The organism is Cobetia sp. MMG027 (genome assembly GCF_027947415.1).
GTDB classification, from domain to species: domain Bacteria; phylum Pseudomonadota; class Gammaproteobacteria; order Pseudomonadales; family Halomonadaceae; genus Cobetia; species Cobetia marina.
This window is the reverse complement of sequence record NZ_JAQJIO010000001.1, coordinates 115,344-173,014: the sequence shown is the minus strand read 5'-3', so window position 1 is coordinate 173,014 and position 57,671 is coordinate 115,344. Positions and strand designations below refer to the sequence as shown.

Here is a 57,671-nt window from a genome sequence, read left to right as displayed (position 1 = left end):
CATGCCTGCCCCTGCTGACCAGCCATGCGCCGAGGCGTCCCGGCGGGCGCAACGGCCGCTGCCACTCGGATTGAGTGTGCCCTCTCAAGAGCACGCCACCGGGTAGCGGCTAACGATGACAGCCTGAGGTCATCAGGATGACAGTTATTCACGTCTTCCGTGGACGATACTGTGGATAACCTTGTGCTTCCTCGCTGCAAGCCGCGCCAGACCTGGGCAGGAGAAAATTGATCAAATTTTCATCAGCGAGTCACCAGGACGTCTCCCAAAGGCCCCATAGCCGGCAATCTTTCTGCAATCAAGGTGTTGCGACAATGCGCGATAGCCTTCGCGGGTGGCATGCCAAGAGGCGAATCGCTAAAGTCTCAGCCATTCTTGGCGTATCCTTGCCGATATCACGCCCAATCTCAGGTCGTCCCGGACGCGTACTGCGTCCGGGGAGCCCAACCGCAGCGGTGAGCCTCATGACTCCACTCTCCTCCCTGAGCAACTTCTTCCAGCGCACCGGTGCTGACGTGCACCTCTATCACCTGGGGCGCATCCTGTCCCCCTTGAGCCTTGAAGAGCTGGAAGCCTTCGAGACCCAGCAACAGCCGTGGTCGCAACCTTTCAAGGGACAGGCCCGGCTGGCGTGCGTCTTCCGACCCGCCGGCATCGACGATCCACTGGTGTGGTTTCTGGCCCTGCCGCTGGATGAAGAAGGCCGGCTTTCTCCGCCGCAACGAGATGCATTCCTCGAACGCCTGCTGACCACACTCGGCCAGACGGCACTGAGCGTCGGTCGTTCTGACCTGTTGCAGGCCGAGGCAGGCAAGATCGACAACCTGATGCAGGACAATCCCCTGGCCTTCACTCCAGATGACAGCCTGCGCGCCATGCTGCATGCCCGCGCCAGCATCGACTGTGATCGCCCTGCCAGTCAGTACTACGAACAGGCGGAACGCTATCTCGCCGCGCAACTGCCCCTTGATGACTGGCCCAGCGTTGGCCTGCAGGGCATCGCCGATGGACTGACGCGTCGCGGTGAGTTCACCAATGAACTTGCCGAGGCGATGATCGAACGGATCGGCTATCTTCCCGACACGCCGCTGCGCGCGCTCGCCCTGTGCCTGGAGCAGGCTCCCCCGGCCCATCCGCAGCTGGCCAGTCCGCTGACGGACAGTCTGGAGGCGGAGCTGCTCGACAGTCTGATTCGCCGCGGTCGGACGGCACGGGAGCTGGGAGACCTGGAAACCCTGTGCGCCTGCCTGCGTGCAGCGGCTGCCAGCCCCCTGCCAGCGGCCGCCGAATGGCTGGATACGCTATTGGCGGACGAGAGCGCCGCCAGCGTGGATGTGCTGGTCGCGATCGCCGCACGCGGTTATGCCCATCTGGAAGATGCCGAGCGCCTGCCGACCTTCCTCGTGCGACTGGCCAACTGCCCGCAGGCCAGCTTCCAGGCTCTCGCCCGTGATCTGGCGCTGATTCCGCGTCTGCGTCTGCCGGTACTGATGACGCTGCGCAACGCCGAACCCGACAGCGCCCTGGGGCTCGCCCTGGCGTCGCTCACCGGCCGGACGGTGGCGCCGACGCAACGCCACTGAGCCTCTGAATTACTGAGCCTCAGAGCCTCTGAATTACTGAGCCACTGAGCCAGCCCTGCCATCAGGACCCGCCGCCCTCGCCGGTCCTGATGGCCAATCCCCTGCCGGCCCGTCCTGGCCAATCTCTCCTCTCGGCTCGTGCCCGGCACTGCGCCACGTACCTCGTTCGGCCCCAGGCCCAGCCCTATGCCTAGCTCTAGGCCCAGCACCTTGCCCGGTGGACGCCAGCGCAAGCGACAGGTGAGCATCACAGTCCTTGAGATCATGCGCATAACCCACGACACTTGGGAGAGGCCTGATCATCGTGCGCGAGAACTGCCCGGTGAAAGCGCTCTGCAAGGCGCCAGGCACGGGAGCGGCGCTGCTCGCAGCCAAAGATATGCCAACAAGGATTGCTGCTGATACGGTAAGTGACTATGCTGCGCGCCCGTCTGGTCGCAATCCCGCTGTCTGCCACGCGCCATTGCGATCACCACGGTGCCTTTCATGCCGTGACCCGACCTCCAGGCCAGGTCATGCCCTCTGATTCAGGATGAAACATGCCGCATTCCAAGACCCCTGCTCGTCATCACGCTCACAAGGCACCGCCTCTGGATCTCAGATTCCTGAACCACGATCTGCTCGGCTTTCGGCCGCGAGCCGTCGTCGGGCGGCGTGAACTGATCGAGCTGCCGGAGCTGCATCTGCACCTCAACGCCAAGATCGACACTGGCGCGCACTCGAGCGCACTGCACGCAGAGAACATCGAGGTCTTCGAGAAGGATGAAGACCTGTGGGTACGCTTCATCACGCGCAGTGGCGGCAGTGATTCTCCGCCCCATGATGTCGAGACACGGGTCCACGACCGGCGTCGGGTCAGGTCTTCCAACGGTCAGGCACAGTGGCGCTACGTGATTCGCTCCCGCATGCAGCTCGCCGGGCTCGACTACGACATCGACATGACACTGGTCGATCGCTCCCAGATGCGCCACCCCATCCTGCTGGGGCGCCGTGCACTGCGTCGCCTGCTGGTGGCACCGGGTGCCGCCTATCTGCATGGCGAGCCCTGACGACCTTCACATTGCGCAAGACTCGCCCCCGGCATGACTCGAACGGGCACGCCGCCTTCGCGGCGCTCGCGCAAGACGCCTCCTGACGCACCTCTTTCATCCTTTCGCCACCTTCTCATTCCTGACGGCCCTTTCGGCTCTGGAGGATTTCATGCATATCGGTATCCTGTCGCGCAATTCCCGCCTCTACTCCACTCGCCGCCTGATCGAGGCAGCCGAAGCCCGCGGGCATACCGCACGCGTCGTGGACACGCTGCGCTGCTACATGAACATCGCCTCGCACCGCCCCTCCATCCATTACAAGGGTGCCGAGATCGAGCATTTCGACGCCGTGGTGCCGCGCATCGGCGCCTCCGTCACCTTCTATGGCTGTGCGGTACTGCGCCAGTTCGAGATGATGGGTACCTACGTGGTCAACGACTCCGTGGCCATCGCGCGCTCGCGTGACAAGCTGCGCTCGCTGCAGCTGCTGTCGCGCAAGGGACTGGGCCTGCCGGTCACCGGCTTCGCTCACTCCCCCGATGACATCCCCGACCTGATCACCATGGTCAAGGGCGCGCCGCTGGTCATCAAGCTGCTGGAAGGCACTCAGGGCATCGGCGTGGTGCTCGCCGAAACCAACCAGGCCGCCGAGAGCGTGATCCAGGCCTTCATGGGCATGAAAGCCAACATCATGGTGCAGGAATACATCAAGGAGGCGCGCGGCGCCGACATCCGCTGCCTGGTGGTAGGTGACAAGGTGGTCGCCTCCATGAAGCGCCAGGCCGCCGATGGCGAGTTTCGCTCCAACCTGCACCGTGGCGGCACGGCCAGCGAGATTCGCATCACGCCGGAAGAGCGCTCCACCGCCATCCGCGCCGCCAAGGCCATGGGCCTGGCCGTCGCCGGTGTCGACCTGCTGCGCGCCAACCATGGCCCGGTGATCATGGAAGTGAACTCCTCACCGGGTCTGCAGGGCATTGAAACGGCAACCGGCAAGGACATCGCAGGGATGATCATCGACCACATCGCCAAGTCCGCCGCACCCGCCAAGAAGATCCCGCCCAAGCCCAAGGGGTGAGATGCCGCCGGCTTGCCAGAGCATTCTGGGAGACATGACGCTGATCACGGACAGCCGTGACACTGTCGGACGTCACGATAACGTCATCGAACTGTCGTAAAATGAGTGGATTGACGCTACGGGAAGAAATATCAGGACTTTCTGCACATCAGGGGTAGAAAAACACTGTTTTCACCCGCACAATCTCTCCTGACGGAGGAGGTGACCGCCCATGTTTCTCGACAATCGCCAGGTGGCGATGGATAGCGTCCAGGAAGCCCTGGCAGACAGTCTTGATTATTTCGAGGACAACGCCGAACGGCTGCGTCCCGGGCTGCTGAAGGCCTTTGAACCCTTCTATGCTCGGCGCGTGGAGCTCAAGCAGGCGCTGGAAGTCGAGACGCGCAAGCATCTGAGCCTGATGCCGCGAGACGCTGATGTCGAGCGTGATGACTACATGTGGCTGTGGAGTCGCCTGAAGAGCATCGTCAGCAACGACAATCAGGTTCTGATCAACGAACTGCTCGAACAGGAGCGCGTGCTGATGCAGGCCTGCTCGACGGCCTTCACGCATCCTCTCCCGGACAGCATGGAGAAGGTGCTGGAAGCGTGCTTCCACAACTGCCGCCAATTGATTCGCGAGCTCTATCGTCACCAGACCGGCATCGCGGCACGCCGCCGCGCCGGCTGACCTCGGGCCCGCTCAGCGGAAAAAGCCTCGAGCAGACACGAAAAGCCCCCGCTTCCTATCGGAAGACGGGGGCTTTTCGTGTTGGCCGGCCGGTACGCTGAGCCGCTGTCGTCAACTGCCTGACACGGCCGGTACGGCTGGCAATACCGGTGTCGGCAGTCGCTCCGCCGGCCCCAGGAAACGCGGCTTGCGGCCCCACAGGTAAAGATCCCCCACCGTGGCGGCACGCGCCAGCCATTCGCGCAGCATCAGCCGCAGCCCCGCGGGCCGACGCTCGGAAACCGCCGGACAGCCGACGGCATCCACCCCCAGCACGTCAGCGATGAACAGTGCCCGTGGCAGATGCCAGGGCTGCGTGACCAGCACCGCCTGATCGACACCGAAGACCTTGTGCGCACGCACCAGCGTATCGAAGGTCGAGAATCCGGCGTAATCCAGCGTCATGAACTGCTGTGGCACATTGCGATCACGCAGGTCACGCCACATGGTCATCGGCTCATTGTAATAACGCGTACGATTGTCCCCTGACAGCAGCAGGTTGCTCACTCGATGCAGCCGGTAGAGCTGGGCTGCGGTGTCGAGACGAGCCTGATAGTGCGGGTTGCGTCCTCCGCCTACCAGGCCATGGGAGGTCCCGAAGACGATCCCCACTTCACGGCTTTCGCAGGTCAACGGGGAAGACGCGATGCGATCACGGGTCGACATCACGACCCACAGATTGAGCCCGACCACTATCATCAGGCTCACGACCAACAGGCCAATCATGGCCATCACGGCCCGCTTGATCACTCGTCGCATCTGCTCCCCGCACCCATCCTTGCCTGTCACTACCGAATATCGCCATTCACTGCATCATGCAAGCATGAGCGCCCAGCCTACCCAAGCCATGCACGCAGCACCAGCGAGATGACGCCTGCAGGCTCGAAGCCACGGGGTCAGGGCAGACGCCTGTCGGCTCACTCTTCCTGCGTCATGATCGCCTTGACGCTGACCGGCACCTGGGTCGCGATGTTGCCCAGTCCCGCCAGGTCACGCAGGGTACGGATGCCATCCACCAGCGAGAACTGGCTGGCATCGACCATCACCGGCGCGTCCGTCTGCACCAGCCAGCGCTCCCCCTGCAGACGTGTCACCTGCAGGCTCACCGGCAGGGTCTGGGTGCTGTCATGCAGCGTCAGCTGCCCTTCCAGGCTGACATGCTGGGTATCGCCCGGCTCCATGACCTTGAGCGTCGGCATGTCCAGTGACGCGGTCAGCACGGCCAGGGGATAGTCACCGGCCTCGAAGAGTTTCTCGCTGACACGCTGATCACGGATCTCGATACCGGTATCGGCGGAGTCCAGGTCGATCTCGACCGACAACTGGCCCGCATCATTGACGCGAGCACGCCAGGAATCGAAGGCGTGCTGCTCGACGGTGCTGGCACCGTCCTTGCTCATCTTGGTGGACTGGAAATTCAGTTGCGAGGCATCGCTGTCCAGTGTCCATGACGCCTGTGCACTGACGGCAGTACTCATGATCAGGCTGGCGGTCAGGACACGTAAGGCTGTCGGGTAGCGCATTGGGATATTCCTTGCTGGCAGAGAATCACGATCTTCGACGCCACATGACGCAACGACGGCGCCATGGTGCAGTCCTTGGCACGGCTTGGAAAGCGATTGGTGCGAGAGGTTCCGTCAAGACGGCCGTGCCGCCCGTTGCGCGATTGCGCCCGAGCGACACGCAGCGTCAGAACATGCCAAGTTCAAGGCGCGCCTCTTCACTCATCATCTCCCGCGACCAGGGGGGCGAGAACACGATCTCGACGTGAACCTTGGAGACATCCTCCGCGCCCAGGATCTTGCGCTTGGCATCCTCGGCGATCACGTTGCCCATGCCGCAGCCCGGTGCCGTCAACGTCATCTTCAGATTGACCATCTTCTCGCCGCTGATCAGGGTGTCGATACGACAGCCATAGACCAGCCCGAGCTCGACGATGTCCACCGGGATCTCGGGGTCGAAACAGGTGCGCAGCTGCGCCCAGACGAAGGCCTCTATCTCGGCGTCGCTCTGCCCGGCCGGCAGATGCGGGCGCGGCACGGCGTCCAGTCCCAGTGCATCGAGGCTGAAGCTCTCGATCAGGTACATGCGGCCTTCGTACGCCACGCTGACGGTGCCGCCCTTGGCCTGCATGACTTCGACCACCGAGTCCTCATGCAGGGTCACCGACTTGCCGAAGGGTACCGAGATACCTTCCACGTCACGCTGCAACGGCATCTTCTGGCCCTTGCCGAGGCTGGCCAGCTGGTCTTCAGTGTGGCTCATGCCCTCTCCTTGCCGAACCGCATGACAGCCATGCGGATCAAGAATACTGTGGGTTCACTCAGGATGTGCGGGTCACAACATCCCCTGGCAAGCGCCGATAGCAATGAGGCCCGCCATGCGCGAGCCTCATTGATCAGCGCCCGTCAGGGCCACCGCAGGGGATGCTCAGCGCACCATGGTCAGCACGCGCTGCAGAGCCTCGACGAACAGGTCGATCTCCTCCGGCGTGTTGTAGGCCGCGAAGGAGGCGCGACAGGTGGCATCGACACCGAAACGTCGCAGCACCGGCTGAGCGCAGTGATGACCGGTCCGGATGGCCACCCCCAGCTGATCGATCAGCAGACCGATGTCCTGGGCGTGGGCACCGTCGACCACGAAGGAGATCGCGCCGGCCTTGTCGGGCGAGTTGCCGATGATGCGCAGCCCGTCCACTTCGCGCATGCGCTCGGTGGCATGGCGCATCAGCTGCTGCTCCCAGCGCGTGATCAGCGCCATGTGGGTGCAGTCCAGCCAGTCGATGGCCTTGCCCAGCCCGATGACCTCGGCGATGGGCGGCGTGCCAGCCTCGAACTTGTGCGGCAGATCCGCGAACAGGGTGCCGTTCTCGAACGAGACCGTGCGGATCATCTCGCCGCCGCCCTGCCACGGTGGCATGGCATCGAGCAGCGCTTCCTTGCCGTAGAGCACGCCGATGCCGGTCGGGCCATACATCTTGTGGCCCGAGAAGACATAGAAGTCGGCGTCGATCTCGCGAACATCGACCTGCTGATGCGGCACCGCCTGGGCGCCATCGACCAGAATCAGCGCGTCGTGAGCATGCGCCAGCCTGGCCATCTCGGCCACCGGGTTGATGCTGCCCAGGGCGTTGGAGACCTGATTGACGCAGACCAGGCGCGTCTTCTCGCCCAGCAGGTCACGGTAGGCCGCCATGTCGAGCACGCCATCGTCGTCACACGGAATCACCTTGATGACGATATCCAGGCGTTCCGCCAGCATCTGCCAGGGCACGATGTTGGCGTGATGCTCCATCACCGAGATCAGCACTTCATCACCGGCATTCAGCCAGTTGGCACCCCAGCTGTTGGCGACCAGGTTGATCGCCTCGGTGGTGCCGCGCGTGAAGATGACTTCACGCGTCAGGCGCGCATTGATGAAGGCACGTACCTTCTCGCGCGTCCCTTCGTAAGCGGCCGTCGCCTCGTCCGCCAGGCTGTGCAGGCCACGGTGGATATTGGCATTGGTGTTGCGGTAATAATCGCTCATCGCGTCGATGACGGCAGTCGGCGTCTGGCTGGTGGCGGCGCTGTCAAGATAGATCAGCGGCACGTCACCATGCACGCGACGCTCGAGGATCGGGAAATCCTCGCGGACCCGCACGACATCGAGCATCAGATTGTCGAGTGCGCTCATGCGAAGTCCTCATCACGCGCCACTGCCACGGCCCCGCCGCCCAGCTCGACACTCAGATCCACCAGCTCATCGAGGTGGAAGCGTGACGGCAGGCGACCCGCGACGCTGCGCTCGATACGCTCGGCGATGGCGTCGATGCCCAGACCGGACATGACCTCATTGGCGAAGGCCAGGGTCAGCAGGCCGCGTGCCGTCTGCTCATCGATGCCACGCGCGCGCAGTGCGAAGACAGCCGTCTCGTCGAGCTGGCCGGTCGTGGTGCCGTGGGAGCACTTGACGTCGTCGGCGTAGATCTCGAGTTCCGGCTTGGTATTGATCTCGGCGCGGTCCGACAGCAGCAGGTTGGCGTTGTTCTGATGCGCCTCGATCTTCTGACTGTCACGCTTGACCAGCACGCGGCCATTGAAGACGCCACGTGCGCGGTCGGCCAGGATGCCCTTGTAGTTCTCATCCGAGAAGGTCAGAGCCTCGTTGTGATTGACCAGCGAGTGGGTATCCACGTGCTGGCGATCACGACCGAAGAACAGGCCATCGAGGCGCGCATGGGCATTGCTGCCGTTGAGATCGCAGACGATGTCGTTGCGTACCAGACCACCACCGGTATTCAGGTTGATGGAGCGGTACTGGCTGTCACGCGGCTGCTCGACCTGCAGTGAGGCGATATGCGTCTCGCCGGTGGCGGCCTCACCCAGCTTGTAGTGATTGAGCACGGCGCCGCGCTCCAGCATCACTTCGCTGACCATGTTGGTGAAGTTGGTCGCGCCGGTCTCGCCGATGTGATGCTCGATCACGCTGGCTTCGGCACGGCTGCCCAACTGCACCAGCAGGCGCGGATGGCTCATGGTCACGGGCTCGCCTTCGACGGCGGCGCGCGACAGGAACAGCGCATAGACCGGCTTGTCGAGCACCGTCCGCGGGCCGACCTGAATCACCGCACCCTCTTCGGTGAAGGCAGAGTTCAGCGCCACGAAGGGCGTGAAGTCGATACCGGTCAGGCGATTCAGCGAGCCGCCGATCACTTCCGGCTGATCGATGATGGCCTGGGACAGCGGCACGACACGCACGGTGTCGGGCAGACCTGCCACATCGGAAAGCTCGGCGTTGTAGAGACCATCGACGAACACCAGGCGGTAAGCATCGACGGCGAGCGCCAGCTCGTCCTTCACCGCCGCCGAGAGATGGGCATCGTCGGCGAGACGGTATTGCTGGCGACCCAGCGCCTGGGTGTCGGTGTACTTCCAGGCCTCGACCTTGCGAGTCGGCAGACCCAGCGCTTCAAAGCGGGCGATGCCGGCCTGACGGCGCGCCGCCATCCAGCTCGGGTCAGCCGCGAAGCGAGCCTTGCGCGCGGCGAATTCGCTGGCGAAGGCTTCGCTGCCGGGGACGGACGCGGTAGCAAGTGCTGTCATTACGCGGTTTCCTCCTGCAGCCAGTCATAGCCCTGGGCTTCGAGTTCGAGGGCCAGCGACTTGTCGCCGGACTTGACGATGCGGCCATCCATCAGCACGTGGATGTGGTCCGGCACGATGTGCTCGAGCAGACGCTGGTAGTGCGTGACCATTAGTACGGCGCGGTTCTCGTTGCGCAGGGAATTGACGCCCTTGGCGACGATCTTCAACGCATCGATGTCGAGACCGGAGTCGATCTCGTCGAGCATGGCGAGCTTCGGTTCCAGCACCAGCATCTGCAGGATCTCGTTGCGCTTCTTCTCGCCACCGGAGAAGCCCTCGTTCACCGCACGCTGCAGGAAGCTGGCATCCATCTGCATGAAGGCAAGCTTCTCGCGGATCAGCTTCATGAATTCCGGGGCCGGAATCTCGCCCAGGCCTTCGGCTTCACGCTTGGCGTTCAGCGCCGCCTTGAGCAGGTAGACATTCTTGACCCCCGGGATCTCCACCGGGTACTGGAAGCCCAGCAGCAGGCCGGCACGCGCGCGCTCCTCGACTTCCATCTCCAGCACGTCCTCGCCTTCATAGGTGATGGTGCCCGAGGTCACTTCATAACCGTCCTTGCCGGCGATCACGGAAGACAGCGTGGACTTGCCCGCACCGTTCGGCCCCATGATGGCGTGGACTTCACCCTTGTTGATGGTCAGGTCGAGCCCCTTGAGGATTTCCTTGCCTTCCACCGAGACGTGCAGATCTTTGACTACGAGCATGATGATACCTTTGGCTGACAGGCCGCCCGCAAGCGGCCCTCAAGAATGGGGATGAATGCGAAACAGGCTGTGGCGTTAGCCGACGGCGCCTTCGAGGGTGACGTTGAGCAGCGCCTCGGCCTCGACGGCGAACTCCATCGGCAGCTCCTGGAAGACGTCCTTGCAGAAACCGTTGACGATCATGTTGACCGCATCTTCCTCGCTGATGCCGCGCTGACGGCAGTAGAACAGCTGATCCTCGCCGATCTTGGACGTCGTCGCCTCGTGCTCGACGGTAGCGGTGGCGTTGCCGATCTCCTGATACGGGAAGGTGTGCGCACCACAGCGATCGCCGATCAACAGCGAGTCACACTGGGTGAAATTGCGCGCGCCCTTGGCCCGTGGACCGATCTTGACCAGGCCACGATAGGACTGCTCGGAGTTGCCGGCCGAGATGCCCTTGGAGACGATGGTGGACTTGGTGCCCTCACCGATGTGGATCATCTTGGTACCGGTGTCCGCCTGCTGGCGACCATTGGTGACGGCGACGGAGTAGAACTCCCCGACACTGTCCTTGCCACGCAGGATGCATGACGGGTACTTCCAGGTGATCGCGGAGCCGGTCTCGACCTGGGTCCAGGACACCTTGGAACGATCACCGCGGCAATCGGCGCGCTTGGTGACGAAGTTGTAGATGCCACCCTTGCCGTCTTCATCACCCGGATACCAGTTCTGGACGGTGGAGTACTTGATGTAGGCATCTTCCAGCGCGACCAGCTCGACCACGGCGGCGTGCAGCTGGTTCTCATCACGCTGCGGTGCGGTGCAGCCTTCCAGATACGAGACCTGAGCCTGCTTCTCGCAGATGATCAGGGTGCGCTCGAACTGGCCGGTGTTGGCGGCGTTGATGCGGAAGTAGGTGGAAAGCTCCATCGGGCAGGTCACGCCTTCCGGCACGAACACGAAGGAGCCATCGGTGAAGACGGCCGCGTTCAGCGCGGTGAAGTAGTTGTCTGCCTTGGGCACGACGGTCCCCAGATACTGCTTGATCAGCTCCGGGTAGTCCTGGATGGCTTCCGAGATGGAGCAGAAGATCACGCCCGCCTCGGACAGTTCCTTCTTGAAGGTGGTGGTCACCGATACGGAGTCGAATACCGCATCCACCGCCACGCCAGCCAGCGCGGCACGCTCGTGCAGCGGGATACCCAGCTTCTCGTAGGTCTCCAGCAGCTTGGGGTCCACCTCATCCAGACTCTGCGGACGATCTTCCGGCTTCTTCGGGGCGCTGAAATAGGAAATCGCCTGGTAGTCGATCTCGGGGTAATCCAGGTGTGCCCAGGACGGCGCCTTCATCTTCAGCCACTGATGATAGGCATCCAGACGCCACTCCAGCATCCACTCCGGCTCACCCTTCTTGGCCGAGATGAAGCGAATCACGCTCTCATCCAGTCCCGGCGGAATGGTGTCGCTCTCGATGTCGGTCACGAAGCCCTGCTTGTACTCTCGCTGTACAAGCTGCTCCATCTCCTGGCTCGCCATGCTGGTCTCCTCTCCCGGAGAAGCTCCGGGTCTGTTCAGATTCCTGATCACCCCGCCTCAACTGCGGCGAAGCTCGAATATTCGAATATTTCTGAAGCCTGGCCCGCAACCGTGGGGCTGAGCATTCAGCGCCCGGACATGCCGTTGACGGCGCTTCCTGCACTGCTGTCCTTGTCGGGGGCTCCCCCGGCAGCCTCTTCATCGCTGTAGAGACTGACGGCCTGAATGGGCAACTGGATCGGCATCCGCAGCGGTGTGGTGGATGCCAGATGTGCCAGCGTCACGCTGCCCAGCAGTTCACCGATGGCGCGCGAGACTCTCTGCCAGTTGTCGGCCACGCCACAGGTGTTGACCAGCTCGCAATCGCCATCGGCGTGGCTGCATTCCGTGACGGCCACCGGACCTTCGATGGCGCTGATGATGTCACTGGCCGTGATGTCACTGGCGGGTCGCGCCAGACGGTAGCCCCCCTGCGCCCCACGACGTGACTCCAGCAATCCGGCGCGTACCAGCGCCTTCAAGGTCTTGCTGACGGTGGGATGCGGCAACTGAACGCTTTCCGCGAGATCGATCGCTGCATGGGCCGACTCCGGCTCGCGAGCGATGCGCGCCATCACCACGGCGGCATAATCGGTCATTCTGGAAAGCTTCAGCATCTTGCCTCCACTGCGGGGTTATCAATTGGGGACCATTTTAGTCCTGTATCAGAACGATGTGAAGCCAAGCACTCAGCGAAAACGCCAAATTGCGGCCTGGGCAACCAGTTTGCCGACAAGATAGCCGCCGATCACAACAAAAATAACAATCATTCCCATTTAAAATTCCTACTGACCACCCCACCCTGCCACTCTCAAGACTGTACAAGCCCTTCTGCTGCCAGCCTTGGAACGCAAGACACCCCGCCGGGAAATCCCGACGGGGTGTCTTGGTCTTGAATCATCTCGACATCACGCGCCGCTCAGGAGAGCGACGTGGTCATGATCAGTCGTGGAACGGATTGCGCAGCACGATGGTCTCGTTGCGATCCGGGCCGGTGGAGATGATGTCGATCGGCACGCCGACCTGCTCTTCCAGGAAGCTGATGTAGGCACGGGCATTGGCCGGCAGCTTCTCGACTTCACGCACGCCGATGGTGGAGTCGCTCCAGCCCGGCAGGTCCTGGTAGAGCGGCTCGATGGCTTCATAGCCTTCGGAATCCACCGGGTTGTCCAGCACGTCGCCATCCTTGCTGCGATAGCCGATGCAGACCCGGATGTTCTCGAGACCATCCAGCACGTCCAGCTTGGTCAGGCAGATGCCGCTGACCGAGTTGATCTGCACGGCGTGACGCAGGGCGACGGCATCGAACCAGCCACAACGACGCGCACGACCGGTGGTAGCACCGAATTCGTGGCCACGCTCGGCCAGGTGACGGCCGAACTCATCGAACAGCTCGGTCGGGAACGGGCCGGAACCGACACGGGTGGTGTAGGCCTTGGTGATGCCCAGCACGTAGTCGAGATACAGCGGGCCGACACCGGAACCGGTGGCGGTGCCGCCGGCAGTGGTGTTGGAGCTGGTGACGTACGGGTAGGTACCGTGGTCGATGTCGAGCAGTGAGCCCTGAGCACCCTCGAAGAGGATGTTCTCGTTGGCCTTGCGCACGGAGTGGACCAGGTCCACGGTGTCGCAGACCATCGGACGCAGCTCTTCGGCCATTTCCATGGCTTCGTCCAGCACCTGCTGGAAGTCGACCGGCGCTTCACCGTGATAGTGCTGCAGCACGAAGTTGTGGTAGTCCAGCACTTCGCCCAGCTTGGAGGCGAAACGCTCACGGTGGAGCATGTCACCCAGACGCAGACCACGACGCGCGACCTTGTCTTCGTAGGCCGGCCCGATGCCACGACCCGTGGTGCCGATCTTGGCGACACCACGCGCCTTCTCGCGCGCCTGATCCAGGCGCACGTGATAGGACAGGATCAGCGGGCAAGCCGGCGACAGACGCAGACGGTCACGTACCGGCACGTCATTGGCTTCCAGCTCACGGATCTCCTTGATCAGCGCTTCCGGAGACAGCACGACGCCATTGCCGATGACGCAGGTCTTGCCCGGGTGCAGGATACCGGACGGGATCAGGTGAAGAACGGTCTTCTTGCCATCCAGCACCAGTGTATGGCCGGCGTTGTGGCCACCCTGGAAGCGCACGACGGCGCTGGCGGATTCGGTCAGCAGGTCAACGACCTTGCCCTTGCCTTCATCACCCCATTGGGTGCCGAGCACGACTACATTCTTGCCCATGATTCCTAGTCTCTTTCGGTGAATAACCGTCGGTGAAAACCCACTCACAAGTGCAGCCACCTCAAGGGCAGCTGCACCTCGGGACCTGTTGGCCCCTGCTGTTCTGCTGGCTGGCACGCATGGCCGTCAGCGGATCACGACTGCAGCGTCACGACCTGCCAGGCGCCATCGACCTGGACAAGCTCGCGGTTGCAACGGTGCGCATCGGCACCGGTGGTCTGGCCCGGCAGCGCGGCGATGACACGCTCGCCGTCGGCGCGCAGCTGATCGACACACTCTCGCAGCGCGCTGTCATTGAGCGCCGGTGCCCAGATGCCATCGCAGGCCGGAGGCTGCACGGCGAGCGACGCCAGCTGCTTCAGGTCCATCGAGAAGCCGGTGGCCGGACGCGCACGTCCGAAGGCACGCCCAGTATCGTCGTAGCGCCCGCCCTTGGCCAGCGCCTGACCGTAGCCCGGCACATAGGCCGCGAACACCATGCCGGTGTGATATTCATAACCGCGCAGTTCGGCGAGATCGAAGTACAACGTGACCTGCGGGTGACGCTCACGCACGACCTGACTGAGGGCGGCAAGCTGATCCAGTGCGCCGGCGACGGCAGCGGGCGCGCCGGCAAAGGCGGTCCGGGCCTGGGCAAGAATCTCTTCATCCCCGTGCAGGTGCGGCAGGGTCTTGAGCATGCCCGCCACCACCTTGTCACCCACCACGCGATCGATCAATGCATCGAGAGCGGAATACTGCTTGCGTTCGATGGCGGCGAACAGCTCGCGCTCGTGCTCGTCGCTCATGCCGGCTTCGGCGATCAAGGCACGATAGATGCCGATGTGCCCCAGCGCCAGGTGCAGCTCGCCAGCACCGGCCTGCTCGAGGCTGGTCAGTGCCAGGTGCAGGATCTCGTGGTCGGCCTCAAGGCCAGCATGACCGAACAGCTCGGCACCGACCTGCACCGGGCTGCGTCCGCCCTGATGCTTGTCCGCCTTGGTACGCAGCACGTTGGCGCAGTAGCACAGACGCACCGGCCCTTCACGATGCAGGGAGTGGGCATCCATGCGTGCCACCTGCGGGGTGACATCGGCACTGGCTCCCATCATGCGCCCGGTCATCTGATCTGTCAGCTTGAAGGTCTGAAGGTCAAGCTCGGTACCGGTACCGGTCAGCAGGGAATCAAGAAATTCGACGGGAGGCGGCAGCACCAGGTCATAGCCGAAGCGATGATAGAGGTCGAGCAGCGCGCGGCGCAGCGCCTCCATACGGGTTGCCTGAGGCGGCAGTACCTCATCCATGCCATCCGGGAGGAGCCAGCGATCTGCGATGGTCATTGCGCTATCCTGCGAGAAATTTTTGACAAGGAGTGGCGCGTATCGCGCGTGCCGTCAGTGCAGGGACATGCCGCTGCAACTCAGTGACGAAACACCCGCGCAACACGCTGGACACTCGACGGCAACGCCCTTGAAACACGGCGTGAGACAGGCTCGAACCGCGCCTTGAGGCGGCTTCGCGAGCAAGGACTGCCACGCTGACAGCGCCTGTCCGGGGCCCATCGGGACTTCGTGGGAACGTCGTCGATAGAGGAAAAACGGCCACAAAAAAACCGGGCGGTGCCCGGTTGCAGGAGTCTAGCATGAATCCTTTCGGGATGAACCCCACACGAGACTTCGTGCGGGGTTCATCCGCGGCATCGTCATCTATTCGCCTGATGACGATGCGGACGGTCAGCCGTTACTGAGAGCCGCCCTGCGAATCCTTGAAGAAGCGGAAGAATTCGCTATCCGGCTGGATGACCATCATGTTGCCATCACCCTTGAAGCTGTCGCGATAGGCCTGCAGCGAGCGATAGAAGCGGAAGAACTCCAGATCCGCCCCGTAGGCCGCAGCGTAGATGGCGGCCGCTGATGCGTCCCCCTCACCACGCAGGGTCTGCGCCTGCTCTTCAGCCTGTGCAAGCAGTACCGAACGACGGCGGTCCGCATTGGCCTGGATCTTCTCGGCCTGCTCCTGACCCTGGGCACGATATTCACGTGCCTCACGCTGACGCTCGGTCTTCATGCGCTCATAGACCGCCTGAGAGACTTCGTCCGGCAGGTCGATGCGCTTGACGCGGATATCGAGAATCGACACCCCCAGCTCCTTGCGCATCACCGCGTCGAGCTCTTCGGTGGGCTTCTTCATCAGCGCATCACGCTGTTCGGAGATGATCTGCACCAGCTCGAGCTTGCCGAACTCGTTACGCAGACTCTCGTCGACACGCGGCGCGATCAGACGCTCTGCCATCTGCTCATCACCGGACGTCGCCTCGTAGTAGCGCTTGGGGTCGATGATCTTCCACTTGACGAAGGAGTCGACGATGACCGCCTTCTTCTCGCGGGTCAGATAACGGCTCGCCTGGGCATCCAGTGTCAACACGCGCGTATCGAAGGTACGAATCGTGTTGTAGACCGGCAACTTGAAATGCAGGCCCGGCTGGATGTTGTCTTCCACCACCTCACCAAACTTGAGCTTGATGGCGCGCTGGGTCTCATCGATCGTGTAGAGGCTGTTGCTGGCGAACCAGGCAACGACGGCCAGACCCGCCACGGCCATCAGTGAGCGATTGTTGATCATTGACGACCCTCCCGACGAATGCTGTTGCTGCTGTCATTGCTGCTCTGGCTGCTGCGGCCGAGAGCGTCGCTCGCCTGTCGGGACACGCGATCCAACTCACTGCGACTCATGCCACTGGCATCCTCGGACGTGGCATTGGACTTGCCAGCCAGCTTGTCCAACGGCAGGTACATGAGGGAGTTGCCGTTCTCGACATCCACCAGCACCTTGTTGGTCTTGCCGAGCACTTCCCCCATGGTCTCTAGGTACATGCGCTCGCGGATGATCTCCGGTGCCTTCTGGTACTCGGTCAGCAGGGAAGTGAAGCGATTGGCCTCACCCTGGGACTTGGCCACCACCGACTCCTTGTACCCTTCGGCTTCCTCGATGATGCGCTGCGCCTGACCTTGAGCCGCCGGGAGAATCGAGTTCTCGTAGGCCAATGCCTGGTTGATCGTGCGCTGACGATCCTCACGAGCCTTGATGACGTCATCGAAGGAATCCTGGACCGCTGCCGGCGCCGACGTGGACTCGACGTTGATGGTCTGCAATGTCAGACCCACGCCATAGTTGTCCAGGTAGGACTGCAGACGCGACTTGACGTTGCTGGCCAGCAGCTCACGCCCGGAGGTCAGGATGTCGTTCATGTCGGCGCTGCCGACTTCATGACGCAATGCAGAGTCCATGGCGTTCTCGAGGCTGACCTCGGGAGCACGCACGTTGAGCAGGAAGTCACGCGGGTTGGATACCTGATACTGGACGGACATCTGCACTTCGACGATGTTCTCGTCCTGCGTCAGCATCGACTTGGTCTGGGAGAGCGAGCGCACCTTGGTGACGTTGATCTCGCGCACGTCATCGATGATCGGCGGATTCCAGTGCAGACCCGGGCCGACGATGTCGTTGTACTTGCCGAAGCGAAGCACCACGCCACGTTCGGACTGATCGACCAGATAGAAACCGGAAGCCGCCCAGATGGCGACCAGCACCACCCCGATGATGCCCGGCAGGGCAAAGGCATTGGTGCTGCCACCACTGCCGCCGTTGCCGCCCCCGCTGCCGCCACGACGCTTGCGGCCGTTGCCCAGCATGCCGTTGAGCTTGTCCTGGAACTTCTTCAGCGCTTCGTCGAGGTCGGGCGGTCCACCGTTGCCACCGCCGTTGCCTCCACCCCCTTTCTTGTCCCCGTTGCGGCCACCGCCACTCCAGGGGTCATGCTGGTTGCCGCCACCCGGCTCATTCCAAGCCATACGTCGTCTCCACTCAGTCGATGTTCCGCTCGTCATTATGATGACGCCGCCCATGCCGGCTTTCGTTGCCGGGAATCGTCCCCGGCAATTGATGACCGGTTCTTTGCTATGACACGGCGGCGCGCCCCTTGCGGGAGAAGGCCATGGCCCTGCCTGACAACCATCCTCTGCCAGGCGGCATCCGACAATCCCTTCACGTCGAATGCCTGTTGCTCGCTGCACGTCACTATCCGTGCAAGGGCATCTGCATCAGGTACCTGCAGATGCCAGATGACGCAATCACTGCGTCAGGACTTGTGCGTCACCGAGAGGCGATGCTTCTCGGCGCGCTCGGCAGACAGCTCACGCTGCCAGGCCTCACGATCGTCATGCTCGCCCCCGAGGTAGGCCTCGGGAGATTCCCCAAGATGCGACAACAGCTGGAGAAAGTCGCGCTTCTCGAGACGAATGTCCATCAACGCATTGCCCTGCTCGTCATACGCTTCACTCTTGACGGCATCCAGCTCATGCAGACCGGCACGCAGGCGTGACTTCTCCGGCCCCAGCGTCAGACGGGTCGAGATGACATTGTCTGACAGCAGCTCGGAGAAGGCCTGCATCAGCAGATCCAGCCCCTTGCCGTCACGCGCCGACAACCATACGACCAGCGGACGCCCGAAGCCGTCGCGCTCTATGCGCGGCGCCATGTCGAGGCGATCGACCTTGTTCATGACCAGCAGGCGTGGCACGTCACCGGCCTCAATCTCGTTGAGCACCTCGTTGACCTGCTCGGTATTGCGATCATTTTCCGGGTCAGCCGCATCGATGACGTGCACCAGCAGGTCCGCCTCGGCGGCTTCCTGCAGGGTGGCCTGGAACGCTTCCACCAGCTTGTGCGGCAGGTGCCGAATGAAGCCGACGGTATCCGCAAGCACCGCAGGGCCCACGTCTTCCAGCTCCAGACGGCGCAGCGTCGGGTCGAGCGTGGCGAACAGCTGATCCGCCGCATAGACCTCAGAGGTGGTCAGCGCATTGAACAGCGTCGACTTGCCGGCGTTGGTATAGCCGACCAGTGACAGGCTGGGGATCTCGGCACGTGCCCGAGCACGGCGGTTCTGATCGCGCTGCTTGTGCACCTTCTCGAGCCGCTTGTGGATCGACTTGATCCGGGCACGCAGCAGACGACGGTCAGTCTCGAGCTGGGTTTCCCCCGGGCCACGCAGACCGATACCGCCCTTCTGACGCTCAAGGTGGGTCCAGCCACGCACCAGGCGGGTGGACATGTACTCGAGCTGAGCGAGCTCCACCTGCAGCTTGCCCTCGTGGGTACGCGCGCGCTGGGCAAAGATGTCGAGGATCAGACCGGTGCGGTCGATCACGCGACACTGGAGCGAACCTTCAAGGTTGCGCTGCTGGGAAGGGCTCAATGAATGGTTGAAGATCACAAGCTCGGCTTGGTGCTCGGCCAGGGCCTCACGCACTTCCTCAAGCTTGCCTTCTCCGATGAACGTACGGGAGTCAGGGCGGGGCCGGCTACCCTCGATGAGGGTGGCCGGCACGGCGCCTGCCGAACGTACGAGTTCGAGGAGCTCACCGGCATCCTCGCGTTCTTTTTCGTCCCGGAAATTGACATGGACCAGGACGGCCGTTTCACCGGCTTCGGGTCGTTCGAAGAACAATCAGCGCCTCGGATTTCAGCTTTCTGTGGAGGGCACGGTCGCATCCTGGGCCGGCAGGCGCACATTGCGCGAGGGCACCACGGTTGAGATAGCGTGCTTGTAAACCATCTGGGAGACGGTATTGCGCAGCAGGATGACGAATTGATCGAAGGATTCGATCTGGCCCTGCAGCTTGATGCCGTTGACCAGGAAGATCGAGACCGGAATACGTTCCTTGCGCAGGATGTTCAGGTACGGGTCCTGGAGTGATTGACCTTTGGACATGTGACTCTCCGTAAAAAATGTCTCGTTCGAGGCAAGTATGGTTATGTTCGCCAGCGCTCCGGGTTGCCCTCTTTGGGGGGCTTCACGGGCGCGGGTCGTGACAGCTCATGTTACGCTAAGTGCTGGTCTGGCGCACGATTTTCAAGGTTTCACTGTAAGGATTTACACCCATGGAATCCACGTGGTGAATCCCCTTCCAGCTACGCAGCCAGGTCAATTGACGCTTGGCGAGCTGGCGGGTGGCAATGATGCCACGCTCACGCATCTCGTCACGCGTCAGATGCCCCTCCAGATAATCCCACACCTGACGATAGCCGACACAGCGTATCGAGGGCAGCCCGGGGTGCAGCTCCGGGCGAGCCTTCAGCGCTTCGACCTCGCCAATCAGGCCCTGTTCCAGCATCTGCTCAAAACGCGTCTTGATACGTTCATGTAACACGGCTCTGTCATGGGGCGCCAGTGCGATCGGGATCGGCCGGAACGGAAGCTCGGCTTCCGGCTGCTCCGCGAGCAGCTCCGTCATCGAGCGCCCGCTCAACAGACAGACTTCCAGCGCACGTGTCAGACGCTGCGGGTCCGAGGGCCGGATCCTCTCGGCGCTCGCCGGATCCAGCCTGGCAAGCTGCGCATGCAGCGCCGGCAGCCCTTCGTCTCGGGCGCGTGCCTCCAGCTGTTCACGCAGCGCGGGATCCGCCGCCGGCAGCTCCGCCACACCTTCCAGCAGCCGCTTGAAGTACATCATGGTGCCACCGACCAGCAGCGGCATCTTGCCGCGGGACTGGATCTCGGCGATATGCGCCAGTGCATCGCGACGAAACTCCGCTGCCGAATAGCTCTCCAGCGGGTCCAGGAAGTCAATCAACCGGTGCGGCGCCCGCGCCAGCTCTTCGGCGCTGGGCTTGGCGGTCCCGATGTCCATGCCACGATAGATCAGCGCGGAATCGACGCTCACCAGCTCCGCCCCCTGCTCCTCGTGCCAGCGGATGGCCAGGTCCGTCTTGCCGGAGGCTGTCGGCCCCATCAACAGCATGACGGGCGGTTTGTCAGCCATCTCATGCGCGGCACGGGGGGAAATGTCGGGGGATTGCGTCTGGGTCATGACCTATTGTCTGGGCTAGGAGGTGAATCAAGGGTGAACCACTGTCGATACCGGGCAGGCTTACTGCCCACGCAGGAACAGCTTGTCGAGTTCATTCATGGAAAGTTCGGTCCAGGTAGGACGGCCATGATTGCACTGACCGGAGCGCTCGGTGCGCTCCATGTCTCGCAGCAGGGCATTCATCTCGGGAACCGTCAGGCGACGATTGGCCCGCACGCTGCCCCGGCAGGCCATGTCCGCGAGCAGCTCATTCATGTGAGCTTCCATGCGATCGCTGCGGCCGTAACGCTCGAGATCCTCCAGCATGCCGCGCACCAGTGGCTCGACATCGGCATTGCCGAGCACCACCGGCACCTGCCGCACCAGCAGGGTTTCCGGTCCGGCGGCGTCCAGCTCGACACCAAGACGCGTGAATGCCTCGGATTCGCGCTCGAAGGTCCCCATCTCGCGCGAACTGACGGCAAGTGACACCGGCACCAGCAACGGCTGGGCCTCCAGATGACCGCCGCCATGCACATGGCGCTTCATGCGCTCGTAGGTTATGCGCTCATGGGCGGCGTGCATGTCGACCATCACCAGTCCACGCGAGGTCTGCGACAGGATGTAGACCCCGTGCAGCTGCGCGATGGCGTAGCCCAGCGGTGGCGTATCATCCTCGGCGCTCTGGGCTGGCAGGCCACGCATCACGATGTCAGAGGCGACAGGCGTGGGTCCGTCAGCGGACACATTCTCTGCCGGGACTCCCGACGATGGCTCCGCTGACGGTGCCGAGACCTGCCAACCGGCGGCAGATTCGCTGATACCGGCCGGCGCACCATCCTCACCATGGCGCATCCCTTCGCCCAGGGTGACACGCGGGGCGCGCCGCGCCTCGCGCTCGGCACTGGCGATGGCGGCAGGGTCGCGAGCAGCGCCATGCTCAGGCGTCGTGCCCGCAGGCCCGCCACCCGGCGTCAGCAGATGGTCTTCGCTGGGATGCAACGCACGATAGCCGGCCATGAACTGACGCACCCGCTCAGCACTCAGGCGCTCGCTGGAGCGGCCATCTCCGGCCGGCGGCAGCTGTGACGATGGCTTCCAGGGCGCGGCAGCGCCTGACGGCTCACCTGCAGCGGCTGACTGATCCTTCCCGGCCGACGCACCACCACCAGGGGATGACTGCGCTGACGCACCATGCTCCTGCGCATCCTGCTCCTGACGCCCGAGACGCATGCCCTGCTGCTGCCAGCCGGGATCCTCCTCTTTCTCCTGGCCCTCGATACCGGTGGGCGCGGCGCTGTTGTCACCGGGGCGCACCTCGGCCAGTGCCTTGTGCAGGCTGGAGAACAGGAAGTCGTGCACCAGGCGTCCGTCGCGGAAGCGCACTTCGTGCTTGGTGGGGTGAACGTTGACATCCACCACCGTGGGGTCCAGCTCCAGATAGAGCACGAACACCGGATGCCGGCCGTGGAACAGCACGTCGCGATAGGCCTGACGCACGGCATGCGCGACCAGACGGTCACGCACCACGCGGCCATTGACGAAGAAATATTGCTGGTCCGCCTGGGCACGCGAATGTGTCGGCAAGCCGACCCAGCCGGAGAGACGCAAGCCGGAGGCCTCGATATCCAGGTGCAGCGCATGCTCGAGGAAGTTGCGGCCCAGCAGTGCGCCGATCCGGCGCTCCACCGTCAGCGTGTCCTCGCCGGCACGCAGCTGATGTACCACCTTCTGGTTGTGGCGCAACGTCCAGCCGATGTCGTGACGCGACAGCGCGAGACGCCGGAAGCTTTCCTCGACATGGCCGAATTCGGTCTTCTCGGTACGCATGAACTTGCGACGCGCCGGCGTATTGAAGAACAGGTCACGCACGGCCACGCTGGTGCCACGCGGATGGGGCGCCGGCGAGACGCGCGGCGACATCTCACGGCCTTCCGCCACCACCCGCCAGCCATTGGCGGGCTCATCCGAGACGTTCGAGAACAGCTCCAGGCGCGAGACCGAGCTGATCGAGGCCAATGCCTCCCCCCGAAAGCCGAGACTCGCCACACCTTCCAGGTCATCAAGGCTCTCGATCTTGCTGGTCGCGTGACGTGACAGGGCCAGCGGCAGATCCTCCTCGGTGATGCCGCAGCCGTTGTCACGCACGCGAATCAGCCGCGCACCGCCGCCTTCCAGTTCCAGCTCGATGCGCGTACTGCCGGCATCGATGGCGTTCTCGACCAGCTCCTTGACCACGGAGGCCGGTCGCTCCACCACCTCGCCCGCCGCGATCTGGTTGGCAAGACGCGGATTGAGGATGCGGATACGCCGCTCACGTGTTTCAGCGACATCCGTATCAGATGGCTCGACGGACATGGAAGAACTCCTGATTATGCATGCGTAGAGGGCGTCTCTCTGAAAACGACACTGCCCGCCGACCCGGCCTCTCCGTGCGGCGAGCACGCAAGAGCCGAGTCAGCGGACAGTCGACGGGCTTCATGCCCGATGGATAGCGTGCTCGGGCTGCCACGCCCGCCTGCCGCCACGTCGAAGGAGCAGGCGGCCTGACACTCAGCCGCGCGGAATCTTGAGCACCTGACCGACGCGGACCGTGTCCCCGCTCATGCCATTGGCCTGCTTCAGCGCGGCCATGCTCACGTTGTGACGCTGTGCGACTTCTGACAGCGTATCGCCACTCTTGACGCGATACTCGCCACCGTTGCCGCCTCGTGCCTGGCTGCGTCGCCATGCCAGCAGACTGGCAGGCGGCGGATTGCGCTCGAAGTGACTCTGGATACCCGAGAAGATCGAGCGCGCCAGCTTTTCCTGATAGGCGCCACTATTGAGGTTGCGCTCTTCCTGGGGATTGGAGATGAAGCCCGTTTCCACCAGCAGAGACGGGATGTCCGGCGACTTGAGCACCACGAACCCGGCCTGCTCCACCTGACGCTTGTGCAGCGAGTTGATGCGGCCCAGATTGGCCAGCACGCCGCTGCCTGCCGCCAATGAATCATTGAGCGTGGCGGTCATGGTCAGATCCAGCAGCACGCCGCGCAGCATCTCATCCTTGTCATTCAGGCTGAGGTTGCCATCCACGCCGCCGATCAGGTCAGCACGGTTCTCGGTGGCCGCCAGCCAGCGGGCGGTCTCTGAGGTGGCGCCACGGCTGGACAGCGCAAAGACCGAGCTGCCATGCGGCCGCGGACTGTTGAAGGCGTCGGCGTGCACCGAGACGAAGAAGTCTGCCTTCTGCTCACGCGCGATCTCGGTACGCTTGCGCAGCGGGATGTAGTAATCGCTGTTGCGGGTCAGGATGGCCTTGAAGCCGGGCTGCTCGTCGAACATGCGCTTGAGGCGCTTGCCGATCTTGAGCACCACATCCTTCTCCTTGGTACCGCTCGGGCCGCTGGCCCCCGGGTCCTCACCGCCATGACCGGGGTCAATGGCGATGATGATATCGCGCTTGGGATGCGTCGCCGCCTTGCTGCTCGGCAGCGGCGCGGCAGGCTCGCCCTTCAGCTTGCGCTTGGCTGCCGCCTGCTCCTGCTCGCGGATACGGGCTTCGATCGGGTCAATGGGATTCTCGACCGCGGACTCGCCCGGGAACTCGAGATCCACCACCAGACGGTTGCCGTACTTGTCGTTCGGCGCCAGCGTGAAGTCCTTGGGATTGACCTGGCGCGTCAGATCCAGCACGACCCGCAGGGCATCGTCCTGTCGTCCGGTACGGATCGCCTTGATGGCACTGCCTTCCAGATCCAGCGCATCGAGCTTGCGCTTCACCGCGTTGCTGGCCACCTCGCTTGCCGCGAGGTCGATCACCAGACGCCGAGGATTGTCGAGGCTGAAGATGTTGGCACTGGCTGCGCTATCGAGATCGAACACCAGCCGCGTGTGGTCCGGCGCGGTCCACAACCGCAGATTCTCGACCTTGGCGGCCAGCGCCTGGGGAGCGAGCGCGAGACTTGCCAGCGAGCACATCACCCCCCCCGCCAGGCAGCGACGTAGACCGCGCATCATGCGCAGGCGAGAGGATTGGGGCGCAGTTTCAGGCATCGGAAAGGGTGACTCGAACAGAAGGAACATGGATGAATATAGCGAAGGATGACCAGACGCAGCCACGAAGATGATACGGCACGTCAGGCGCCATCATGCCTGAGAGGCGCGTCGCTCGGCCAGTGCCTCAAGCCAACCCTCTCCTCGCGGTGTGAGGGCATGCAACTCGGCCTCGCGGCCCTGCTCGGCGACGGACAACGTCACGCGCAGGTCCGGCACCGGCAGGAAGCCCTGACCACAGCTTGGCCACTCGATCAGCGCCAGGCTGTCATCGGCAAGCAGGTCTCGCCCGCCGATGAACTCAAGCTCCTCCGGGTCAGCCAGCCGGTAGAGATCAAAATGATTGATGTGCCATTCGCCGCCCTCGGGACGTGGCAGCACATAGGGCTCCACCAGGGTATAGGTCGGACTCTTCACCGCCCCCTCATGCCCGTAGGCACGCAGCACGCCACGCGTGAGAGTCGTCTTGCCGGCCCCCAGCTCACCTTCCAGGAACACCAGCCCGCGGCCGGCAAGGACGTCGCCCAGCTGGCTGCCAAAGGCAACCTGGGCATTTTCATCAGACAGGAGTATGCGCATTTCGGGCCCGTGGATTGAGCAATAAATGCATATAGGATGCCAGATCACCCGCGAGCAGGCCACGCTCGCCGCGCTCCTGCACCGCACGGTCGGCGGCCAGGGCGTGCACCAGCACGCCGACCCGTGCCGCCTGTGCCATGCAACGCGTGACATGCGCCGCCTGTGCCGTGCCCTGCTCATGGGTGCGTGACTGGCGTGCATCGAAGCCACCATTGAGCGCCTGGGCCGCCAGCCCCGCGATGATGCCGCCCAGCACGTCCCCCATGCCGCCACTGGCCATGCCGGGATTGCCATAGGGACACAGCGCCACGTCTGGCCCTTCCAGTACGCCGGCGGGACAGGCAATCAGACTGCCGGCCCCCTTGAGCACTACACTGCCGCCATATCTTTGCTGCAGGGCGCGCACGGCGCCGGGCCGGTCCTGCTCGACCTGTGCCACCGAGCAGCCCAGCAGGCGCGCCGCCTCTCCAGGATGCGGCGTCAACACCCAATCGTCACGTCGGATCACCTCACCTTCACCGGCTCGCCAGGCCAGCAGGCTCAGGGCGTCGGCATCCACCACCAGCGGCTGGTCGGCCGCGAGCACGCGAGACAGTCCTCCCCAGCCCCACAACAGGCTCTCCAGCGGCTCCGTCCCCATGCCGGGGCCGACCAGTGTCACGCTGGCCTGTGCCATCTGGGCTTCCAGTACGGCAAACCCGTCATGACTGCTGCCCTCCGGCCCGCTCTTGAGACCACGCACCATGACTTCCGGGCAGCGTGTCAGGCTGGCGCTGACATGCGCTGGCGCGGTAAGCAGCGCCACCTTGCCGGCACCGGCACGCGCGGCGGCTTCACTGGCCAGCAGAACGGAGCCGCCAAGCCCCGGCCCGCCGCCAAAGACCAGCACGCTGCCGGCATCCCCCTTGTGCGCCAGCGGAGAGCGCGGCACCAGCTCGGTCTCCAGCCAGCGCGGCGTGAGGCGCTGCACGGACTCGCACGCCAGCAACGCTGCCGTTCGGGTCTGCTTGACCACCTCCGGCAGCACCCGAGCCGCACCAAGCCGCGCCAGACTGACGTGTCCGGCATGCAGCTCGGCGCGCCCGGTGTGCAGACCCGGCTTGTCGACCAGAAATGTCAGCGTGACATCCGCCTCCACGGCGACACCGGCCACCGCCCCCGTGGCGGCATCAAGCCCCGAGGGCACATCCAGCGCCATGACATGCGCGCCCTCCCGGTGACGTTGGTTGATCAGCTCGATGGCGTGGGCGACCGCGCCGCGGGGCGCCTCGCGCAGACCGATACCGGTCAGGGCGTCCAGCAGCAATGGCCAGCCCTTCACCAATGATTCTGCCGTGGCGGTATCTTGTGGCCAGGGGTGACGCTCGACCCCGGCTTCCCGCGCGGCAATCGCGGCCAGCTGGGCATCGCCCGTCAATTGCGCCTCATCCTTCAAAGCGATGATGCGCACCTCGAACCCCGCCAGCTGGGCAAGACGCGCCACCAGATAGCCGTCGCCCGCATTGTTGCCGCCACCACACAGGACACACAATCTGCGCGTCTCGGGCCATCGCTGCCGCAGCAGGTCGAAGGCTGACTGCGCCGCCCGCCCCATCAGACGCTTGTCCACCGACGCTTCAGGCAAGCCGTTGGTCATCGAGACGGTCTCTTCCGCCAGCAGCCAATGCTCGAGGTCACGCAGCGCCGCGATGGGCCACAGGCAATTGACCGAACGCCACAAGGCTTGAGTGGCGGATGAGACCGGCGTCACATCGCAGGGGTTAGAGGAATCGCTCACGGCCATGCCCACACTCCATGTCTGATAAACTGAGTCGTGCCCGCGCCCTGGAAAAGCGGCGCCGCACGCCCTGAAATACTGGGTAGCGCACACCTCACATGCCGCTTGGGCTGATCGGCAAGTTACGCTAAGGTGGCGCCCTTTCGCACGCACCGCCGACTCCTCGCCGTGAGACGCCAGCGTGCACCATGCTCCTGAACATCCTGTCCAGCTGGAATGCCCATGCCTGCTTCATCCGCCACCATGCCCCTGCCCGCCGACGCAGCCGGAAGCTCTCCCGACGAGACATCCGGTGATGACTCGCGCGTCGCCGACCCTCAGGCCATGGCGGAACTGGCAGCCCGCATCAAGATATGGGGGCGCGAACTGGGGTTTCAGCAGGTCGGGATCACCGATGTCGACCTCTCGGAACACGAGGCCTACCTGGAACGTTGGCTGGCCAATGGTCATCACGGCGAGATGAACTTCATGGCCAAGCACGGCACCAGGCGCACGCGCCCGGAGGAGCTGGTGCCCGGCACGCTGCGCGTCATCAGCGTGCGCCTCGACTACCTGCCGCCCGAGGTCGAGACCACCCAGGTACTCAGCCAGCCCGAGCGCGCCTACGTCTCACGCTACGCGCTGGGACGCGATTACCACAAGCTGATGCGCAAGCGGCTGGCCAACCTGGCCAAGCAGATCGAGAAGGAAGTCGGCACGTTCGGCTACCGCGCCTTCGTCGACTCCGCCCCGGTCATGGAGCGCGCGCTGGCCCAGAAGGCCGGTATCGGCTGGTTCGGCAAGAACGCCATGCTGATGAACCAGCAGGCTGGCTGCCTGTTCTTCCTGGGCGAACTCTACACCGACCTGCCTCTGCCGGTGGATGCCCCCTTCGAGAAGGAGCACTGTGGCAGCTGCAACGCCTGCAAGGTCGCCTGCCCGACGGATGCCATCGTCGAGGACAAGGTCGTCGATGCACGCCGCTGCATCTCCTACCTGACCATCGAGCTGGATGGCGCCATCCCCGAAGAATTCCGCCGTGCCATGGGCAACCGCATCTATGGCTGCGACGACTGCCAGCTGTTCTGTCCCTTCACGCGCTTTGCCAAGGCGACCCAGGAGGCGGATTTCTCGCCACGCCATGATCTGGATCGCATCGAGTTGATCCGGCTGTTCTGCTGGGGGGAGCAGGAGTTCCTCGACAAGACGCAAGGCAGCCCCATCCGGCGTATCGGCTATGAGAAGTGGCTCTCCAACATCGCCATCGGGCTGGGCAATGCGCCCTGGTCGGAGCAGGTCGAGCATGTCCTGCGTGCCCGCCTGCCCTATCCCAGCGAGCCACTGCGCGAGCACGTGCGCTGGGCACTGAAGGAGCAAGCCATCAAGCGCGGCGCCCGTCTGGCCACCGCGCTCTGAGACTCTCACGCTGCGTCGTTCAGACGATGCCCTGCTGGGTCAGCTTGAGGAAGGTCTTGCGGTAATGCGCAAGCTCCGCCAGTGACTCGCGGATATCATCCATCGCCTGGTGAGTCGCCCGCTTCTTGAAACCGTCCAGCGCGGCCGGATTCCAGCGCTTGGCGAGTTCCTTGAGGGTCGAGACATCGATGTTGCGGTAATGGAAGAACGCTTCCAGCAACGGCATCTCATGCTGCAGGAAACGGCGGTCCTGATGCACGCTGTTGCCGCACATCGGCGAGGCGCCTGCCGCCACGTGGCGGGCCAGGAACTCGAGAGTCTGACGTTCGGCTTCGGCGGTATCGATCTGACTTTCCTTGACGCGCGTCACCAGTCCGGATTCGCCGTGGGTGCGCGTGTTCCATTCATCCATCGCCTCCAGCAGGCTGTCCGGCTGATGCACGGCCAGCACCGGCCCTTCGGCAATCAGGTTGAGATCTCCGTCGGTGACCAGCGTGGCCACCTCGATGATGCGCTCACGCGCGGGGTCCAGCCCGGTCATTTCCAGGTCGATCCAGATGAGTCGATCGGCCTGCGCGGTGGGATTTGCCATGGGTCACTCCTTGCTGAACGGGGTATGGGAAGACGCTGAGGATCCGCCTGTGACGGCAGTATCACACGCCATCCCGGGGTGTCGCACGACACCCGAGGGCGCAAAGGGTACAATCGCGCCGCAGAGGGGGGAAGACGCTCCCATCCCTGGCGAACGAACGGCGACCGGAGTCACCAGCCAAGCATGAGCAAACGCAAGCTAAGCCGCCAGCAACAATGGCGCATCGAGAAGGTCCAGGCCGAGCGTACCAAGCGCGCAGAAAAGCGCGAGACGCAGGACCGCGACAAGCTCGACGCCGGCGAATACGGCCCGGAACAGCACGGCCGTGTCATTGCCCACTACGGGCGCAGCCTGGAAGTCGAAAGTGAATCCGGCAGCCTGCATCGCTGCCACCTGCGCGCCAACCTGGAAACGCTGGTCACCGGTGACCGCGTGATCTGGCGTGAAGCCAGCGACGCCACGGGTGTGGTGGTGGCACGCGGTGCCCGCACTACCGAGCTTGAACGCCCGGACATGCGGGGGGTGCTCAAGCCGGTGGCCGCCAACATCGACCAGATCATGATCGTGTTCGCCGCCGAACCCGCGCCACAACCCAATCTGATCGACCGCTACCTGATCGCTGCGGAAGCCACCGGCATCACGCCGGTGCTGGTGCTCAACAAGGTTGACCTCCTGCCCGAAAGCGGTGGTGTGCTGCGTGACCTGCTGGCACGCTACGAGGCACTCGGCTACGACGTCGTCGCCTGTACCACGCGCGGCGAGGCAGGCCTGGACGCCCTGAAGGCACAGCTGAGCGATCGCACCTCGGTGTTCGTCGGTCAGAGTGGCGTCGGCAAGTCGTCACTGGTCGGCATGCTGCTGCCCCGAGAAGAGATACGTGTCGGCCCGCTCTCCACCGAATCACGCCAGGGCATGCACACCACCACCACGGCCTGGCTCTATCACATGCCGGACGGCGGTGATCTGATCGACTCACCCGGTATCCGTGAATTCGGCCTGGTGCACCTGACGCCGGAGCAGGTCACCGATGGCTTCCGTGAATTCCACGACTACCTGGGGCTATGCCGCTTCCGTGACTGCAAGCACGAGAAGGAGCCGGGCTGCGCCCTGCTCCAGGCAGTCGACAGCGGCGAGATAGGCCGCGTGCGCTTTGACAGCTACAAGAAGATCCTGCTGTCACTGACCGAGAGCTGAACGTGCGCGACTGACGCCTCTCTTCAAGGTCTGGTTCGCAAGCACCACGAACCCCCCCCACCCGTCTGTGACGGGTGGGGGGTTTTCATGTCAGTCGAACTGACGGGGCGAGGACGTGATCCGGCGGATCAGGCCAGCGCCTTTTCCACGACCTCGTAGAGATTGCGCGACAGCTTCTCGGCCCGGATACGCTCGAGCTCAGCCTTCATCAGCGCCTGACGCTTGGCATCGAAACGCTTGTAGCGCGTCAGCGGCGTGATGATGCGCGCGGCGATTTCCGGATTCAGGCGATTGAGTTCGATGACCACATCCGCCAGCAGGCGATAGCCTTCGCCATCGAGGCGATGGAAGTTGACGCGGTTCTGGCCGGCGAAGGCACCGATCAAGGCGCGCACCTTGTTGGGGTTGGTCAGCGAGAACGCCGGGTGCTCCATCAAGAAACGCACGCGATCCAGCACGTCGGCCTGCGGGCGCGTGACCTGGATCGAGAACCACTGATCCATCACCAGCGGATCATGTGACCAGCGCTCGGCGAAGGCCTTGAGGGCCGGATCGCCCAACTCGGTGCGCGAGGAGTGCACCAGCAACGTCAATGCCGCGCGTACGTCGGTCATGTTGTGCGCCGCGGCCAGCTGAGCCTGGGCCAGACGCACGCCCTCCTCGTCCTCGATGCTCATCAGATAGCTGAGCGCGGCATTCTTGAGGCTGCGGCGCGCCATCTGCTCGAAGGTCGGCGCGTAGTCGCCCTGCTGCTCATTGGCGTGATAGAGCGCGACGAAATCATCGCGCAGTGCCGTGGCCAGTTGCGCCTTGGCGGTCTTGCGCGCCCAGTGGATGGCATCGACATCGACGACAGTCTGCTGCTCGGCGATATAGGCCTCCGACGGCAGAGTCAGCATCTCGGCCAGCACGGCACGATCGGACGGCTCACTCTGGAGCAGGAAGCGATAGGCGGCCAGCAGACGCGCATCGAGTGATGCCTGGGTGTCGCCCTGCTGCCAGGCAGCCATCAGATCCTCGAGCGCTGCCAGCGCCAGACGCTGACCGGCATCCCAGCGGTTGAAGCCATCGCTGTCATGCTGCATCAGGAAGGCCAGCTGCACACGGCTGTAGGCGAAGGACAGCTTGACCGGCGCCGAGAAGCCGCGCAGCAGCGACGGCACGGGGTCGGCACCGGCCTCGAGGCCAGTGAAGACGAAGGTCTGCTCGGCCTCGGTCAGCTCCAGCACCGTTTCCGTGCCCAGCGCCTCGCCGTCGAGCGTGAGCGCCAGATCACTGCCATCCGCACCCACCAGGCCCATGCGTACCGGGATCACCAGCGGCAGCTTCTCAGCCTGCCCCGGTGTCGCCGGCGTGGACTGATGCAGCGTCAGGAAATAGCGGCCCGTCTCGGCATCGAAGTTGCCACGGGCACTGATTTCCGGCGTCCCCGCCTGAGAGTACCAGCGCATGAACTGGGTGAAGTCACGCCCGGAGGCTTCGCTCATCGCACTGATGAAGTCCTCGATGGTGGCGGCGCTGCCATCGTTGCGCGCGAAGTAGAGGTCACTGCCGCGGCGGAAGGCCTCTTCGCCCAGCAGGTTGGCGACCATGCGCACCACTTCGGACCCCTTCTCGTAGATGGTCAGGGTGTAGAAGTTGGAAATCTCGATATAGGACGCCGGGCGCACCGGATGCGCGGTGGGACCGGCATCTTCCGCGAACTGCGCGGTGCGCAGCATGGCGACGTCTTCGATGCGCTTGACCGGCGCCGAATTCATGTCGGCGGAGAAGGTCTGGTCACGATAGACGGTGAAGCCTTCCTTCAAGGACAGCTGGAACCAGTCACGGCAGGTGACGCGATTGCCGGACCAGTTGTGGAAGTACTCGTGTGCCACCACCCCTTCGACGCGCTGGAAGGCAGCGTCGGTGGTGGTGTCGGGATTGGCCAGCACACAGGCGCTGTTGAAGATGTTGAGACCCTTGTTCTCCATCGCGCCCATGTTGAAGTCATTGACCGCGACGATCATGAAGATATCGAGGTCATACTCGCGCCCATAGACCTCCTCATCCCACTTCATGGAGGCCTTGAGAGAGTTCATGGCGTGCTGGGTCTTGTCGAGATTCTCCGGCTCGACCCAGATCTCCAGGGCGACATCACGCCCGCTCATGGTGGTGAAGCTGTCGGCATGCTTGACCAGATCCCCCGCCACCAGCGCAAACAGGTAGCACGGCTTGAGGTGCGGGTCCTGCCAGGTGACGAAGTGACGGCCGCCTTCCAGCTCGCCACGCTCGACGGGATTGCCGTTGGAGAGCAGGATCGGGTAGTTCGCCTTGTCCGCGATGACGGTCGTCGTGAATACCGACATCACGTCCGGACGATCCGGGTAATAGGTGATACGGCGGAAGCCCTCGGCCTCGCACTGGGTGCAGAACATGCCGGAGGACACATAGAGCCCTTCCAGTGCCGTGTTGGCCGCCGGGTCGATCAGCACGACCGTCTCGAGCTCACAGCTGGCCGGCAGCGCCGCGAGGGTGAGATGCGTCTCGTCGACCTTGTATTCATCACTGGCGAGCGCTCGCCCATCGACACGCACGGATTCCAGCGTCAGGTGCTCGCCATTGAGCACCAGCGGCGGCGTCGCGTCACTGCCCACGGCGGCATCGGGATTGGCCTCGAGGGTCAGCACGGCCGTCACGCGGGTCGCGGACGGCGCCAGGTCGAACGTCAACCGAGTGCTGAGGATGCGCCAGGCCGGCGCTTGATAATCATCAAGATGAATGGCGGCAGGTTGTGACATGAAGGACTCCACGATCAACGCCGCGCGGACGATGCCACACGGCAGGAAAACATCGGGCAGCGATGGCAGCCTGCCACCGCGCCCGCGATGAATGGCCCCTCACGGGAGGGGCGGGACACGCGAATGACTAGTCGTTCTGCAGGCGTTCGCCGTTGACGGGTCGGGAGGGCTCATCGAAGGGCTCGGCCGGGGAAGGCGCAGGCGCGAGTTCCTCGTATCCCCCGCGCGGCTCGGGGCGCGTGCCCAGCCAGATGGCCAACAGGGAAAGGAAGATCAGCAACGAGACCTTGACCGCCATCACGGAAACGGTGAAGAGAATGATCAGCATCGAGACCACCAGCATGCCGACCGCCAGGATGCGTGCACGCAGCGGGATGGCACGCTCGCGCTCCCAGGAGATCAGGGGAGGCCCGATCTGGGGGTGTTCGCGAATGTAGCGCGCGAAGCGAGGGGAGCCGCGACTGGCGCAGGCCAGCGCTAGCAGCATGAAGACGGTCGTCGGCAACAGGGGCAGGAACATGCCGGCAAACCCGATCGCGAAGAACAGCCAGGCCAGCCCCAGCCAGCAGATCCGCTTCATGCGCCGAAAAATCATCATCTCAAGGTCCCCTCAACCATCGGGCGCACACCGCGTGCCACCTGCTACCAGTCAAGCGCCAGATGTCTCCCGAGGGAAGTGCATTCTGGCTATCTTTCCCATAGCTGCTGCGTGCATGGTAACGGGCTTGCCCGTGACACGAAAGGCGAACGGGGTTGCGGTGCAGGCGACATTCAGTCGCTGTGCGCCACCTGCCAGAGGCGCATGATGGCTTCACAGCGGTCCGCCAGCAGTTCAGCGGTGCGTGTCAGGGCCTGCTCCAGCGGCATGGCAGCGTCACACAGGGTGAAGACGGCGCTGACGCCTTCGTCATGCGCAGCCTGCCAGCCATCCGCGAGACGCCCTGCCAGCACGATGGCCGGCACTCCGGCCGCTCGGGCGGCACGCGCCGCGCCGATGGGCGTCTTGCCTCCCAGACTCTGCCCATCCAGCCCGCCCTCGCCGGTGATCAGCAGGTCACACCCTTCTAGGCGCTGGGCCACGTTCAGTCGTTCCATCACAAGCTCGATGCCCGGGCGCAGCTCCCCCGTGAGCCAGGCCGCCACTGCGTAGCCCATGCCACCTGCGGCACCAGTGCCCGGCAGCTGCTGGTGGTCCTCCCCCAGCACCTCGGCACTCATCCGCGCGAAACGCCCCAGCGCGACGTCCAGTTCCTCGACCACCGCCTCATCCGCGCCCTTCTGGGGCCCGAACACGGCCGTCGCGCCACGCGGACCACACAGCGGGTTGTCGACGTCCACCGCCGCGGACACCTTGAGAGTCGCCAGCCGCGGGTCCAGGCCACTGGCATCCAGCCGCGCCAGTCGTGCCAGCGCCGCCCCTCCGTCCGGCAGTTCGTCACCCGCCTCATCCAGCAGACGCAGACCGAGTGCACGCAACATGCCGCTGCCGCCATCGTTGGTCGCGCTGCCGCCCAGCGTGACGATCAGGCGCTCGGCACCGGCCTCCAGCGCAGCAAGCACCAGCTGTCCGACGCCGAAGGTACTGGCGATGCGCGCATCACGCTCATCGGGGCTGAGCAGGTGCAGACCACTGGCCTCGGCGAGCTCGACGATGGCCGTGCGGCTACCCGCTTGCCAGCCCCATTGCGCAGTGACCTCACGCCCCAGCGGATCACGTACCTGAGCGCTGCGCGCCTCGATGGGATCTGCCTCGCTTGCAGCGGCCAACAGTGCCGCCAGGGTGCCCTCTCCGCCATCTCCCAACGGGCACAGGTCGAGCTCGGCCTCGGGCATTACGCGCCGGATGCCGCTCGCCATTGCCTCGGCAGCCTCCAGCGCAGGCAGCGCTTCCTTGTAGCTGTCAGGGGCCAGCAGGATACGCAACGCCGAACGAGAGGAGGAAGTGGTAACGGGAGACATGGGCTGACGATCCTTGTTGTCAATGGTGGGGATGATCTCAGGTGCTCCTGCGTGATCGGGCATGCGCTGGATGACGCCACGGCACGCACGGCGCGTCATGGACACGCAGGGCGACTCATGGTCCGCAGGGTCCTGACGCTCATTGGTGCCATGCGCTGCCCACAAACGCAACTGCCACCCGCCGGAGAACCGACGAGTGGCAGCGAAATAGCCGACGGAAAGCTTGTGATGCTGGCGCGGCAGAAGCCGCTCGGGCGATGCGCGACGCATCACCGGCGCCTCACTTGACCAGGCGCGTCTCGGTGGGGGCCAGTGTCACCTTGCCCTCGCGCTTCAGGTGGCCGATGGCACGCTTGAAGTTGGCCTTGCTGGCGCCGAAGGCGTCGCTGATGGCCTGGGGGTCGCTCTTGTCACCCAGCGGTAGCACCCCGGCGTTGGCTTCCAGACGTGCAAGGATGCGGTCCGCCAGCTGTTGATGGCCTGCAGGGCCCGGGGCCTGCGGGGTCAGGTCGATGTTGCCGTTGCCATCATTCTTGAGCACCCACAGACGCAGACGATTGCCGATATGCAGGCGGGTGAAGATGCGATCATGGTGCACCAGCCCCCAATGGGCATTGTCGATGATGATCTTCATGCCCAATTCGGTCTTCGCCGCCACCAGGCCGGAGATTTCCTGACCGACGGTGTACTCGGCCGGAGTCTTGTCCAGCCAGCGATCCAGGCGCATCGACGCGACCATGCGATCGCTGTGCTTGTCGAGCCCCACGTGCACCATGGCGAACTGGCCCGCCTTGAGCTCACGCTTGCGCTCGCCGTAGGGCAGCAGCAGGTCCTTGCCCAGGCCATTGTCGAGGAAGGTGCCGATATCGTTGACCTCGACCACCTTGAGGGCGGCGAACTCACCGACCATGGCGCGCGGATAGCGCGTGGTGGCCAGCAGGCGGTCTTCATCATCAAGACTCACGAAGACTTCCACCGCGTCACCGATATCGGCACCGGCAGGAATGAAGGGAGTCGGCAGCAGGATTTCACCGCGGTCACCACCGTCGAGGAAGACGCCGAAGCCGACCCGCTTGGTGATGGTCAGGGTATTGCGCTGGCCGATAGCGAGCGGAGCAGACATGTAACCTCTCTTTGCGCAGCCCGACCCACCCGGGGCGAGCGTCACGCGAATATGACGAACGAAGATGGTGAAACGCTTTGAGAGCGCAGCGCCTGAAACGGGTACGTGACGCTTTCAAAGCGATTCAAACGAACACAGCACCGCTCGCCGAGAGCGAACGGTGCTGAGAGTGGCGCCCCTGACACTTGTCGACGACATTTGCCGCTGACAGCGGTCAGCCGTGACATGAGCGCCAGGCGCGCGAGGAAGATCAGTCGCGGAAGTTGTTGAACTGCAGCGGCAGCTCGATGCTCTCGTCACCTTTCAGCAAGGCCATGGCCCCCTGGAGATCATCACGCTTCTTGCCGGTGACGCGCACCTTCTCACCCTGGATCTGGGCCTGGACCTTGAGCTTGGCATCCTTGAGCGCCTTGACGATCTTCTTGGCGGTCGGCTGGTCCAGCCCCTGACGCAGCACCAGCTGCTGGCGGGCACGCACACCGCCGGTGTCGGCGTCCTTCTCTTCCAGGCAACGCACGTCGATGCCACGCGCGATCAAGCGACCCTTGAGCAGCTCGATCATCTGACGCAGCTGGAAATCGGCGTCGGCTTCCAGATTGACGATCTCTTCCTTCTCGAGTTCGAAGCCGGCAGTCACGCCCTTGAAATCAAAGCGTGTCGCAAGTTCGCGATTGGCCTGATCGACGGCGTTCTGAACTTCGTGCTTGTCGAGTTCGGAGACAATATCGAATGACGGCATGGGAGCGATTCCTTTGAAGCCATGAAGAATAAACAGCGCATCCTAGCCCATGGGGGCGACGCGCGCCATGCCCGGCCGTCAGGCAGCGCCCGCATCTCCCCACGTCGAGATCCCCTCAGCCCTGACGTCGCTGCTGCTGGCGGGCGAGTTTGACGAGGGAATCACCAGTGACTTGCGCATCTTCCAGGCCGCCGCGCCGTCGGCGTAGTAATCGCGCAGGCGACCATTCCTGGCAAAGCCGTGGCGCTCATAGAGGGTGATCGCTGCACCGTTGCCGGTATGCACTTCCAGATCGAACTGCTCACAGCCCTGCTCGATGGCCAGCTGCTCGAGCGCGATGAGCAGACGCTGGGCGAGACCGCGTCCGCGCGCCTCGGGATGCAGACAGAAGGAATAGAGTCGTGCCCGGCGTGAATTGCGTCGGAACAGCACGGTGCCATAGCCCAGCACGCTGCGCAGCGGGGTGGCGTCATCCTGCGCCACGCTGCCCGCTGGCCACAGTGCGGCCATCGCATTGCCTGCCGCCGGCAGGGCGTCCGGGCCATCGCCTTCTGGCTGGATGATGACGAGGGTGCGTGCATTGGCACGCAGAATCAGATGGGACAGCTGACGACGACTGAACCAGTCGCTATCGAAACTGACTTCCTCGAGCTCTACCAGAGCATCGAGATCGGCCCGGATCGCCGGACGCAGAATGGGGGTCATGATGCAGGCTCTCCCGCCTGTCAGCGCCCTGAGGCAGCCCTGAAATCAAGGTGTCGTGGGGCGGTAGCAATCCGCTGCATTCTGGGCATGCAGGCACGTCTTGTCTCGACCTATTTGCATGAAATTATTTCATCTTTTTACCTATTGCGATGACGGAGATTGTTTTTCATGATGCGCTGCATTCGGCACCGCTTCGGTGCCCGCCCTTCGAGGCTACTCAATGTCCCGCCTGCGTATCGTGGTTGACCGTGTCAGTGACTGGCGCGCCTTCTATCCCAGTGATGATGTCATCAGCGCCCACGACTTTCTGTCCGAGCTCTCCCACGACAGCTCTGTGCCCACGGCCCGGGCAGACCAGGACGCTCCGCAGCCCGCGACCCACGTCATCAATCTCTGCGGCGGGCTCGATTACCTCGGGATCGGCTATTACGTCTCGCTGCTGGCACAGGCGCGCGGACAGAAAGCCCTGCCGTCGGTGGAAACGCTCAACCAGCTGTCGCGCAAGTCACTGATCGACATGGAACTGGGCAGCATCCGTGTGCTGCTTGAGGAGCTGACGCGCAAGAGCGCCCTGCCCGCCCCGCAGACAGTCCCCCACGAGACCGGCAAGCATGCGCATCTCGACCTGCTGCTGACCTTCGGTGAGAGCGATGACCCCGCACTGGCACGTCTCGGTCGCAAGCTGTTCGAGCGACTGCCCTGCCCGTTGCTCGAGGTACGACTCGAGGCGCGTGGCGAGCGCTGGACCCTCAAGCGAGTGCGCCCGCAATCCTTGAGTCATCTGGCGGAAACGGACGAGGATCGCTTTGCCCAGGCGCTCAACCGCCATTCACGCAAGGTCTGGCGCACCCCGAAGGCTCGCCGCCACTACCGTTTCGACCTGGCGATGCTGGTGGACCCGAATGAGGCACTGCCACCGTCCAATCGTACGGCGCTCAAGCACTTCATCCGCGAGGGACGCCGCCTGGGCATCGATGTCAGTCTGATCACCAAGCGTGACGAGGGACGTCTGGCCGAATTCGATGGGCTGTTCATCCGCGAGACCACAAGCCTGGACCACCATACCTACCGCATGGCCAAGCGAGCCGAACACGAAGGGCTGGTGGTGATCGACGACAGTCAGTCGATTCTGCGCTGTACCAACAAGGTCTTCCTGCATGAGCTCCTGAAGGCTCGCGGCCTCAGCGCCCCACAGGGGCGCCTGATTCATCGCGGCGAACTGCGCCAGCTGGCCGAACGCGGACAGCACATGCGCTATCCGCTGGTGATGAAGGTGCCGGATGGTGCCTTCTCGCGCGGCATCGTCAAGATTGACGGGCCGGAGACACTGGTGCGTGAAGCCGAGCGACTGTTCCATGACTCCGCTCTGCTGCTGCTGCAGGAATGGCTCCCAACCGAGTTCGACTGGCGTATCGGCGTGCTCGACGGCAAGGTGCTGTTCGCCAGCCGTTACTACATGGCGCGTGGCCATTGGCAGATCTATGACCACAGCGGCGCCCGCACCCGCTCCGGCGGCTTTGCCACCGTTGACCCGAGTGACGTGCCCCCCGCCGTGATCAAGGCGGCTCTCAAGGCGACACGTCTGATCGGTGATGGGCTCTATGGAGTTGACCTCAAACAGCTCGAGGATCGCGTGGTGGTCATCGAGGTCAATGACAACCCCAATCTGGATGCGGGGGTCGAGGATGTCGTGCTGGGACGCGAGCTCTACCATCGAGTGATGCAGGTCTTCCTGGAGCGCATGCAGGCGCGCCGCCAGCCCGTGCTCGGCTGAATCCCCCGGCTGAATCCCCCGGCTGAATCCGCTGGCTGAACCAGTCGGGCCGGCATCTTTCTTCGATATCCCCAGGCCATACGACAACGCCCGCACTCCTGGAAGGGAGCGCGGGCGTTGTCATCCTCATTAGCCTTGAGCTTATTCTTCAACACGGGACGACGTCATTCGCCGAGCTGGACCTCGACCTCATACCCCGTGAACTTGCGCAGATTGATCACCCCGCTGTCGAGGATCAGATACTGACCCTTGAGCCCTTCGAGAACGCCTTCCACCACGGGTGTCTTGTCGAAGTTGAACGAGGTGACCTTGGTCGGCGCGGTACGCACCGGAAACTCGAAGGCCAATGCCGTGGTATCCAGTACCCGGATGGCGTCTTCCCCGCAATGCGCCTGCAGCGCCGCCAGACCCTCGGCCATCTGCTCGAGCAGTGCATCACGCTCGGCTTCCAGATCCAGCTCGGCCACATCGCCCTTGAGCATCGCGCGCCAGTTGGTGCGGTCATTGAGTGCCTGCTTGAACAGCACCTCGACCAGCCCTGACTGCAGACGATTGGAGACCTCGACGATGGGCAAGGCCTGGATGGCACCCTGATCGAACCAGCGCGTCGGCATCTGGGTCTTGCGGGTGATACCGACCTTGAGGCCGGAGGAGTTGGCCAGGTAGACAATATGCGGCTGGAAGCAATGCTCCTCACCCCACTGAGGATCACGACAGGTTCCTTCCGCGAAGTGACAGGTCTCCGGCTTCATGATGCAGCCATCACACTGCGGCAGCTTGCGAAAGCAGGGATAGCAATGCCCCTGCGCGAAGCTCTTCTTGGTCTTGCGCCCGCAATGGCTGCAGTGGATCTGACCGGTGAAGTCCAGGCGTACCTTGTGGCCAATATAGGCGTTCAGCGGCTGGGTGATCTCGCCCAGTCGCAGGCCATAGCTGGCCGCCAGCGGCTCACGCGAGACTGACTGCGCATCCGCCGAGGTATCGATCGCAAGCGCCTCACCGGCAGGCACGATGGACATCTTGCGGATGTCCCCTTTCAGGGTCACCGACTCCACGGCGGGCTGAGGTGCGCCATCGACGTCCAGTGCATCATCCAGTGTCAGTTGACCCACTTGATCTGCTCCGGCTCATCGCGTGAAGCAGTGTCGTCACCGTCACGTGGACCGCAGGTACCGTTGTCGATGAAGCCGACACGTGACTCGGCAGGCACGTTGTTGTGGACCTCGTACTTGATGACGGCCTCCATGCACAGCTCGACCTGCTCCGAGGTCAGCACCCGGCCGTCCGGCCATTTGCGCAGCTGCATGGACTGCTTGAGGCTCTCGTAGATGGCCGGGGTCATCTGTTCGACCATCCCGTCGAAAGTCATGTCACTCATGGGGGTTCTCCTGATGCTGGAGCACGGCGCGGGGGCAGCGCCACGCGGGCAACGTGACGCCACGCCGTGCAAAATGCGCCCATTCTATCATTGTCATCCGCCTGGCTGTCATGATGTGGCGCCCGGCGCGCGGCGCGGCAGCACGAATCCCAGCACCAGTCCTGCCAGCAGTCCACCGAGATGCGCCTCATTGGCGATGGCCCCAAGGCCGATGGCACTCGATAACGGTGTCATGCACAGCACCAGATAGATCAACATGAAGATCATCAGCGAGCGCTGCATCTGATAGCCCAGCATCGGCCGTCGACGAGCCGCGATGAAGACATAGCCGATCACGGCGAAATCGATTCCCGAGAGCCCACCGAACAGCACACTGCCGGTGGCGTACTGCGCCAGGTTGGCAGCCACCCCGCTCACCAGCACCACCAGCGCGAAGCGCCAGGCGCCATCGATGGCCTCGATCTGGCGCCCGAACACCCATAGCCACAGCAGATTGAAGACCAGATGCAGAATGCCGAAATGCATCAAGGAAGGCGACCACAGCCGCCACCACTCCCCCGCCAGTGTCGTGGACAACGGCGCCGGTGCAATGTGCTGACTGCCCACCAGCTCAAAGGGCACGATGGCCAGCCATTCGAACACCGCCGCCTGACCCAGCACGTACTGACACAGTACCGTGAGGCAACAGGCGAGCCCGACCAGCCATGTCAGCGGGGTCTGTCTGACGAGCTGCCAGAGACCGCCCGATGCGCCGCTTGAGAAACCCGACGCCTCCGTAGCCTCATCGCGCAGCGGCTCTCCGCGTGAGTGGCGCTCCAGCATCGCGATCACGCGGGGGAGCTGCTCGGGGTCCGCCAGCCACAACATCTGACGCACCGCCTCCCCGTCAGGGGTCGAGACGCGCTCGGAGGTGATCTGGTGGCCGATTTTCTCCGCCCACAGCGCCTGACGCAGTGCGAGCGTATCGAAGGAGTCGTCTAGAGTCAGAACCTGGAACATGCAGTGTCCTTGCAGTGACAAGTCAGCGTGATGGCATCTCTCGACATTAGCCCGACGTCGAGAGCGCCGATGGGCGGTCGGTGGCAGATCCAGCTGATGCCACTCTGGATAGGGACTTGTCTGGAGAGCCGCGATGGCGGCGATGACAAACTGACAGGCATAAAAAAAGTCCGGTGGGGGGCACCGGACTGAGCAAGGGATCATTCAAGGGAACACTTACTCTGAGTCCGGGATGGCGCTTTGGTTCACTGGCTGCTTATTGAAAAAAACAATGGCGATGAGAAAAGTCCGGCAGGTATGACTATGGCCCAGCACGCTATCCACTCATCTCACCGCGCCCCGACAACTCCTCGGCCGGCAACTCTTCCGGCAGTGGACGACTCGAGGGTTCGCGCGGCACCGGCACCCAGACGAAATTGGCGGCATCCAGCGTCGCTTCGCCACTGAAGCGATAGGCGACCAGGCGACCGCACTTGACGGCGCTGTAATCGAGACAGGCGATATTGGTCGCCGGGAGCGCAGGCACCCCTTCACACCAGTAATGCCCCAGGAACAATGGCAATTGCTCTGGTCCGTAATACGGCAATTTCTCGAGCTCGCCCTCGCTCAACCAGCGCGACTCCAGCTCTCCCGGCAGATTGTCGGGCTGGAACACCACATCGCCATAGGTGCGAGGCTCGCGCGCCCAGAAATGCGCCCGGAAACTGCGGCGCGTGAAGCCATCCCCCGAGTGGATCTCGACGCCCTCCGGCAAGCGCAGACTGGTCCCCCGGGTCAGGCGATCCAGCACCCGATAGGCAAAGCTCGAGGGGTCGACGGAGTCCTGCAGGAAGGCTTCATCGATGCAGCCATCCGGAAAGCGCGCCAGAAACGGACGCACCAGCGCTTCATCCCAACAGGCGTGGACCACGCGCAGCCCACTCTTGCCCTCTCCCAGCGACGGCAGTTCAAGACACAGCGGCATGCGCATGAACCAGCTCAATGCGTCATCCCACTCATCGGGATGATGCTGATACTGATCGAGCGTCTCGCGAATGATGCGATTGTGCCGTGAGGTATGCGGGCGCAGAAAATCACGGTGATCGCCACTCTCCCGCAGGCGTGCACGCCGACAATAGGCCAGCGCGTTGTATTCATGGTTGCCCATCACGATCAACGCCTCACCGGCTTCCACCATCCGGCTGGCCAACTGGACGGCCAGTCGGATACGAGGCCCACGATCGATGATGTCACCAAGAAAGATCACCTTGCGCGAGGCATGACGATACACGCCATCCTTCAGGTGATAGCCGAGCTTCTCCAGCAGCGCCGCCAGCGTGGCGCCACAGCCGTGCACATCACCGATCAGATCATAGCCATCCCGTGGCGCCACGAATGCGTTCATGCTGCTTGCCTTGATGTCATTCGCCGAGGCGGTTGCTCCAGCCGAGCTTGGTGCGACAGATCTCGAAATAGTTGTGCTCCAGCGGATGGATCAGCGTCAGACGTTCGCGCTTGCGACGAATCTTGAGCACATCGCCGGGCTTGGCCACGACCTGAGTCTGGCCATCGCAGCTGATGTGGGGATAGGTCGTGTTGCTGGCGCTGATGTGCAGGAGTATCTCGCTGGCCGCGTCGATCACGATCGGACGACTGGACAGCGTATGCGGGAACATCGGCACCAGCGTGATGGCCTCCAGGCGCGGGTGGACGATCGGCCCGCCGCCAGAGAGCGCATAGGCGGTCGAGCCGGTCGGAGTGGCCACGATCAAGCCATCGGAGCGCTGGGAATAGACGAACTGACCATCGATGAACAGCTCGAACTCGATCATCCGCGCCGCCTTGCCAGGGTGTAGCACGACATCGTTGAGGCCGTCCGCCGCGCCTATCTTCTCGCCGTCCCGAAAGACTTCCGCCTCCAGCAGGAACCGCTGCTCACTGAGGTAGTCACCCTCGAGCACCTCGGCGACCTTTTCCTCCAGCTCATCTGGACGGATGTCGGTGAGAAAGCCCAGCCGGCCGCGATTGACGCCCAGTACCGGCGTGCCACTGCGACACAATGCACGCGCCGCGCCCAGCAGACTTCCATCACCGCCCACCACGATCACCAGATCACAGCGCTCGCCCATCTGACGACGGCTCGCCACCTCAAGGCCATGGTCAAGCAACAGCGTCGCCGTGCGCTCCTCGATGATCATCGCCAGCTGGCGAGCCTCAAGAAAGCGAATCAAGCGCTTGAGCGTGTCCACTACCTGAGCACTGCCCAGTCGACCAATCACGCCGATCGTATTGAATTGCTGCTTCATCACGCCTCCCGGGCTGTCATGCAGAACATTATGCGGACTCCCTTCACCAGCGGCAATGCACCTGCATTTTCCGTTGCTGCATCAAGCCACTACCCACCCTTGGCGATATCAGCACATCCAATTGCCTGAATGGCGCGTTAGTTCAGGCATATCGCAAGACATTGTCCCGGTCCACGCCCGCGTGTGACAGACAGCGACTCAACGGGACCGGACCAGCACGCCATGCTCTGCATGTCTCGCCATCAAATCACCTTCATGCCTCCTCGACGTGCACCATCAATGTCACAGCCGAGGGGTTCACACGACTCTGGAGCTCTCTCCATGTCACTTGCCAACCTCTCATGGGGCGACTACCGTCAGCTGAACGATGGATTCCCAGCCAATGGAGTCGGGCCCCCGATGCCAGCACACACGACACCCGTCAGTTCGCAAGACCCGGACGACTTTGACCACGCCAGTGCCATAGAGGCCTGTGCGCTCGGTGATGAAACCGCCTTTCGTCGCCTCTATGACCTTGAGTCCGGCCGCATGCTGGCACTTGCCATGCGCCTGCTCGGCAGCCGGGATCAGGCCGAGGACGCCGTCCACGATGCCTTCATCAAGCTGTGGTCCAATGCCGGCCAATATCGCCGTGAACTCGGCAATGGCCGCGCCTGGCTGTTCACCATCCTGCGCTATCGTGCACTGGATCAGCTGCGGGCCCAGGGACGGACGCCCCGCGGTGACAGCGAGGCGCTCGATAGCCTCGCCGACTTGCTCGCCAACCCGGAAGCGGCAGCACACGACAGTCAGACAGCCCATCAGCTGAGCGATTGTCTGGGTGAGCTGGAAGCCCCACGACGCGAACCCATTCTGCTGGCATTCTTCAAGGGCCTGACCCACGAGCAGATCGCCGAAAAACTCAGCGCCCCGCTCGGCACCATCAAGGGTCGCATCCGTGCCGGACTCAAGCGACTGCAGGAGTGCCTGTCACGATGAACCATTCCCCGATCCCCGAATCTCCACAAGAGCAGAATCTGTTGCTGGGTGAACACACCCTGGGCCTGCTGGACCCCGAACGTGAAGCCGAGGTGCGCGCCTGGATAGAACGTGACGATGAGGCCGCCCGCATGGCACTTCGCTGGCAGCAGCACTGGCTGAGCGTCAGTGATCGCCTGCCGCCGGAACCGGCCTCCGATTCGCTGTGGAAACGCATCGATGCCAGCCTGACGCGCCTCAAGCAGACTCCGACGCCAGCCAATGACACGGGTGGCGCTCCTGCTCCGCAAGCCCCCTGGCTGTGGCGCTGGCTGGGAGGCGGGCTGGGTCTGGGGCTGGGCGCCGGACTCGCCCTTGCTCTGGCGATGCAGGTGGGACCCTTCGCGCCTCAATCACCACAAGATGGCACCCCGCCAGTGGCGACCGAAGTGCCCGAGTCATCCGCGCAGCGCATGGTCGCGGTGCTGCAGACTCTCGAAGACCCTGCCACGCCGACCTGGGTCGCCAGTGTCACGGCCGGTGGCGGACTTCAGTTGACACCCAAGGTCACTATCGAGCGTCCGACGGATCGCGCCATCGAACTCTGGACCCTGACCGATCCAGCGGAGGGCCCGCGTTCGCTGGGTCTGGTGGACCCGGTGGCAGGTATCGAGTTGAGCGCCCAACAGATCGGCCGCATGAGTCCGGGCCAGTTGCTCGAGATGACATTGGAGCCCAGCGGTGGTTCGCCGACCGGCAAACCGACCGGCAAGGTGCTGGCCATCGGCCGCCTGGTCAACCTGGGACAGATCGACAGCTGACGGGAGCACTCTCTGCCCAGGCTCGCCCGCCCTGCCACGGCATGCCTTCTCATCAGAGGCTCGCCGTGCAGGGCGGGAGGCGCCATGCTCTCGGAGGTCCCCCCCAGGCCATGGGGAGCAAGGTCAGCGCAATGGCAACATCAGCGCCAGACACGAACGCCAGACACGAAGAAGCCCCGCCATGGCGGGGCTTCTTCGTGTCTGGTCAACCGTCTCTTCAGCAGATGCTCAAGGAAAGTGTCAACTCAGCTCTCGGTACGCTCGAGCCAGGATTCGACGGTTTCGGCACCGTGCTCTTCCTTCCACTCTTTCAGCTGCTTGTGATTGCCACCACGGGTCTCGATCACTTCACCGGTATTCGGGTTCTTGTAGACCTTCAGCTTGCGCTTGCGACGAACGCCGCCAGCCTTGGTTTCCGCGCTCGCGGCAGCTGCCGGCGTCTGGCTGGCTTTCGGATCCAGCAGGCCAATCACGTCGCGAGTGGACTTGCCGTATTCACTCATCAGGGAATCAAGCTTGTCCTTGAATTCCAGCTCATTCTTCAGGCGATCATCGTTGCGCAGGCTTTCCAGTTGCTCTTGAAGTTTCTTGAGCTCTTGTTCTTTCTGCATGAAATCGGTCAACAGGGACATGGGGTTCTCCAAGGGTATCGGGACAGTCAGGAATTCACTTCCGGAAACAGGTGCTGCGAAAGAATTCGCCGATCAACAAATAACAGCTGCTTCCTGGATTTGGCTCACGCAGGGACTTGGGACAGTAAGACCCTACAGAAGCTGAAGGGATTATAGACCAAGCATGTCCACGCCGTGAAGCACTAATCAACTAACGACAAGTTAATCAAGCGCTCTCTGGAATGCAATAGCTGGCACTCGAAAAGATATGTGAATTCAAAATAGTCTCTGCCTGCAAATATCGTTAATTAGAATCGACATGAGCCTAGAGTCCCTATATGGCGGGCGTCAGCGGCCATCAGGCGGTATTGTAGAATCACATCGACATCACAGGCAGGTAAATTCTCTCGCTGGCAAGCCGCAGCTTTCATGAAGTATTCATATTGTGACTTTTTCAGTAGCTCTTTCATCACACATCATCACTCCGAGTCCCTCTTGTTCTTGAGCGTATCCTCAAAAGCATGCAGACACAGAGGAAAGTAAACCTTCGCTTCAGCTCCACCAATCCCCCAGCACTATTTCCGCCGGCAATATTAGAGACATCACCCCCTCCAGAAAGTGACACTTCACAAATCATGTCAACCTGATAAAGTGGTCAAGGTTAACAAAGAGGTTCAATTGCCGTCAGCGTCGATGGAGAACATCATGTCCTACCCCCAGACCGCCTCACATGCCGATCAGCCACAAGCGCTTTGGCATCCGTATACGCAGATGCACGCGATGCCTGCCCCGGTTGAGGTCGTGGGCGGAGTCGGGCCGCGCATGACACTGAGTGACGGCGAGACCCTGCTGGACGCAACCTGCTCCTGGTGGTGCATGATCCATGGCTACGGCCATCCTCGACTCGTCTCCGCGATTCAGCAGCAAGCGGCTCAATTGTGTCATGTGATGCTCGGGGGCATTCGGCATCAACCGGCGGTGGCGCTGGCCGAGGCACTGGTGCGCATCACCCCGGAGGGGCTGAACCACGTGTTCTTCTCGGACAGTGGCTCCGTCGGCATGGAAGTCGCCATGAAGATGGCAGTGCAATACCAGCAACAGCGTCAGGATCGTGATGACACTCGCGGGCGGACGCGAATGCTGTCGTTGATGAAGGCCTACCACGGGGACACGGCAGGCTGCATGGCGGTCTGCGACCCGGAAGAGGGCATGCACTCACTGTTTGCCGACTTCCTGCCCAGACATCATTTCGCGCCGGCACCGACGGCGGGATTCACGGCGCCATATGAAGAGGTCCTCGGTGACATCGCAGCGCTGCGCAGAGAGCTCGAGACGCATGATGACATCGCCGCCCTGCTGATGGAGCCGCTGCTCCAGGCAGCCGGCGGCCTCAACATGTACTCGCCTCACTACCTGAAAGCGGCACGTGATTTATGTGACGAGTTCGGTGTGGTGTTGATCTTCGATGAGGTCGCGACAGGATTCGGACGTACCGGAAAATTGTTTGCCTGTGAGCATGCAGATGTGACGCCCGATATCATGGTGCTGTCAAAAGGACTGACGGGAGGGTATCTGGGACATGCTGCCACCCTCGCCCAGAGCCATATCTTTCATGCCTTCGATGGCAAGGATGCCAATACTGCCTTCATGCATGGCCCGACGTTCATGGGCAACCCATTGGCTTGCCGAGTGGCACTGGAAAGCCTCAAGGTTTTCGAGGAAGACGATTATCTCGGCAAGATCGCCAGCCTCAATCAGGTACTACGAGAGGAACTCGCGGATTTCTCACATCCCGCTATTGGTGACATACGCGTATTGGGAGCCACTGCCGTGATAGAAGTTCACGATGCAGCAAGTCTTGAAGGGGCTCAGGCTCACGCTCGTCAGCAAGGGGTCTGGTTGCGACCGTTCGGCCGCTGGCTCTATACCATGCCGGCATATATCACCTCACACGACGACTTGCGCAAGATCACGCATGCCATGAAGAGCCACTTTACCGACAATCTCTGAGGCAAGACGTCAGGACAGGGATCTGCTCGGCTGCCTGTCGGCTGACGGGGAGTGACTGAGAGTGACGATCGCCCTCATCACTCCCCTCTTCTTCCTTCACTCTTCTCTCAACTCCTATCTTCTCTCTTCTCTCAACGCCGAGATTCGAGGCCCATCTCCCGGCAGGGGAATGCGGTCGGAAGCGCTCAATCTCCCCAGAGACGCCGCTCGAGGCGCGCATGTGCATCTGCCGTCAGCATCCCGCCCTTCATCAGTTTCTTGAGAAAATGACGATAGCGGCGGGCGATCTTGCGGCGCGCCAACCAGGCGATACCGGTGGCGAGGGGGATGAAGTCCGGATTGGAGATACCATCGATCAACCACAGGCGCGGGGATTGATGCTCGCGAAACTGGACCACGATGTTGCGATCATTGAGGTCGGACGGTATCAGCCAACGCTTGTCGAGATAGCGATAGAGGTTGGCCAGCTCATCCATCAATGCCTCCTCCCCCACCCGCTCGGGAGTTTCATGACAGACCTCTCGCAGACGGCGCGAGGTCGTGCCGTCATCGTCGAGTATCAGATCAAAGACCAGCCCGAGGCCCTCTCGGGTCGCCACGCTGCCATGATAGGCAGGCACGTAGGACCAGTCGTGCACACCTCGCCTCACGAGCCCTTCGAAGTAGCGCTGCTCGCGCTGATTCTGGCGGCTTCCTTTGTCGGGATAGCGCGGTACCTTGATGCAGCGCCGAGGATCACGGGGGTCCTGATAGACACGGCGATCATTGCCCATGCCGATGACACGGGCATTTTCAAGCTCCAGCATGCGCTCTCCTGTTGAATAACGCCTGCGACTGCAGCCGCCGGGCAGCGTGGCATTCTACAAAAAGCCCTTCCCTTGCGCCAACCGTGCCGCCGGCGGCCGCGTTCCATGAGGTCATTCATCGGCCATTCAGCTTGGGACCTCGCTCTGGTATGATAACGCGCCGTTTTCTGGCAGTTTCAGGACGAAACCGCCTGACGTAAGCGATCAGCACGACTTGCGAGGTATTGCCCGGGATCGGGTGGCCGCGCACACCTGCAACCCCCGCTCCATAGGCACATCTCCCTTAATGAGGTACTCGCATGAATGCGGTAATACTGGCCGTTCTGGTCATGGTCGGCCTGTCACTGGCCCGAGTCTCGGTCGTCTTCGCTCTGGTGGCCGGCGCCTTGGTCGGCGGCCTGTTCAGTGGCCTGTCTCTGACTGACACTCTCGGCGCCTTCAACGACGGCGTCGGCGGTGGTGCCAAGGTCGCCCTGGCCTATGCCACGCTCGGTGCCTTTGCCGTGGCCCTGTCTCGCTCCGGCCTGCCGGATCTCCTTGCGGCACGCCTGATCGGCATGCTCAATGGAGAGAGCACCCCTCGCCGTCAGACCGCCATCAAGTACGGCTTGCTGGGCAGCGTGACATTGGTGGCGATCTCGTCCCAGAACCTGATTCCTGTCCACATCGCCTTCATTCCGATCCTGATTCCGCCACTGCTGGTGGCCATGAACCGCCTGCGCCTGGATCGCCGCGCCGTCGCCTGTGCCCTGACCTTTGGTCTGACGGCTCCCTACATGCTGCTGCCGGTGGGCTTCGGTTCCATCTTCCTCAATGACATCCTGCTGGCCAACATCAATGAAGCGGGCCAGGCAATGGGGCTGGAAGTCACCCGCGGCATGGTGCCGATGGCGATGGCCATTCCGGTAGGCGGCATGTTCCTGGGACTGCTGACTGCGGTCTTCGTCTCCTATCGCAAGCCGCGTGACTACGCCAATCGCGAGATCAAGTCGACCAACGTCCCGCACCATACTCCAGTGCACGCACCATCCCGCAGCGGCCTGATCATGGCTGGGGTCGCCATCATCGCCGCCCTGGGCATCCAGCTCTATTCCGGCTCGATGATCCTAGGCGGTCTGGTCGGCTTCGCCATTCTTTCCCTGGGTGGCCTGTTCAAGTGGAACGAAGCCGACGACCTGTTCACCTCCGGCATGCGCATGATGGCCCTGATCGGCTTCATCATGATCTCGGCAGCCGGCTTCGCCTCCGTCATGAAAGCCACGGGTGATATCCAGACCCTGGTGGATGCCTCCTTCCACATCATCGGAGACAACAAGCCGTTGGCCGCGCTCGTCATGCTGATGGTCGGACTCTTCATCACGCTGGGCATCGGCTCCAGCTTTTCCACCATCCCGATCATCGCGGCGATCTATGTCCCGCTGGCCCTGCAGTTCGGCTTTTCCCCCCTGGCGACCGTCGCCCTGATCGGCACCGCGGCCGCACTGGGCGATGCTGGCTCCCCCGCCTCCGACTCCACGCTCGGCCCGACGGCAGGCCTGAATGTCGATCAACAGCATGATCATATCTGGGACAGCGTGGTGCCGACCTTCATCCACTACAACATCCCGTTGATCGTCTTCGGCTGGGTGGCGGCGATGACGCTGTAATCCGCCGGCCAGGGTAGCCTGGCAACGGCAACAGGAAATACGACAACGCCCGGCAGGCATCACGTCTGCCGGGCGTTGTCATATCTGGACGAAGAATGAGGCGACACGCCACCTGATACTGGACAGCCATCCAGTCTTTTAGGATGATGCGCGAATGCGCAAGATCCTTCATGCTGACTGCGATTGTTTCTACGCCGCCGTCGAGATGCTTCGTCACCCAGAGTGGCGCGAGGTGCCCATCGCCATCGGTGGCCGCACCGAGCAACGTGGCGTGATCGCCACCTGCAATTATCCGGCTCGCGCCTTCGGCGTCCGCTCTGCGATGTCCACAGCGCGCGCCCTGCGCCTGTGTCCGCAACTGATACTCGTCCCCCCCGACTTCGAGCGCTACCGTGCCGTCTCGCAGGAGATCCAGGCACTGTTTCACGAACTGACACTCCTGGTGGAACCTCTATCGCTGGACGAAGCCTACCTGGACGTCAGCGATATCGAGGAATTTCAGGGAAGCGCGACCTGGATGGCGCGCTGGCTGAAGGAAGAAGCCCTGAAGCGCACCGGGATCACGCTGTCGATCGGCGTGGCCGCCAACAAGTTCCTGGCCAAGATCGCGAGTGACTGGGAGAAACCCGATGGCCTGACGGTGATCACGCCAGAGTCCAGCGACGCCTTCATTCGTAAGCTGCCCGTCGGCAAGCTGCATGGCGTCGGCCCGGCCACGCTGGCCCGCCTCAATCGGCTGGAGATTACCACCTGCGATGACATCCGCACGACACCACTGACCACACTGGTCGAACACTTCGGCAAATTCGGACATCGCCTGCATGAACTCTCTCATGGCATTGATGACCGCCCCGTCAAGGTCGAGAGAGAGCGGAAGTCCATCAGTGTCGAACGCACTTTCGATCAGGATCTTCCGGATCTCTCCGCCTGCCTCGCCAAGCTTCCCATGCTGATGGAGCGCCTCGGGGAGCGTCACGCACGCCAGGAACAGCCGGTGCTGGCCAAGCAGTTCGTCAAGGTACGCTTCAACGACTTCACCAGCACCACGCTGGAAAGCCTCCTCCCCGCCTCCACCCTCTCATTGCCGGACGCCAGGAGTTTCGCACTGCTGATGGAGCAAGCCTGGCAACGTGGCCATCGACCGGTGCGCCTGCTGGGAGTCGGTGTCCGACTAAAGGCCCACGAAGAGACGCAACAGCTGGGGCTGTTCTGAGAGGGTGCCGCGCCTGACTGGCAACCTTGACGGACGGATGACAGGCATAAAAAAAGCCAGTCACAAGGACTGGCTTGTCCGGTCATCGATACCCCAAGGGTATCGCCGGAAGGGTCGTGAAACCCGCTCAAGGAACCATCGCAACCTGCAATGCAGGCAGGAAGCGAGAGTGGGCGAACAGCTCTGCGCATTGAACGACGCAGCCACTCTCGGCAAACACCTGCGGGGAGCATGAGATGCTCGACCCGCAGGTGTCAGGAAGGAATGCCCAGATTCATCGATGATGATGACAGTCCATCCGCTTCAACTGTCAGCATCATATCTTTTAGCCCGCAAACTAAAAAGCCGATCCACAGCAACAGTCCCATGCCACAACGGCACCGGATCAACGCTGACTCAATGGCAACCGTTGGATGCACTGGTTGGATCACTGGACGGGCGATGGGCGCCAGGATGAGGCGGGTTGTTGCCCCCGGACAGCAGCCGCTGGATATCCGCCGCCGCCATGGGCTTGTAGAAGTAGTACCCCTGAATGAGATCACAGCGCATTTCGCGCAACAGCTCGAGTTGCTGGATATTCTCCACCCCCTCGGCCACCACCTCCAGCCCCAGTCGATGCCCGAGGAAGACCGTCGCTTCCATGATGGCGCGATCCTTGGGTTCCTGAGCACATTCGATCACGAAGGAGCGATCGATCTTGAGCGCCGTCACCGGCAGCATCTTGAGGTAGCTCATCGAGGAGTAGCCGGTCCCGAAATCATCGATCGCGATCTTGTAGCCTCTGTCGTGCAGGGCACGCAGGCTATCGCGCACCTTGACGTCAGCATCGATCAACACGTTCTCGGTCAGCTCGATGCCGATGTCCCGTGGCGTCAGGCCATATTCCGCCACGCATGCCTCAAGACGCTGGAAGACGTCGCTGTTGATCGCCTGACGCCCGGAGATATTGATATCGATCCGATAGCCCTTGATCCCCATGGCATGCCACTCGGCCTGCTGGCGACATGCCTGACGAATCACCCAGTCACCCAGGCGCTCGATCAGATTGGTGCGCTCTGCCACCTTGATGAAGTCAGTCGGGGGAATGGGCCCCTCGGGCGCATGCCAGCGCATCAGCGCCTCTACCGACTCGATACGCTCACTGCGCGCCGCGACCTGAGGCTGGAAGTGGAGGAACAGCTCGCCACCCCCATCCTCGCTCAACAGCGTCTGAAGGCGCCCCGCCAGATGATGCTGATGCAGCATGGCATCGCGCACTTCCTGGTTGAAGAACTGATATCCATCACGCCCGGCCTGCTTCGCTCGGTGCTTGGCGACGTCTGCATTGCGCACCAGTTCCGGCGCATCATTGCCATTCTCGGGATAGAGGCTGACGCCGATGCTCAGACGCAGCAACAACTCACGCCCTTCTATCTGGAAGGGGCGCTGGAAATCTTCGCGGATCCGCTCCACGACCGACAAGGCATCACTTTCATAATCCAGGCGCGGCATCGCCATGACGAATTCATCGCCGCCGAAGCGTGACAGTAGATCCTGACTCCGCTGGAACCCCTGCAAGCGCGACGCGACGCTGCGAATCACGAGGTCCCCCATCTCATAGCCCTGGGTATCGTTGATCTCGGTGAAGTGGTCGATATCCAGGAACAGCACCATCAAGGTATCGCCGTGACGCTGACACTCCCCGAGCATGTTCTCGAGCTCAGTCTCGAACGTCTGCCGATTGGGCAGTTCGGTCAGCGGATCGAATCGCGTCATGTAGTCCAGCTCACGCTGAACCTTGCGCTCGCCCGCCAGATCGATGTCGATGCAGAACATCAATGGATTGTCCGACCGCTCACCCAACATGACGTGGTGAGAGAACACCGGCACCGGTGCGCCTGACTTGTGCTTCAGCTCAAGCTCGCTCGCCGGGATCTGGGTGCCGTGATTGACCCACGCGTGGTGGGCATCCACCACGATGTCCGCCATTTCATCCGGTATCAGCAAGGCTTCAAGACAACGCCCTCGAGCTTCCTGCTCGCTGAAACCATACAGTCGCTCGCTGGCCTCATTCCAATAGATCACTCGGCGCTGGCTGTCGTACCCCTGCACTGCCACGCGTGGCAGGCTTTCCAGCAATTCGCGAAAGCGCTGGTCACTGGCGGGGAGTCCCATGCTGGCCGAGGGGCCAACAACACTAGTCTGCATGACCGCCTCCTGCGTGTGCTGTTGATATGCCATCTGACGATGACGAATCAGCATGATGCCCGCAGTTGCGCCAATAATCACCATCAGCAGCGCTGAAGGCCAGCGGCCGATGATGTCCTGCACTGCCACGACCCCCACCAGCAGGCCGATCGCGATGGCAGCGACCACTGTTCCAAAGAGCGCAATTCCAGTCGCTCTTCCGGTCTGACGAGACCCATCTGCCATGATCCAGGATACCTCCCCTACCATCTTGTCTACCGACCGGTGCTCGGCGGGGACACGCACGTTGCCTGAATCCGCTGAGTTATCGCGATATACATCACTGGAGCCAATAGCAGTCTAAGTGTCTGCCTCGCATAAACACAGTGCCAAACCCGCCGTGACACACGCCTCCTCTCAACGCTACCAGCACCTGCGTCACGCATTGCCCATGCCGTTTTTCGCCGAAAGGCGACAAAGAATACCGCTCATGACTGACATGATGCCAGGAGATCAGACCTCTAATACCCCTCCATCGCCCAGACGCCCATATTGATGATACTTACGCAAGATTAACGCTCTAAGCCGCGCGCTTGGTTTGACTCTCTCTCATGCATCTTCCCATTCTCCTCGACGTTGCGAACGCAACACCTTCCAACAGGCGCTAAATGCCGAAACATCGAGGAATTCTTGCATGAACATCGTAAACCGTGGTGTACGTCAGCTGGCCGATGCTTCCCGTAAACTCACTCTGGACCAGAGCGCTCTCAACGATCGCTACCCGGCAACGTCATCAGAGGATAGCGCTCTCTCGCTGCCCAGGATCTCTGAGTACTGGCCGACAAGCGTGCATGAGGAGCTGGCTCGTCAGCACTGGAGCAAGGCAACGATCACTCCACACATTGACTTGAACGCCTGGCAGGGTTTCCTGGACAACCTTCCCCGTGACCCTTACGTCAACACACGCTGGAAGCGCATGTCCTGGCTGCACCTGAATGACCAGATGGAAGTCGAAACCCTTGGCGAGTGCCCGATGGCACAGGGTGGACGCTTCAATGATGCTGCCAGCATGGCGGACCGCCTGAGATACTACGATCCGCTGGAAGCGGCGTTCACCGAGCGCGACGACGTGCGCGCCTTCGTCAAGGCCTGGGCCGACATGTGGGGCATCGGGCCGCGTGAGCCGATCCTGATGCAGATCACGGGTGTCCGCGGCGACGGCACCATCGACCCTCTCCAGGGACAAGGCATTCACGCCGACGGCTGCAAGTACTTGAGCATTCTGGTACTCAATCGCGAGAACGTCAGTGGTGCCATCAATACCCTCTACCGCGACAAGGCCGGCAGCGAGTTGCTGGCGACCACCGAGCTGGCACCGGGAGAGGTTCTGCACATCCATGATGACCAGCTGTTCCACAGCGTCAGCTCCATCACTCAGGATAACGCGGGCCAGCACTTCGAGCGCTTCATCATCATCATCAACTGCTCATTCATCGATGAGTTCCAGAACCGCATGCTGCGTCGTCACTTCCCAGGGGCAGTCCTGAACGACTGCGAGTGAAGCCATTCGAATTCACTGAGCAGACTGGCAACCCGGTGTCCGGGCATCGCCCGCACAACTGCCTCGACGACAGCTTTCCTCATCTCATCCTGGGGGATCGGTAGCTTCCGAGGCCTCCCCACCTGACCTGCACTCAAGCGTCGCAGCACGCTACCTGAGCACGACACGAGGAACCAGCCGGGCAACCGGCTGGCCTGGCGTGCCACTCCTGACTAGCCCGAAGGCCTCAGCCTGACCGCGACCTGCCCCCTCCTGCAACAGCCCCGCCAACGGCTTCCGCCTGCATGCCAAGCGCATCGGTTTCATTGTCCGCGCGCCATGTACAGGCGATATACTCGACTCATGACAGAGGCGTTGCCCACGATGCGCCTTCCACGACAGGAAATCCTCATGACGCTTGAATCAGGACTGACCTTCTTCCTTGCCATCTTCCTCTTCGGGATCACTCCCGGCCCCGGAATCCTCGCCCTGATGGCGCGTGGCATGAGCCAGGGAGGCAATGCCTGTGTCCCGATGGCCGTCGGCATGAGCCTCAGTGACGTCTGCTACATGCTGGCGGCCGTCTTCGGTCTCTCGGCACTGGCGACCCATTGGAGCGAGCTCTTTCTGGTCATCCGCCTGCTGGGGGCCGCCTATCTGATCTACCTGGGGTACAAGCTCTGGACCTGCCGGCCCAGCCTGGAAGACACGGAAATTCCCGACATGCGCGGAAGCTGGTGGCGTGGCTTCCTGCAAGGCTTCCTGATCTCGGCCTCCAACCCTAAGGTCATCCTTTTCTACATCGCCTTTCTGCCGACCTTCATGGACATCACCCGCCTGAGTGGTGGCGATATCGTGATCGCGGCCGCTCTCAATCTCAGTGCCTTGCTGATCGGGGTCGTCCCTGTCGGTTACGCCGCAGGCCGCATTCGCCGCCATCTGCGCTCGACGCGAGCCGTCAGACGCCTCAACCGCAGCGCTGCCAGCCTGATGATCGGTGCCGGCAGCTACCTCGCACTGCGTGGTTGAGCACCGGCCTCCTGCGCCAGTCTGGCCGCCGATACGAGAACGCCCCTGTCAATCACATGACAGGGGCGTTCTCTTCGATCACTGAGGCAATTCGCTCAGGTCATGCAACGGATGGCACCGTTACTGACGGATACCTTCCACCACCAGGTACATGTCGACCGTCGCGGCCGCCGGCCCAAGCTTGGAGGTGTCGATGCCATAGTCGGCGAGCTTGAGCGTGGTGGTGCCCTCGAAGCCCTGACGATAGCCGCCCCAGGGGTCTTCGCCACCGCCGATGTGATCGACATCGATGGTGATCGGCTGCGTCTCGCCATGCAGTGTCAGATCCCCCGTCAGCTTGCCGGCACCATCACCGGAAGAGGTGAACCCGGTGGAGACGAAAGACGCCGTCGGGTACTCGGAAGCATCCAGGAAATCAGCGGACTTGATGTGCTTGTCTCGCTCGGCGTGGGCGCTGTCCAGGCTGTCGACATCGACTTCGACCTTGACGCTTGACGCCTCGGGCTGACCCTCGTCATAGCGGAAGGTCCCCGTGAAGTCCTTGAACTCACCCAGGACGTAGGAGTAGCCGAGATGGCTGATCTTGAACTGGATGAAGGCGTGCTGGCCCTTGGTGTCAATGACATAGTCCGAGGCCTGAGCCTGGCCCGCCATCAAGGGGAGTGCCGCTGCCAGAAGGCCGCCAGCGAACGTCTT

Annotated in this window: 49 protein-coding genes (1 of these 49 only partly in view); 14 read left to right on the top strand and 35 right to left on the bottom strand. The window is 62.8% G+C overall.

Annotated features, from left to right (window positions below):
• Positions 1–464 precede the first annotated feature (464 nt).
• From PJK54_RS00725 to PJK54_RS00710, 4 genes are all read left to right on the top strand, one after another.
• On the top strand, positions 465–1,583 hold the full coding sequence (locus PJK54_RS00725) for a DUF3549 family protein (RefSeq protein ID WP_136938171.1): 1,119 nt from the start codon (positions 465–467) through the stop codon (positions 1,581–1,583).
• A 539-nt stretch (positions 1,584–2,122) separates the two neighbouring features.
• Positions 2,123–2,632, top strand: a complete 510-nt coding sequence (locus PJK54_RS00720) for an ATP-dependent zinc protease family protein (protein WP_271301969.1) — start codon at positions 2,123–2,125, stop codon at positions 2,630–2,632.
• 151 nt (positions 2,633–2,783) lie between these two features.
• On the top strand, positions 2,784–3,692 hold the full coding sequence (gene rimK / locus PJK54_RS00715; RefSeq protein WP_271301968.1) for a 30S ribosomal protein S6--L-glutamate ligase: 909 nt from the start codon (positions 2,784–2,786) through the stop codon (positions 3,690–3,692).
• A 211-nt stretch (positions 3,693–3,903) separates the two neighbouring features.
• Positions 3,904–4,362 (top strand): hypothetical protein, encoded by a 459-nt coding sequence (locus PJK54_RS00710; protein ID WP_077372529.1) that lies wholly within the window; start codon positions 3,904–3,906, stop codon positions 4,360–4,362.
• A gap of 111 nt (positions 4,363–4,473) precedes the next feature.
• On the opposite strand, the gene PJK54_RS00705 is transcribed toward PJK54_RS00710, so the two are convergent.
• The 19 genes from PJK54_RS00705 to PJK54_RS00615 all read right to left on the bottom strand — a co-directional run bounded on the left by PJK54_RS00705 (position 4,474) and on the right by PJK54_RS00615 (position 27,253).
• Positions 4,474–5,100, bottom strand: a complete 627-nt coding sequence (locus PJK54_RS00705) for a SanA/YdcF family protein (RefSeq protein WP_271302127.1) — start codon at positions 5,098–5,100, stop codon at positions 4,474–4,476.
• A 218-nt stretch (positions 5,101–5,318) separates the two neighbouring features.
• A complete protein-coding gene (locus tag PJK54_RS00700) occupies positions 5,319–5,924 on the bottom strand; it encodes a YceI family protein (protein ID WP_136938173.1) in 606 nt (201 codons plus the stop codon).
• A 166-nt stretch (positions 5,925–6,090) separates the two neighbouring features.
• Positions 6,091–6,666 carry a putative Fe-S cluster assembly protein SufT gene (sufT, locus tag PJK54_RS00695; protein ID WP_077372522.1) on the bottom strand — a complete coding sequence of 192 codons (576 nt, stop codon included), beginning with the start codon at positions 6,664–6,666 and terminating at the stop codon, positions 6,091–6,093.
• A 165-nt stretch (positions 6,667–6,831) separates the two neighbouring features.
• Positions 6,832–8,076, bottom strand: coding sequence for a cysteine desulfurase (locus tag PJK54_RS00690; protein WP_077372519.1), 1,245 nt, complete (start codon positions 8,074–8,076; stop codon positions 6,832–6,834).
• Positions 8,073–9,485, bottom strand: a complete 1,413-nt coding sequence (sufD, locus tag PJK54_RS00685; RefSeq protein ID WP_176493011.1) for a Fe-S cluster assembly protein SufD — start codon at positions 9,483–9,485, stop codon at positions 8,073–8,075. Before sufD ends, PJK54_RS00690 begins: the two co-directional genes overlap by 4 nt.
• Positions 9,485–10,234 (bottom strand): Fe-S cluster assembly ATPase SufC, encoded by a 750-nt coding sequence (sufC, locus tag PJK54_RS00680; RefSeq protein WP_077372513.1) that lies wholly within the window; start codon positions 10,232–10,234, stop codon positions 9,485–9,487. Before sufC ends, sufD begins: the two co-directional genes overlap by 1 nt.
• Before the next feature lie 75 nt (positions 10,235–10,309).
• Positions 10,310–11,752: a Fe-S cluster assembly protein SufB gene (sufB, locus tag PJK54_RS00675; protein WP_077372510.1), complete on the bottom strand. Its 1,443-nt coding sequence runs from the start codon at positions 11,750–11,752 to the stop codon at positions 10,310–10,312.
• Positions 11,753–11,877: 125 nt separating this feature from the next.
• The gene (locus tag PJK54_RS00670) at positions 11,878–12,408 is read right to left on the bottom strand and encodes an SUF system Fe-S cluster assembly regulator (protein WP_191236738.1); all 531 of its coding nucleotides are present in this window, start codon (positions 12,406–12,408) and stop codon (positions 11,878–11,880) included.
• 325 nt (positions 12,409–12,733) lie between these two features.
• Positions 12,734–14,029, bottom strand: a complete 1,296-nt coding sequence (locus PJK54_RS00665) for an adenylosuccinate synthase (protein WP_077372504.1) — start codon at positions 14,027–14,029, stop codon at positions 12,734–12,736.
• Between the two features lie 134 nt (positions 14,030–14,163).
• Positions 14,164–15,348 carry an ATP phosphoribosyltransferase regulatory subunit gene (locus PJK54_RS00660; RefSeq protein ID WP_077372501.1) on the bottom strand — a complete coding sequence of 395 codons (1,185 nt, stop codon included), beginning with the start codon at positions 15,346–15,348 and terminating at the stop codon, positions 14,164–14,166.
• A 400-nt stretch (positions 15,349–15,748) separates the two neighbouring features.
• Positions 15,749–16,630, bottom strand: coding sequence for a protease modulator HflC (hflC, locus tag PJK54_RS00655; RefSeq protein ID WP_077372498.1), 882 nt, complete (start codon positions 16,628–16,630; stop codon positions 15,749–15,751).
• The gene (gene hflK / locus PJK54_RS00650) at positions 16,627–17,859 is read right to left on the bottom strand and encodes an FtsH protease activity modulator HflK (protein WP_077372495.1); all 1,233 of its coding nucleotides are present in this window, start codon (positions 17,857–17,859) and stop codon (positions 16,627–16,629) included. Before hflK ends, hflC begins: the two co-directional genes overlap by 4 nt.
• A gap of 287 nt (positions 17,860–18,146) precedes the next feature.
• Complete coding sequence (hflX, locus tag PJK54_RS00645) at positions 18,147–19,517, bottom strand: ribosome rescue GTPase HflX (protein ID WP_065392482.1); 1,371 nt, start codon at positions 19,515–19,517, stop codon at positions 18,147–18,149.
• Between the two features lie 15 nt (positions 19,518–19,532).
• Positions 19,533–19,781, bottom strand: a complete 249-nt coding sequence (gene hfq / locus PJK54_RS00640) for an RNA chaperone Hfq (protein WP_065392483.1) — start codon at positions 19,779–19,781, stop codon at positions 19,533–19,535.
• Positions 19,782–19,896: 115 nt separating this feature from the next.
• On the bottom strand, positions 19,897–20,880 hold the full coding sequence (miaA, locus tag PJK54_RS00635; RefSeq protein WP_442870661.1) for a tRNA (adenosine(37)-N6)-dimethylallyltransferase MiaA: 984 nt from the start codon (positions 20,878–20,880) through the stop codon (positions 19,897–19,899).
• A 60-nt stretch (positions 20,881–20,940) separates the two neighbouring features.
• Complete coding sequence (gene mutL, locus PJK54_RS00630; RefSeq protein ID WP_271301967.1) at positions 20,941–23,217, bottom strand: DNA mismatch repair endonuclease MutL; 2,277 nt, start codon at positions 23,215–23,217, stop codon at positions 20,941–20,943.
• A gap of 195 nt (positions 23,218–23,412) precedes the next feature.
• Positions 23,413–24,897, bottom strand: a complete 1,485-nt coding sequence (locus PJK54_RS00625; RefSeq protein ID WP_371861104.1) for an N-acetylmuramoyl-L-alanine amidase — start codon at positions 24,895–24,897, stop codon at positions 23,413–23,415.
• Between the two features lie 93 nt (positions 24,898–24,990).
• Entirely contained in the window at positions 24,991–25,476 is a 486-nt protein-coding gene (gene tsaE, locus PJK54_RS00620; RefSeq protein WP_136938177.1) for a tRNA (adenosine(37)-N6)-threonylcarbamoyltransferase complex ATPase subunit type 1 TsaE, read from the bottom strand.
• Positions 25,457–27,253: an NAD(P)H-hydrate dehydratase gene (locus PJK54_RS00615; protein WP_271301966.1), complete on the bottom strand. Its 1,797-nt coding sequence runs from the start codon at positions 27,251–27,253 to the stop codon at positions 25,457–25,459. Before PJK54_RS00615 ends, tsaE begins: the two co-directional genes overlap by 20 nt.
• Before the next feature lie 324 nt (positions 27,254–27,577).
• Here PJK54_RS00615 and queG point away from each other — a divergent pair, with 324 nt between their 5' ends.
• Complete coding sequence (queG, locus tag PJK54_RS00610; protein WP_271302125.1) at positions 27,578–28,648, top strand: tRNA epoxyqueuosine(34) reductase QueG; 1,071 nt, start codon at positions 27,578–27,580, stop codon at positions 28,646–28,648.
• Positions 28,649–28,667: 19 nt separating this feature from the next.
• Here queG and orn read toward each other — a convergent pair whose 3' ends face one another.
• Entirely contained in the window at positions 28,668–29,240 is a 573-nt protein-coding gene (orn, locus tag PJK54_RS00605) for an oligoribonuclease (protein ID WP_084209058.1), read from the bottom strand.
• A 183-nt stretch (positions 29,241–29,423) separates the two neighbouring features.
• Here orn and rsgA point away from each other — a divergent pair, with 183 nt between their 5' ends.
• The gene (gene rsgA / locus PJK54_RS00600; RefSeq protein ID WP_077372474.1) at positions 29,424–30,434 is read left to right on the top strand and encodes a small ribosomal subunit biogenesis GTPase RsgA; all 1,011 of its coding nucleotides are present in this window, start codon (positions 29,424–29,426) and stop codon (positions 30,432–30,434) included.
• Positions 30,435–30,562: 128 nt separating this feature from the next.
• Here rsgA and pepN read toward each other — a convergent pair whose 3' ends face one another.
• The 6 genes from pepN to PJK54_RS00570 form a co-directional block, all read right to left on the bottom strand.
• Complete coding sequence (pepN, locus tag PJK54_RS00595; RefSeq protein WP_271301965.1) at positions 30,563–33,214, bottom strand: aminopeptidase N; 2,652 nt, start codon at positions 33,212–33,214, stop codon at positions 30,563–30,565.
• Between the two features lie 127 nt (positions 33,215–33,341).
• Positions 33,342–33,812: a YbaN family protein gene (locus PJK54_RS00590; protein WP_271301964.1), complete on the bottom strand. Its 471-nt coding sequence runs from the start codon at positions 33,810–33,812 to the stop codon at positions 33,342–33,344.
• 173 nt (positions 33,813–33,985) lie between these two features.
• Positions 33,986–35,137, bottom strand: a complete 1,152-nt coding sequence (locus PJK54_RS00585; protein WP_271302124.1) for a glycerate kinase — start codon at positions 35,135–35,137, stop codon at positions 33,986–33,988.
• Between the two features lie 316 nt (positions 35,138–35,453).
• Entirely contained in the window at positions 35,454–36,296 is an 843-nt protein-coding gene (locus PJK54_RS00580; protein ID WP_077372464.1) for a CvfB family protein, read from the bottom strand.
• A gap of 250 nt (positions 36,297–36,546) precedes the next feature.
• Positions 36,547–37,035, bottom strand: coding sequence for a YajQ family cyclic di-GMP-binding protein (locus PJK54_RS00575; RefSeq protein ID WP_271301963.1), 489 nt, complete (start codon positions 37,033–37,035; stop codon positions 36,547–36,549).
• A 78-nt stretch (positions 37,036–37,113) separates the two neighbouring features.
• Complete coding sequence (locus PJK54_RS00570; protein ID WP_271301962.1) at positions 37,114–37,740, bottom strand: GNAT family N-acetyltransferase; 627 nt, start codon at positions 37,738–37,740, stop codon at positions 37,114–37,116.
• 220 nt (positions 37,741–37,960) lie between these two features.
• On the opposite strand from PJK54_RS00570, the gene PJK54_RS00565 reads away from it, so the two are divergent.
• Complete coding sequence (locus PJK54_RS00565) at positions 37,961–39,514, top strand: RimK family protein (protein ID WP_191236736.1); 1,554 nt, start codon at positions 37,961–37,963, stop codon at positions 39,512–39,514.
• 164 nt (positions 39,515–39,678) lie between these two features.
• Here PJK54_RS00565 and PJK54_RS00560 read toward each other — a convergent pair whose 3' ends face one another.
• The 5 genes from PJK54_RS00560 to PJK54_RS00540 all read right to left on the bottom strand — a co-directional run bounded on the left by PJK54_RS00560 (position 39,679) and on the right by PJK54_RS00540 (position 44,176).
• A complete protein-coding gene (locus PJK54_RS00560) occupies positions 39,679–40,626 on the bottom strand; it encodes a DUF2797 domain-containing protein (protein WP_240499565.1) in 948 nt (315 codons plus the stop codon).
• Positions 40,614–40,892: a YeaC family protein gene (locus tag PJK54_RS00555; protein ID WP_176493003.1), complete on the bottom strand. Its 279-nt coding sequence runs from the start codon at positions 40,890–40,892 to the stop codon at positions 40,614–40,616. Before PJK54_RS00555 ends, PJK54_RS00560 begins: the two co-directional genes overlap by 13 nt.
• 108 nt (positions 40,893–41,000) lie before the next feature.
• Positions 41,001–41,891: a rhomboid family intramembrane serine protease gene (locus tag PJK54_RS00550; protein WP_157109490.1), complete on the bottom strand. Its 891-nt coding sequence runs from the start codon at positions 41,889–41,891 to the stop codon at positions 41,001–41,003.
• A 316-nt stretch (positions 41,892–42,207) separates the two neighbouring features.
• Positions 42,208–43,275 carry a metallophosphoesterase gene (locus PJK54_RS00545; protein WP_136938184.1) on the bottom strand — a complete coding sequence of 356 codons (1,068 nt, stop codon included), beginning with the start codon at positions 43,273–43,275 and terminating at the stop codon, positions 42,208–42,210.
• 16 nt (positions 43,276–43,291) lie between these two features.
• The gene (locus PJK54_RS00540; protein WP_077372443.1) at positions 43,292–44,176 is read right to left on the bottom strand and encodes an NAD(+) kinase; all 885 of its coding nucleotides are present in this window, start codon (positions 44,174–44,176) and stop codon (positions 43,292–43,294) included.
• A gap of 321 nt (positions 44,177–44,497) precedes the next feature.
• On the opposite strand from PJK54_RS00540, the gene PJK54_RS00535 reads away from it, so the two are divergent.
• Both PJK54_RS00535 and PJK54_RS00530 read left to right on the top strand, forming a co-directional pair.
• A complete protein-coding gene (locus PJK54_RS00535) occupies positions 44,498–45,154 on the top strand; it encodes an RNA polymerase sigma factor (RefSeq protein ID WP_205700458.1) in 657 nt (218 codons plus the stop codon).
• Positions 45,151–45,954 carry an anti-sigma factor gene (locus PJK54_RS00530; RefSeq protein WP_271301961.1) on the top strand — a complete coding sequence of 268 codons (804 nt, stop codon included), beginning with the start codon at positions 45,151–45,153 and terminating at the stop codon, positions 45,952–45,954. The genes PJK54_RS00535 and PJK54_RS00530 overlap by 4 nt, the downstream gene beginning before the upstream one ends.
• Positions 45,955–46,199: 245 nt before the next feature.
• Here the strand turns inward: PJK54_RS00530 and PJK54_RS00525 are convergent, their stop codons facing one another.
• Positions 46,200–46,586: a histone-like nucleoid-structuring protein, MvaT/MvaU family gene (locus PJK54_RS00525; protein ID WP_077372437.1), complete on the bottom strand. Its 387-nt coding sequence runs from the start codon at positions 46,584–46,586 to the stop codon at positions 46,200–46,202.
• Positions 46,587–47,270: 684 nt separating this feature from the next.
• Between PJK54_RS00525 and bioA the strand changes: the two genes are divergently transcribed.
• A complete protein-coding gene (bioA, locus tag PJK54_RS00520) occupies positions 47,271–48,575 on the top strand; it encodes an adenosylmethionine--8-amino-7-oxononanoate transaminase (RefSeq protein ID WP_271301960.1) in 1,305 nt (434 codons plus the stop codon).
• A gap of 185 nt (positions 48,576–48,760) precedes the next feature.
• On the opposite strand, the gene PJK54_RS00515 is transcribed toward bioA, so the two are convergent.
• Entirely contained in the window at positions 48,761–49,381 is a 621-nt protein-coding gene (locus PJK54_RS00515; RefSeq protein WP_077372434.1) for a YrbL family protein, read from the bottom strand.
• 299 nt (positions 49,382–49,680) lie between these two features.
• Here PJK54_RS00515 and PJK54_RS00510 point away from each other — a divergent pair, with 299 nt between their 5' ends.
• Together PJK54_RS00510 and dinB are read left to right on the top strand one after the other, a co-directional pair.
• Positions 49,681–51,027, top strand: a complete 1,347-nt coding sequence (locus PJK54_RS00510; RefSeq protein WP_077372432.1) for a Na+/H+ antiporter family protein — start codon at positions 49,681–49,683, stop codon at positions 51,025–51,027.
• A 154-nt stretch (positions 51,028–51,181) separates the two neighbouring features.
• On the top strand, positions 51,182–52,240 hold the full coding sequence (dinB, locus tag PJK54_RS00505) for a DNA polymerase IV (protein ID WP_271301959.1): 1,059 nt from the start codon (positions 51,182–51,184) through the stop codon (positions 52,238–52,240).
• Between the two features lie 396 nt (positions 52,241–52,636).
• Here dinB and PJK54_RS00500 read toward each other — a convergent pair whose 3' ends face one another.
• On the bottom strand, positions 52,637–54,427 hold the full coding sequence (locus tag PJK54_RS00500; protein ID WP_240499566.1) for a putative bifunctional diguanylate cyclase/phosphodiesterase: 1,791 nt from the start codon (positions 54,425–54,427) through the stop codon (positions 52,637–52,639).
• Positions 54,428–55,100: 673 nt separating this feature from the next.
• Between PJK54_RS00500 and PJK54_RS00495 the strand changes: the two genes are divergently transcribed.
• Both PJK54_RS00495 and PJK54_RS00490 read left to right on the top strand, forming a co-directional pair.
• Positions 55,101–55,967, top strand: a complete 867-nt coding sequence (locus PJK54_RS00495) for a 2OG-Fe dioxygenase family protein (RefSeq protein ID WP_077372427.1) — start codon at positions 55,101–55,103, stop codon at positions 55,965–55,967.
• 390 nt (positions 55,968–56,357) lie between these two features.
• Positions 56,358–56,975, top strand: a complete 618-nt coding sequence (locus PJK54_RS00490) for a LysE family translocator (protein ID WP_077372424.1) — start codon at positions 56,358–56,360, stop codon at positions 56,973–56,975.
• Positions 56,976–57,095: 120 nt separating this feature from the next.
• Here the strand turns inward: PJK54_RS00490 and PJK54_RS00485 are convergent, their stop codons facing one another.
• A protein-coding gene (locus tag PJK54_RS00485; protein WP_077372421.1) for a YceI family protein crosses the window boundary here: on the bottom strand, positions 57,096–57,671 show its 3' portion. Its footprint extends 42 nt past the window's final position; only the last 576 of its 618 coding nucleotides appear in the window; the start codon falls outside the window, past its right edge; the stop codon is at positions 57,096–57,098.

What these genes read in the sequence shown, in the direction of transcription:
- PJK54_RS00725 (WP_136938171.1), top strand. Translation starts at nt 465, where the DNA reads ATGACTCCACTCTCCTCCCTGAGCAACTTCTTCCAGCGCACCGGTGCT.
- PJK54_RS00720 (WP_271301969.1), top strand. Translation starts at nt 2,123, where the DNA reads ATGCCGCATTCCAAGACCCCTGCTCGTCATCACGCTCACAAGGCACCG.
- rimK (WP_271301968.1), top strand. Translation starts at nt 2,784, where the DNA reads ATGCATATCGGTATCCTGTCGCGCAATTCCCGCCTCTACTCCACTCGC.
- PJK54_RS00710 (WP_077372529.1), top strand. Translation starts at nt 3,904, where the DNA reads ATGTTTCTCGACAATCGCCAGGTGGCGATGGATAGCGTCCAGGAAGCC.
- PJK54_RS00705 (WP_271302127.1), bottom strand. Translation starts at nt 5,100, where the DNA reads ATGATAGTGGTCGGGCTCAATCTGTGGGTCGTGATGTCGACCCGTGAT.
- PJK54_RS00700 (WP_136938173.1), bottom strand. Translation starts at nt 5,924, where the DNA reads ATGCGCTACCCGACAGCCTTACGTGTCCTGACCGCCAGCCTGATCATG.
- sufT (WP_077372522.1), bottom strand. Translation starts at nt 6,666, where the DNA reads ATGAGCCACACTGAAGACCAGCTGGCCAGCCTCGGCAAGGGCCAGAAG.
- PJK54_RS00690 (WP_077372519.1), bottom strand. Translation starts at nt 8,076, where the DNA reads ATGAGCGCACTCGACAATCTGATGCTCGATGTCGTGCGGGTCCGCGAG.
- sufD (WP_176493011.1), bottom strand. Translation starts at nt 9,485, where the DNA reads ATGACAGCACTTGCTACCGCGTCCGTCCCCGGCAGCGAAGCCTTCGCC.
- sufC (WP_077372513.1), bottom strand. Translation starts at nt 10,234, where the DNA reads ATGCTCGTAGTCAAAGATCTGCACGTCTCGGTGGAAGGCAAGGAAATC.
- sufB (WP_077372510.1), bottom strand. Translation starts at nt 11,752, where the DNA reads ATGGCGAGCCAGGAGATGGAGCAGCTTGTACAGCGAGAGTACAAGCAG.
- PJK54_RS00670 (WP_191236738.1), bottom strand. Translation starts at nt 12,408, where the DNA reads ATGCTGAAGCTTTCCAGAATGACCGATTATGCCGCCGTGGTGATGGCG.
- PJK54_RS00665 (WP_077372504.1), bottom strand. Translation starts at nt 14,029, where the DNA reads ATGGGCAAGAATGTAGTCGTGCTCGGCACCCAATGGGGTGATGAAGGC.
- PJK54_RS00660 (WP_077372501.1), bottom strand. Translation starts at nt 15,348, where the DNA reads ATGACCATCGCAGATCGCTGGCTCCTCCCGGATGGCATGGATGAGGTA.
- hflC (WP_077372498.1), bottom strand. Translation starts at nt 16,630, where the DNA reads ATGATCAACAATCGCTCACTGATGGCCGTGGCGGGTCTGGCCGTCGTT.
- hflK (WP_077372495.1), bottom strand. Translation starts at nt 17,859, where the DNA reads ATGGCTTGGAATGAGCCGGGTGGCGGCAACCAGCATGACCCCTGGAGT.
- hfq (WP_065392483.1), bottom strand. Translation starts at nt 19,781, where the DNA reads ATGTCCAAAGGTCAATCACTCCAGGACCCGTACCTGAACATCCTGCGC.
- miaA (WP_442870661.1), bottom strand. Translation starts at nt 20,880, where the DNA reads ATGACCCAGACGCAATCCCCCGACATTTCCCCCCGTGCCGCGCATGAG.
- mutL (WP_271301967.1), bottom strand. Translation starts at nt 23,217, where the DNA reads ATGTCCGTCGAGCCATCTGATACGGATGTCGCTGAAACACGTGAGCGG.
- PJK54_RS00625 (WP_371861104.1), bottom strand. Translation starts at nt 24,897, where the DNA reads ATGCCTGAAACTGCGCCCCAATCCTCTCGCCTGCGCATGATGCGCGGT.
- tsaE (WP_136938177.1), bottom strand. Translation starts at nt 25,476, where the DNA reads ATGCGCATACTCCTGTCTGATGAAAATGCCCAGGTTGCCTTTGGCAGC.
- queG (WP_271302125.1), top strand. Translation starts at nt 27,578, where the DNA reads ATGGCGGAACTGGCAGCCCGCATCAAGATATGGGGGCGCGAACTGGGG.
- orn (WP_084209058.1), bottom strand. Translation starts at nt 29,240, where the DNA reads ATGGCAAATCCCACCGCGCAGGCCGATCGACTCATCTGGATCGACCTG.
- rsgA (WP_077372474.1), top strand. Translation starts at nt 29,424, where the DNA reads ATGAGCAAACGCAAGCTAAGCCGCCAGCAACAATGGCGCATCGAGAAG.
- pepN (WP_271301965.1), bottom strand. Translation starts at nt 33,214, where the DNA reads ATGTCACAACCTGCCGCCATTCATCTTGATGATTATCAAGCGCCGGCC.
- PJK54_RS00590 (WP_271301964.1), bottom strand. Translation starts at nt 33,812, where the DNA reads ATGATGATTTTTCGGCGCATGAAGCGGATCTGCTGGCTGGGGCTGGCC.
- PJK54_RS00580 (WP_077372464.1), bottom strand. Translation starts at nt 36,296, where the DNA reads ATGTCTGCTCCGCTCGCTATCGGCCAGCGCAATACCCTGACCATCACC.
- PJK54_RS00575 (WP_271301963.1), bottom strand. Translation starts at nt 37,035, where the DNA reads ATGCCGTCATTCGATATTGTCTCCGAACTCGACAAGCACGAAGTTCAG.
- PJK54_RS00570 (WP_271301962.1), bottom strand. Translation starts at nt 37,740, where the DNA reads ATGACCCCCATTCTGCGTCCGGCGATCCGGGCCGATCTCGATGCTCTG.
- PJK54_RS00565 (WP_191236736.1), top strand. Translation starts at nt 37,961, where the DNA reads ATGTCCCGCCTGCGTATCGTGGTTGACCGTGTCAGTGACTGGCGCGCC.
- PJK54_RS00555 (WP_176493003.1), bottom strand. Translation starts at nt 40,892, where the DNA reads ATGAGTGACATGACTTTCGACGGGATGGTCGAACAGATGACCCCGGCC.
- PJK54_RS00550 (WP_157109490.1), bottom strand. Translation starts at nt 41,891, where the DNA reads ATGTTCCAGGTTCTGACTCTAGACGACTCCTTCGATACGCTCGCACTG.
- PJK54_RS00545 (WP_136938184.1), bottom strand. Translation starts at nt 43,275, where the DNA reads ATGAACGCATTCGTGGCGCCACGGGATGGCTATGATCTGATCGGTGAT.
- PJK54_RS00540 (WP_077372443.1), bottom strand. Translation starts at nt 44,176, where the DNA reads ATGAAGCAGCAATTCAATACGATCGGCGTGATTGGTCGACTGGGCAGT.
- PJK54_RS00535 (WP_205700458.1), top strand. Translation starts at nt 44,498, where the DNA reads ATGTCACTTGCCAACCTCTCATGGGGCGACTACCGTCAGCTGAACGAT.
- PJK54_RS00530 (WP_271301961.1), top strand. Translation starts at nt 45,151, where the DNA reads ATGAACCATTCCCCGATCCCCGAATCTCCACAAGAGCAGAATCTGTTG.
- PJK54_RS00525 (WP_077372437.1), bottom strand. Translation starts at nt 46,586, where the DNA reads ATGTCCCTGTTGACCGATTTCATGCAGAAAGAACAAGAGCTCAAGAAA.
- bioA (WP_271301960.1), top strand. Translation starts at nt 47,271, where the DNA reads ATGTCCTACCCCCAGACCGCCTCACATGCCGATCAGCCACAAGCGCTT.
- PJK54_RS00515 (WP_077372434.1), bottom strand. Translation starts at nt 49,381, where the DNA reads ATGCTGGAGCTTGAAAATGCCCGTGTCATCGGCATGGGCAATGATCGC.
- PJK54_RS00510 (WP_077372432.1), top strand. Translation starts at nt 49,681, where the DNA reads ATGAATGCGGTAATACTGGCCGTTCTGGTCATGGTCGGCCTGTCACTG.
- dinB (WP_271301959.1), top strand. Translation starts at nt 51,182, where the DNA reads ATGCGCAAGATCCTTCATGCTGACTGCGATTGTTTCTACGCCGCCGTC.
- PJK54_RS00500 (WP_240499566.1), bottom strand. Translation starts at nt 54,427, where the DNA reads ATGCAGACTAGTGTTGTTGGCCCCTCGGCCAGCATGGGACTCCCCGCC.
- PJK54_RS00495 (WP_077372427.1), top strand. Translation starts at nt 55,101, where the DNA reads ATGAACATCGTAAACCGTGGTGTACGTCAGCTGGCCGATGCTTCCCGT.
- PJK54_RS00490 (WP_077372424.1), top strand. Translation starts at nt 56,358, where the DNA reads ATGACGCTTGAATCAGGACTGACCTTCTTCCTTGCCATCTTCCTCTTC.